Here is a 44,823-nt window from a genome sequence, read left to right on the forward strand (position 1 = left end):
CGATGATCTCCTTGGCGATGCCCCGGTGCACGAAGTCGTAGAGAGCCTCGGCGACCATCTGCAGCTTGCCCGGAACGACCTTGGGCTTGGAGAAGCCGGCCCAGAAGAGAGCCAGGATGGCGAACGTCCCGATGATCGCGAGCAGCATCGGCTTGTTGAACTCGACCGGCCCGATGGTGAAGATCGGGTCGAAGATGAACGACCACGCGCTCGGGGCTGGGAATCCGCACGAGCCCTGGAACAGGTGGCAGTCAACCTCGAAGGCGAGCGTCTGGGCGTCAGCAGTCACCAGGAGCTCCTTCTGCATGGCGCATGGATACGGCTACCTCGTTGTATCGGAGCGGCTGGCAGCCGCAGGTCGGCACCGGACTGGTTCTTACAGGGAGGAGGCGGCGGCCGGGCCCGAAGCCTCGCGATGAATCAGGCGACAGCCGTGTTGTCCGCGCCCGCAGTACCGCAACCGAGACCGGACGATAGCAGCATGTCGAACACGGCTTTATCCCGGCCCTACTCGTCACGCTTTCCCTCGGTTCCACCCGGGACGCTCCGCGTCTCCGCCTCCGGATCGACGTAGAGCGTCTTACTCCTGGCGTGCCGCACGCTCTGCGCGACGATCCACGTGATCACCGTGGCGACCAGCGAGAGGGCGAAGGCCTGGAGGTTGAAGAGGGAGGTGTCCCGGATGCCCATGATGAGGATGAGCAGGAGCACGAGCTGGGCCGAATAGATCATCAACCCCATCCCCTGGAACAGGTGGGGCATGGCCTTGGCGACCCACTGGAGCGCCAGCTGTCCGAGCGCCATGAAGACGATGACGACCACACAGCCCAGCGCCGCACCGACCGCCCCCTTGCCACCGGCGACCAGACCGCCGACGAGCGTGGCGATGGCGCCGACTGCGGCGGTGGGGGCGGCGATGCGCAGTAGTTCGCGCATGTCGGACTGCATGGCGGCAGCTCCACTGGTCTTGGGGAGGAATGGGGCGTCGTCATGGACGAGCGTAGACCCGGTCCGCGAGGCGGATTCTCGGGCCGAGGAACCGTCTCACTAGGGTCCTTCGGCTCCGTCGCCGAGTCTCGTGAACGGTATCACAAACTATTTGATGAGGTCTTTACCTGGAAAGTGTGCCAACTGTCACACATGAGGGTTACCCCGCGCGTGTGTGCACGACAAGACGGCGTCATGCCTGGTAATGGGCGGTGGAATCCGAAATCGTCAGCGCGAGGAGTCGATGGACCGGCGCTCGGGAAGGCGCGAACGGGGGCCGATCGCGGTCGCCCCGTTGACGCCGGACACCCCGACCGCCACAGGGGCCCGCTCCGGGCTCTCCTGGCCCATCTGAGCGTCCTCCAGGGCCTGTTGGGGCCCGGAGGTCACGGGCTCCGGCTTCTCGCCGTACGAGGACGCGGACGGGGCGACCCGCTCGGGCGCCTGGTGGCGGTAGCGCGGCGGGACGAAGCGGTTGGCCCAGTGCGGGGTGCGGGGACTGTAGCGGGGCATCAGGAGGAGGACCAGGCCCACCGCGCTCGCGGCGATGATGACGAAGACGATCCAACTCGAGGCCGAGTGGACCGAGTAGCCGACGGTGCCGAAGGCGATGAGGGCCGACCAGAAGTACATGATCAGGACGGCGCGGCTGTGCGAGTGGCCGATCTCCAGCAGGCGGTGGTGCAGGTGGCCCCGGTCGGCGGCGAACGGGGACTGGCCGTTCCAGGTGCGGCGGACGATGGCCAGGACCAGGTCGGCAGCCGGGATCGCGATGATCGTCAGCGGCAGCACCAGAGGGATGAAGACCGGGAACATCGCGTGGGTCGCCCCGCGTTCGCTGCCCTCGAAGAAGATCTTCAGATTGTCCGGGTCGACCTGGCCCGTGATCGAGATCGCGCCGGCCGCCAGCACCAGGCCGATCAGCATCGAGCCCGAGTCGCCCATGAAGATCCGCGCCGGGTGCATGTTGTGCGGCAGGAAACCGAGGCACATGCCCATCAGGATCGCCGCGAAGAGCGTCGCGGGGGCCGCCGCCTCGATCCCGTACCCCATCCAGAGCCGGTAGGCGTACAGGAAGAACGCCGCCGAGGCGATGCACACCATGCCCGCCGCGAGCCCGTCCAGGCCGTCGACGAAGTTGACCGCGTTGATCGTGATGACGACCAGCGCCACGGTGAGGAGCGTGCCCTGCCACTGGGTGAGGGCGACCGTGCCGACGCCGGGGATCGGCAGCCACAGGATCGTGAGCCCCTGGATGACCATGACCGCGGCGGCGATCATCTGCCCGCCGAGCTTGATCAGCGCGTCGATCTCGAACTTGTCGTCGAGGACGCCGATCAGCCAGATCAGGGCCGCTCCGGAGAGCAACGCCCGTGGTTCGTTGGAGAGTTCGAAGACACCCTTGAGGTTGAACAGGTGGTCGGCGACGATCAGTCCCGCACAGAGCCCGCCGAACATCGCGATCCCGCCGAGCCGGGGGGTGGGCTCCCGGTGGACGTCGCGCGCACGGATGGCCGGCATCGCACCGACCGCGATGGCGAACTTGCGCACCGGTCCGGTCAGCAGATAGGTCACCGCAGCCGTGACACAGAGCGTCAGCAGGTAATCACGCACGGGCTGCCCCACAGGTTTCGCCGGCCATCCAAGCACCACACCCTAGTCTCTGAAACAAGGACTCCACGGTACGGGTGATGGTTGCACAGCCCTCGTCTACCCCGGGTACGGCGGATTCCGCAGCGCCAGCTCCCCGACCTCCGCCGCGACCGTCTCCGCCTCGCCCGGCTCCCGCACCGCCGCCCCGAACAGGGCCGCGATCCGCGCCATGTCCCCCTCGTCCATCCCCTGCGTGGTGACGGCGGCGGTCCCCAGCCGGATGCCCCGGGCCTCCCCGTACGGCAGCGCACAGGTGTCCAGCACCATCCCGGCGGCGGCCAGCCGCTCGCGGGCGGTGCGGCCGTCCACGCCGAGCGGGGCCGGGTCCGCGACGATGATGTGGGTGTCCGTGCCGCCCGTGGTCACCTCGAACCCCTCGGCCTCCAGACCGGCGGCGAGCACCCGGGCGTGGGCGACGACCTGGTGCGCGTAGAGCGTGTACGCCGGTGTCCCGGCCTCCCCGAACGCGACCGCCTTCGCCGCCACCGTGTGCATCTGCGCCCCGCCCTGGGTGAACGGGAACACCGCCCGGTCGACCCGCTCGGCCAGCTCCGCGCCGCACAGGATCATCCCGCCGCGCGGACCGCGCAGCACCTTGTGCGTGGTGGCGCAGACGACGTCCGCGTACGGCACCGGGTTCGGCGCCGCTCCCCCGGCGATCAGCCCCATCGGATGCGCGGCGTCGACGATCAGATACGCGCCCACCTCGTCCGCGATCTCCCGGAACGCCTCGTAGTCCGGGTGGCGGGGGTAGGAGATCGAGCCGCACACGATGGCCTTGGGGCGGCGGGCGCGGGCCAGGGCGCGCAGCCGGGTGTGGTCGATGAGCCCGGTCACCGGGTCCACCCCGTACCCGACGAAGTCGAACCAGCGGCCGGAGAAGTTGCCCGGCGCCCCGTGGGTGAGGTGTCCCCCGTGCGGGAGCCCCATCGCGAGCACCGTGTCCCCCGGGCGCAGCAGCGCGGCGTAGGCGGCGAGCACCGCCGAGGAGCCCGAGTGCGGCTGGACGTTGGCGTGTTCGGCCCCGAAGAGGGCGGTGGCCCGGCGGACCGCGATGCGTTCGGCGGCGTCCGCGTGCGCGCAGCCGCCGTGGTGGCGGGCGCCCGGGTACCCCTCGGCGTACTTGTTGGCGAGCGGGGAGCCGAGGGCGGCCAGCACCGCGGGCGAGGTGAAGTTCTCGGCGGCGATCAACTGGAGGGTGGCGGCCTGCCGGTCCCGCTCGGCGAGCAGGACCCCGGCGATCTCCGGGTCCTGGCGGAGCAGGGCGCCGAAGTCCTGGGGCAGGGACTCGGGCGCGGTCGGCGCGGGTACGGAGGCGGCGGGAGAGGTGACCGGCATGGGACGGCTCCGGGCCTGGAGGTGGGTGCGCCGGCGAGGGGTGCCGGTGGCAGCTCCAATGTAGGCCGGGCCGGGCCGGTGTGCCCGCTGTCGGCCGGTCCCGTACGCCGGTCGGGAGGGCGTACGGCGGCGGGCCCGCGCACGGATCCCGGCGCGGAGCGCGTACGGCGGCGGGGCGGCGGGGTGTGTACGCGGGCGCCACGACTCGCCGGACCGTCGGCCCGGAGCGCGGAACTCTCGGCTCCGAGCGCGTGCGCCGCCCGCGTGCGCTCGGCCGTCAGCTGCTCGGGGCCCGTACGCCCGTCAGTGCCGTGACCACCGGGTCGAGGGCCTGGTTGATCTCGTCGCCGATGGAGCGGAAGAAGGTGATGGGTGCGCCGTAGGGGTCGTAGACCTCGTCCGCCTCGGCGGTCGGGGCCAGCAGCCAGCCGCGCAGGGCGGCGGCGGCGCGGACCAGGGCCCGGGCGCGTTCCACGACGCCCTCGTCGCACGGGTCGGGCAGGGTGGCCGGGTCTATCGCCCGGACCAGCCGGGTGAACTCCTTGAGCGTGAAGGTGCGCAGACCCGCGGAGTGGCCCATGGAGATGACCTGGGCGCGGTGGTCGCGGGTGGCGGTGAGGACCAGGTCGGCGCGGATGACGTGCTCGTCGAGCAGTTCCCGGCCGACGAACCCGCTGGCGTCCGCGCCGAAGTCCGCGAGGACGACCTCGGCGTTGGCCTCCATGGGGGCGCCCTCGTGGCCCCAGGTGCCCGCGCTCTCCACGATCAGCCCCCCGCTGAGCGGGTCGCCGAGGCGGTCCATCAGGGCATGGCGGGTCAGCCGCTCGGTGATGGGCGAGCGGCAGACGTTGCCGGTGCTGACGTGGAGGATGCGGAAGGTGTCGGTCCGCCCCGCTATGCCACGCCCCTCGGGGGCGGTCAATTGGCCACCTCGAGGTCGGGGACCACCTTGCGCAGCTCCTCGACGGAGAGCGCTCCGGCCCGCAGGAGGACCGGGGTGGCGCCGGTGACGTCGACGATCGAGGACGGCACGATGCCGGGCGTCGGGCCGCCGTCGAGGTAGACGGAGACGGAGTCACCGAGCATGCCCTGGGCCGCGTCGCAGTCCTCCGGCGCCGGGTGTCCGGTGAGGTTGGCGCTGGAGACCGCCATGGGGCCGACCTCGGTCAGCAGCTCGATGGCGACCGGGTGCAGCGGCATCCGGATGGCGACCGTGCCCCGGGTGTCGCCCAGGTCCCACTGGAGGGAGGGCTGCTGGCGGGCGACCAGGGTGAGCGCGCCGGGCCAGAAGGCGTCGACCAGCTCCCAGGCCTGCTCGGAGAAGTCGGTGACCAGGCCGTGCAGGGTGTTCGGGGAGCCGATGAGGACGGGGGTGGGCATGTTGCGGCCGCGCCCCTTGGCGTCCAGCAGGTCCGCGACGCCCTCGGCGCTGAAGGCGTCCGCCCCGATCCCGTACACCGTGTCGGTGGGCAGCACGACCAGTTCGCCGCGGCGGATGGCGGAGGCGGCCTCGCGCAGCCCGCTGGTCCGGTCGGTGGCGTCGTTGCAGTCGTATCGCCGTGCCATCAGCCGGCCTCCTCAAGCGGGTACGGGTACGGGGTGCGGTGCCGGGTGCCGGTCACGGCGTGGCCTTGCGGGCGGTGGCGAACCGCGGGCGGTTGTTCAGGTCGGGGTGGTCGGCCGCGTCGGCCCAGCCCCGCTCCTCGGTGAAGATCCACGGCACCTGGCCGCCCTGGGTGTCGGCGTGCTCGATGACGACGAGGCCGCCGGGGCGGAGCAGCCGGTGGGCGGTGCGCTCGATGCCGCGGATGGTGTCGAGGCCGTCCTCGCCGGAGAAGAGGGCCATCTCCGGGTCGTGGTCGCGGGCCTCGGGGGCGACGTACTCCCATTCGGTGAGCGGGATGTACGGCGGGTTGGAGATCACCAGGTCGACCTGGCCGTCGAGCTCCGGGAGGGCGCTCAGGGCGTCTCCCTGGTGGACGGTGACCCTGGACCCCTCGGCGTTCTTCCGCGTCCACCTGAGGGCGTCCTCGGACAGCTCCACGGCGTGTACGCGCGAGCGCGGGACCTCCTGCGCCATGGCGAGCGCGATGGCGCCCGATCCGGTGCACAGGTCGACGACAACCGGCTCGACGACGTCCATCGCGCGCACGGCGTCTATGGCCCAGCCCACGACCGACTCGGTCTCCGGGCGGGGCACGAAGACGCCGGGTCCGACCTGGAGTTCCAGATAGCGGAAGAAGGCGCGGCCGGTGATGTGCTGGAGCGGTTCGCGGGCCTCGCGGCGGGCGATCGCCTCCCAGTACCGGGCGTCGAAGTCACTGTCGGGGACGGCGTGCAGCTCGCCCCGCTTCACCCCGTGGACGAAGGCCGCGAGTTCCTCGGCGTCGAATCGCGGTGAGGGGACACCGGCGTCGGCCAGCCGCTGGGTGGCCTGGGCCACCTCGGCGAGCAGCAGGTTCATCGCGGTTCTCCGTACGGTTACGGGGTGTGCGGGGCGGGCGGTGCGCTCCCGGGCCCTGAAGGCCCGCGAGCGCTCAGGCGCTCACGCGTTGGCGAGCTTGGCGGCGGAGTCGGCGTCGACGCATGCCTGGATCACCGCGTCCAGATCGCCGTCGAGCACCTGGTCCAGGTTGTACGCCTTGAAGCCGACGCGGTGGTCCGAGATGCGGTTCTCCGGGAAGTTGTACGTACGGATCTTCTCGGAGCGGTCGACCGTGCGGACCTGGCTGCGGCGCACGTCGGAGGCCTCCTGCTCGGCGGCTTCCTGGGCGGCGGCCAGCAGCCGTGAGCGCAGGATGCGCATGGCCTGCTCCTTGTTCTGGAGCTGGCTCTTCTCGTTCTGGCAGGAGGCGACGACGCCGGTGGGCAGGTGCGTGATGCGGACGGCGGAGTCGGTCGTGTTGACGGACTGGCCGCCGGGGCCGGAGGAGCGGTAGACGTCGATACGGAGATCGTTGGCGTGGATCTCGACGTCGACCTCCTCGGCCTCGGGGGTGACGAGCACGCCCGCGGCGGAGGTGTGGATGCGGCCCTGGGACTCGGTGGAGGGCACGCGCTGCACGCGGTGCACGCCGCCCTCGTACTTCATCCGGGCCCAGACGCCCTGGCCGGGCTCGGTGGCGCCGTTGCCGCCCTTGGTCTTGACGGCGACCTGGACGTCCTTGTAGCCGCCCAGCTCGGACTCGGTGGAGTCGATGATCTCGGTCTTCCAGCCGACGCGCTCGGCGTACCGCAGATACATGCGCAGCAGGTCCCCGGCGAAGAGGGCGGACTCGTCGCCGCCCGCGCCCGCCTTGATCTCCAGGAGCACGTCCTTGTCGTCGCTGGGGTCGCGCGGGACCAGGAGGAGCCGGAGCTTCTCGGTCAGCTCCTCGCGCTCCTTCTCCAGCTCCTTGACCTCGGCGGCGAAGTCGGGGTCGTCCGCGGCGTACTCGCGGGCGGTCTCGATGTCCTCGCCGGTCTGCTTCCAGGCCCGGTACGTGGAGACGATCGGGGTCAGCTCCGCGTAGCGCTTGTTCAGCTTGCGCGCGTTGGCCTGGTCGGCGTGGACCGACGGGTCGGCGAGCGTCTTCTCGAGATCGGTGTGCTCACCGATCAGTTCCTCGACCGCCTCGAACATGCGGGGGCTCCTGGTTGGTCTGGGATCTGCGGGCCTGCTGGAGGGCGTACTGCCCGGTGGGGTGTGCGGCGGGGGCTCCCCCGGGCACCCGACCGGAAAAACGCCGGTTCCGACGCCCCCCGGGAAGAGGGCGCCGGAGACCGGCGCAGTGGCTCGCTACTTGCTGGCGGAGCCGGCAGCCTTGCCGAAGCGGGCCTCGAAGCGGGCCACGCGGCCGCCGGTGTCGAGGATCTTCTGCTTGCCCGTGTAGAACGGGTGGCACTCGGAGCAGACGTCGGCACGGATGGTGCCGCCGTCGATGGTGCTCCGGGTGGTGAACGACGCACCGCAGGTGCAGCTGACCTGCGTCTCGACGTACTCGGGGTGAATGTCGCGCTTCAAGGTGTCTCCTAGTTTCGGGAGGGCGCCGGGTCGTCCGCGCGGATTGCGCGGCCGTGAACCGGGGCCGACGTACCAGTCTGCCAGGACGGGCCGTATCTCCCAAAACCGGGGGCGGGCCGCAGGTATTCCCGCGCCCCTCGATCCGGTGCGCCTCAGCGCACCAGCTGTCCGGCCTCGCCCTTGTCCCCGGCGGACTTCTCGGTGGCGGAGGCGGGGATCGGCCGGTCCTGCTTCAGCGCGGCCCACACCTGCTTGCCCGCCTCCTCCTGCGGGAGGACCCGGTTGGGGTCGGCCGGGTCGTACTCCACCGGCAGGGTCACCATGTGCACGTTCTGCGCGCCGAGCCCCTTGAGTCCGTTCGCGAAACCGGCGAGCTTCCCGACCGAGCCGAGGCCGGAGTCGGTGGTGAGCGCCTTGGTGGCGGCGTCCGCGAGGCCGAACAGCTTCTGCGGGCTGGAGAAGATCCCGACGCTCTTCGCCTGCTGGATGAGCGCCTTGATGAACGCCTGCTGGAGCTGGATGCGGCCGAGGTCGCTGCCGTCACCGACGCTCTTGCGGGTACGGACGAGGCCGAGGGACTCCTCGCCGTCCAGGGTGCGGGTGCCCGGCTCCAGATCGAGATGGCTCTTGGAATCGTGGATCGCGGTGTTCGTCGTGATCTCGACGCCGCCCAGCTCGTCGATGAGCTTCTTGAAGCCGGTGAAGTCGACCTCGACGTAGTGGTCCATGCGGATACCGGACATCGATTCGACGGTCTTCACCGCGCAGGCCGGTCCGCCGACCTCGTACGCCGTATTGAACATGGCCCGGTGGGCGGCCGGGACCGCCTTGCCCGTGGTGTCGCTCTCGCAGGCCGGGCGCTCGACCAGGGTGTCGCGCGGTATGGAGACGACGCTCGCGGACCGGTGGCCCTTGTCGACGTGGACCACCATCGCGGTGTCGGAGCGGGCGCCGCCCTCGTCGGTGCCGTACTGCCCGTTGTCGCCGGAGCGCGAGTCGGAGCCCAGCACCAGGATGTCCTGCGAGCCGTCGTCGACGTCGTCGGGGCGGTCGGCGCCGAGCTTGGCGTCGATGTCGACGCTGGAGAGGTTGCCGTCGAGCGCGACGTACGCGTATCCGAGCCCGGCCCCGCCGACGACCACCACCCCCGCCACCGTCCAGGCCGCGACGGCCTTGGCCCGGTGGCGCCCGGTGGGCTTCTTCCGGCGGGTGCCGGTGCCGCGTATCCGCATCGGGGTCTTCCTCTGCTCGCTCACGCGTCTCCCTCGTCCGGCGTCCGCCGCTCCTCGCCCCCGGCCGTGGCGGTTCGACGGCTCCGGGAGGGTTTGTCATCTCTTGATCAGATGGCGGAGCAGCAAGAAGGGTTGCACAGCGCCCTGGGCGGTCCAGGTACGCGGAGAGGGGGCACGAGCGGCGGCGCACGGCCCGCGATCCGGCGTTCACCTGCGGTTTTCCGCGCGGGATGCGGACGGGCGGGGGCGCGGCGCGAGCGCCCGGCATGTGGCAAAGGTCTCGGGGGGCGCACGGGGGCGGGCGCTGGTTCGGGTACGCGTACGGGGGGGGTGCCGGTTCCGTGCGCGTACCCGGGGGCGCGACCCTTTCGTACGGAGGGTCCCCACGGTCGTGCACGGGCCGTCCCCGGCCCCGGAACGCGGGAGGGCCCCGTCACCGGAGTGACGGGGCCCTCGCGCTCAACTGACGTGCCGGGGTCAGTCGTTGCCGTTTCCGGCGCCCGGCGTGGTCTTCTGGATCTGGAGCAGGAACTCCGCGTTGGACTGGGTCTTCTTCATCCGGTCCAGGAGCAGCTCGATCGCCTGCTGCTGGTCGAGCGCGTGGAGCACCCGGCGCAGCTTCCAGACGACGGCCAGTTCGTCGGTGCCGAGCAGGATCTCCTCCTTGCGGGTGGAGGACGCGTCGACGTCCACCGCCGGGAAGATGCGCTTGTCCGAGAGCTTCCGGTCGAGCTTCAGCTCCATGTTGCCGGTGCCCTTGAACTCCTCGAAGATCACCTCGTCCATGCGCGAGCCGGTCTCGACGAGCGCGGTGGCCAGGATCGTCAGCGAGCCGCCGTCCTCGATGTTGCGCGCGGCACCGAAGAAGCGCTTCGGCGGGTAGAGCGCGGTCGAGTCGACACCACCGGAGAGGATGCGGCCGGAGGCGGGCGCCGCGAGGTTGTACGCACGGCCCAGACGGGTGATCGAGTCGAGCAGGACGACCACGTCGTGGCCCAGCTCGACCAGGCGCTTGGCGCGCTCGATGGCCAGCTCCGCGACGGTGGTGTGGTCCTCCGCGGGGCGGTCGAAGGTCGAGGAGATGACCTCGCCCTTCACCGACCGCTGCATGTCGGTGACCTCTTCCGGACGCTCGTCGACCAGGACGACCATCAGGTGGCACTCGGGGCTGTTGACCGTGATCGCGTTGGCGATGGCCTGGAGGATCATCGTCTTGCCGGTCTTCGGCGGGGCGACGATGAGTCCGCGCTGGCCCTTGCCGATGGGGGCGACCAGGTCGATGATCCGCGTGGTCAGGACGTTGGAGTCGGTCTCCAGGCGGAGCCGGTCCTGCGGGTAGAGCGGGGTCAGCTTCTGGAACTCGGGGCGGCCCCGGCCGGACTCCGGCGCCATGCCGTTGACCGAGTCGAGGCGGACCAGCGCGTTGAACTTCTCGCGCCGCTCGCCGTCCTTGGGCTGGCGCACCGCACCGGTGACGTGGTCGCCCTTGCGCAGGCCGTTCTTGCGGACCTGGGCGAGCGAGACGTACACGTCGTTCGGGCCCGGGAGGTAACCGGAGGTCCGGATGAACGCGTAGTTGTCGAGGATGTCCAGGATGCCCGCGACGGGGATCAGGACATCGTCGTCGGCCACCTGGACATCGCCGGCGAAGTCGTCGCGGCCACGGCGGCCACGGCGGTCGCGGTAGCGGCCACGGCGGCCGCGGCGGCCACCCGCCTCGTCGTCGAAGTCGTCCTGCGGGCCGTTGTCCCGGTTCTGCTGGCCCTGACCGCCCTGGCCCTGGCGCTGCTGGCGCTGTCCGCCGCCGCCCTGCTGACCCTGGTCGTCGCCCTTGCCCCGGCGGTCGCGCTGGCGCTCGCGGCGGCCCTCGCGGTCACCGCGCTCGCCCCGCTCCCGGCCCTGACGGTCGCCGCGGCGGCCCTCGGCGGTTTCGGTGGCGGCCTCGGCCTTGGCGTCGGCCTTGGGCTCGGCGCGCTCCTCGGTCTTCAGCTCGGCCTGCGGCTCCGCCTTGACCTCGGACTTCGCCTCGGTCTTGGTGTCGGGGCTGCCCGCCTGCGCGGTGGCGCGGCGGCGACGGCGCTCGCCCGTGGGCTGGTCGTCGCTGGCCGGCTGGCCGGGGATGTCGATCTGCTGCTGGGCCGCGGGCTTCTCGGCGGCGGCCTCGTCCCCGGTGCGGGCCTTGGAGGTGGCACGCCGCTTGGGCTTGCTCTCCGCCTCGGCGGCGGGGGCCTCGGCGGCCTTGGAGGAGGCCTTGGGGGCGGCGGCTCCGCCGCCGGCCTGCGCCTCCTTGATGACCTCGATCAGCTGGCTCTTGCGCATCCGCGCGGTACCCCTGATGCCGAGGCCGGACGCGACCTGCTGCAGCTCGGCCAGGACCATGCCCTCGAGGCCGGTGCCGGAGCGGCGGCGCCGTGCGGTGGTGCCAGTGGCAGCACCTTCGGCGGGCGCGGCGCTGTCGACGTTCTTGTCGGCAGTCACGCCCATCAGATCGGTGGTGTCGCTCACGAAGGGTCCTTCCCTGGAGCGGACGTCGGCCTTCTGGCTCGGCGACCGGTTGTGCTGTCCGACTGCGGTCTGTCGATCTTGCTGGATCGCGGACCTTGCCGGGGCGGTGGTCCGCCGGGTACGGCGGAGAGATGAACGTGCGGGGTCCGGCGCGAGATTCCCCCTGCTCGGCCCGCTCACGGGCGAGCGAGGGGTGTCGTGCCGGTTCCGGAGCGTGCTCGAAACTGCTCAGGCAGGCTGCTCAGGCAGTTGGGGAGGCTCCCGGAAGAATGGTGGTCCCGGAGGGGGACACGAAGCAACGCGCCTCGAAGACGTCGGTTGCAGTCTTGAGATTAACACTACCGGCTCCAACAAACATTCCCCCTCTCGGCCACCGGTAATCACATCCGGTTACGCGGCCAGCGGCAGCACGGTGGCTCCCGAGGCGTCGAGTGCCAGCCGGTTCGCGGCCCAGCCCTCCCCCGCCAGCCGGGCGACCTTGTCGGCGGAACCCTCCTCCGCCAGCGCGAGCACCGTGGGGCCCGCCCCGGAGATGACCGCGGGCACGCCGTCGGCGCGCAGGCGGTGCACCAGCTCGACGCTTTCGGGCATCGCGGGCCCCCGGTACTCCTGGTGGAGCCGGTCCTCGGTGGCGGCGAGCAGCAGCTCGGGGCGCCTGGTCAGCGCCTCGACGAGCAGGGCGGCCCGGCCCGCGTTGAGGGCGGCGTCGACGTGCGGGACGGTGCGCGGGAGCAGTCCGCGCGCCGTCTCGGTGAGCACGGGCCGACCGGGCACGAAGACCACCGGAACGACGGATTCCGCAGGGTCCATCCGGATCGCCCGGGCCGACCCGCCGTCCATCCACGCGAGAGTGAACCCGCCGAGCAGACAGGCCGCGACGTTGTCGGGGTGGCCCTCGATCTCGGTGGCCAGCTCCAGCAGGGCGGCCTCGTCGAGACGGGCGTCGCCGCCGGTCGTCACGGCGCGGGCGGCGACGATTCCGGCGCAGATGGCGGCGGAGGAGGAGCCGAGGCCGCGGCCGTGCGGGATGCGGTTGGCACAGACGATCTCCAGGCCGCGGGGCTGGCCGCCGAGCAGGTCGAAGGCCGTGCGCAGGGAACGTACGAGCAGGTGGCTCTCGTCGCGGGGCAGCGTCTGGCTGCCCTCACCTGCGATGTCGATGTGCAGCCCGGAGTCGGCGACCCGGACGACGACGTCGTCGTACAACCCCAGCGAGAGGCCGAGGGCGTCGAAACCCGGGCCCAGATTGGCGCTGGTTGCGGGGACGCGCACCCTGACGGCGGCGGCTCGGAACGCGGGACCGGCCATCGGTTGGACGACTCCTTGTAAGGCGGCGGGGATTGCGGTGCGGTGGCTCTGCGGCGTGGGGGCTGTGCGTGTGGGGGCTGGGGCGGTGGAAGGGGGACGGGGATGGGCCGGTGGCCCGGCCCGTACACGCCGTCACGACGGCGCTCGCGCCGCGGCAGACCCTACGGGCGGATGTCGGGCGGATGGAGTACAGCTTATCGAAGGAAGGTTCTGTCGCGACATAGGGCGCACAGGAGGCGCACGGTGCGTGTCGCCCGCCTCCTCTGCGCTCTCCGCCCCGAAAAGAGGGTGGTTGAGCTGGGTTGTCGCGGTTGACGGCTGGTACGGGGCGGGTTGACGGGGGCACCGGGGGCAGGGGCGCGGGCGGGTCGGCCGTTCCGTGCCCGGCAGGACGGTGAGGACCGGGTCCACGCGACCGCGTACGCCGGGCCGTGCCGCCGCACGAACCGGGGTCACCGGCCGCGCGGGCCGGGTCGGCCGGCATGGGGCGGGCCCGGTCGGCGGAGAGGCCGGGCCGGGACAGGCCGACGGCTCGACGCCCCTCCGCGGCCCGTCCCCCGCTCCCCGGTGCGCCGACCGGCGCACCGCGTCAGACGAGGCCGAGCTTCTGCGCCGCCGCGGCCGCGTCGACCGGGACCGTGACCGGCTGCGGGGCGCCCGCGACGGCCCAGTCCGGGTCCTTGAGGCCGTTGCCGGTGACCGTGCAGACGATGCGCTGGCCGGGGTCGACCTTGCCCTCCTCGGCGGCCTTGAGCAGACCGGCGACGGACGCGGCTGATGCGGGCTCCACGAAGACGCCCTCCTGGGAGGCCAACAGCCGGTAGGCGGAGAGGATCTGCCGGTCCGTCACCTCGTCGATGAAACCGCCCGATTCGTCCCGGGCGGCCAGGGCGAAGTCCCAGGAGGCCGGGTTGCCGATGCGGATCGCGGTGGCGATGGTGGCCGGGTCCTTGACGACCTCGCCGCGCACGATGGGCGCGGAGCCGGAGGCCTGGAAGCCCCACATGCGCGGGGTGCGGGTGGAGACGCCGTCACGGGCGTACTCGGTGTACCCCTTCCAGTACGCCGTGATGTTGCCCGCGTTGCCGACCGGCAGGACGTGGATGTCGGGGGCGTCGCCGAGCGCGTCGACGATCTCGAACGCGGCGGTCTTCTGCCCCTCGATACGGACCGGGTTGACCGAATTGACCAGTGCCACCGGGTAGTTGTCCGAGAGCGAGCGGGCCAGGGTCAGGCAGTCGTCGAAGTTGCCGTCGACCTGGAGGATCTTGGCGCCGTGCACGAGCGCCTGGCCCATCTTGCCCAGCGCGATCTTGCCCTGCGGTACGAGGACGGCGCAGAGCATGCCCGCGCGGACCGCGTACGCGGCGGCGGAGGCCGAGGTGTTGCCGGTGGAGGCGCAGATGACGGCCTTGGCGCCCTCCTCCTTGGCCCGGGTGATGGCCATGGTCATGCCGCGGTCCTTGAACGAACCGGTGGGGTTGGCGCCCTCGACCTTGAGGTGCACCTCGCAGCCCGTGCGCTCGGAGAGGACCTGCGCCGGAACGAGCGGCGTACCGCCCTCACGAAGCGTGACGACCGGCGTCGTCGCCGTGACCGGGAGCCGGTCCCGGTACTCCTCGATGATGCCGCGCCACTGGTGGGTGCCCTTGCTGGTCATGGGTCCTTTACTCCCCTTCAACACGCATGATGCTGGCGACACCGCGCACGGTGTCGAGCTTGCGCAGCGCTTCGACGGTCCCGGAGAGGGCGGCGTCGGGCGCGCGGTGGGTGACGACGACGAGCGATGCCTCGCCGTCCTTTCCCTGCTGGCGGACCGTGTCGATCGATACGCCCTGCTCGGCGAAGACCGTCGCGACCTGGGCGAGCACACCCGGCTTGTCGGCCACGTCGAGGCTGATGTGGTAGCGCGTGACGACCTCGCCCATGGGGCTGACCGGCAGGCGCGTGTAGGCGGACTCACCGGGTCCGGTGGCCTCGCCCAGCTTGTTGCGGCAGACCGCGACGAGGTCCCCGAGGACCGCGGAGGCGGTCGGGGAGCCGCCGGCGCCGGGGCCGTAGAACATCAGCTGCCCGGCGGCCTCGGCCTCGACGAACACCGCGTTGTACGCCTCGCGGACGGAGGCCAGCGGGTGGCTGAGCGGGATCATCGCGGGGTGGACACGGGCGGTGACGGACCGGCCGTCGGCGGCGCGCTCGCAGATGGCGAGGAGCTTGACCGTGCACCCCATGCGGCGGGCGGAGGCGATGTCGGCGGCGGTGACCTCGGTGATGCCCTCGCGGTGGACGTCACCGATCTTCACACGGGTGTGGAAGGCGATCCCGGCGAGGATGGCGGCCTTCGCGGCGGCGTCGAAGCCCTCGACGTCGGCGGTCGGGTCGGCCTCGGCGTACCCGAGGGCGGTGGCCTCGTCGAGCGCCTCCGAGTAACCGGCGCCGCTGGTGTCCATCTTGTCGAGGATGAAGTTGGTGGTGCCGTTGACGATGCCGAGCACCCGGTTGACCTTGTCCCCGGCGAGGGACTCGCGCAGCGGCCGTACCAGCGGGATGGCGCCCGCGACAGCGGCCTCGTAGTACAGGTCGCGGCCGTACTTCTCGGCGGCGGCGTGCAGGGCGGCGCCGTCCTCGGCGAGGAGCGCCTTGTTGGCGGAGACGACGCTCGCGCCGTTCTCGAAGGCGGTGGTGATGAGCGTACGGGCCGGTTCGATGCCCCCGATGACCTCGACCACCACGTCGATGTCGCCGCGCTGCACGAGCGCGGTGGCGTCGGTGGTGATCAGTGCGGGGTCGATGCCCTCACGCACCTTGGAGGGGCGGCGGACGGCGACACCGACCAGCTCGACGGGTGCGCCGATGCGCGCCGCGAGGTCGTCGGCGTGCGTCGTCATGATGCGCGCCACCTCTGAGCCGACCACTCCACAGCCCAGCAGCGCCACCTTCAGCGGACGCGTACGCATCATCCGACCTCGTTTCTCATACATGCACAGGTAGGGACCAGTCTCACTCACCGGACGGGAGTTTCTGACCCCCGTCCGGATCCTGAGACGACTATTTCATCAGCCGACATCGAGACGCAGGAGATCTTCCTCCGTCTCGCGCCGGACGATCACGCGCGCCTCGCCGTCCCGGACGGCGACGACCGGGGGGCGCAGGGCGTGGTTGTAGTTGCTCGCCATCGAGCGGCAGTACGCGCCGGTGGCGGGGACCGCGATCAGGTCCCCGGGTGCCAGGTCGGCGGGGAGGAACGCGTCCTTGACCACGATGTCCCCGCTCTCGCAGTGCTTGCCCACGACCCGGACGAGCATCGGCTCGGCATCCGAGGTACGCGAGACGAGCGCCACGCTGTACTCGGCGTCGTACAGCGCGGTACGGATATTGTCCGACATTCCGCCGTCGACGCTGACATACGTCCGCAGTCCTTCGAGGGGCTTGACCGTTCCGACCTCGTACAGCGTGAACGCGGTGGGTCCGACGATGGCCCGCCCCGGCTCGACGGAGATGCGGGGCGTCCGCAGCTTCGCGGCCTCGCACTCGCGGGTGACGATGTCGCTGAGCGCCTTGGCGATCTCGTGCGGCTCACGGGGGTCGTCCTCGGAGGTGTACGCGATGCCGAGGCCGCCGCCGAGGTCGATCTCGGGCAGCTCGATGCCGTGCTCGTCGCGGACCTCGGCGAGCAGCTGCACCACGCGCCGGGCGGAGACCTCGAAACCGGCCATGTCGAAGATCTGCGAGCCGATGTGCGAGTGGATGCCGACGAGGTCGAGCCCGTCGAGCGAGAGGGCCCGGCGCACGGCCTCGGCGGCCTGCCCGTCCGCGAGCGCGATGCCGAACTTCTGGTCCTCGTGCGCGGTGGCGATGAACTCGTGGGTGTGCGCCTCGACGCCGACGGTCACGCGGATCTGGACGCGCTGGCGGATGCCGTGCTGCTGGGCGATGTGGGCGACGCGGACGATCTCCTGGAACGAGTCGAGCACGATGCGCCCGACCCCGGCCTCGACGGCGCGCTCGATCTCCGCGACGGTCTTGTTGTTGCCGTGGAAGGCGATGCGCTCGGCGGGCATGCCGGCGTCGAGGGCGGTGGTGAGTTCGCCGCCCGAGCAGACGTCGAGGTTGAGTCCCTCTTCCGTGAGCCAGCGGACGATCGCGCGGGAGAGGAAGGCCTTCCCCGCGTAGAAGACGTCGGCGTCCGGCCCGAAGGCCTCGGCCCAGGCCCGGCAGCGGGCCCGGAAGTCGCTCTCGTCGAGGAAGTAGGCGGGGGTCCCGAACTCCTCCGCGAGCCGGGCGACGGAGATCCCGCCGACGGTGAGGGCGCCGTCCGCGTCACGGGTGACGGTACGGGCCCAGACCTTCTCGTCCAGGGCGTTGAGGTCGGCGGCGGGGGCGGAGTAGTGCCCCTCGGTCAGGACGTCGGCGTGGCGGGGACCGGCGGGGTGTGCGGAGCGGCTCATGGTGAGGTCTCTCGGATTCTTCGGATTCGTCAGAGGTGCGCGGGCGCGCTGATACCGAGCAGGGACAGGCCGCCTGCCAGCACCGTCCCGGCGGCTTCGGCGACGGCCAGCCGGGAGCGATGGGCGGCCGAGGGTTTCTCGTCGCCTGAGGGCAGCGGCGGACAGGAGTCGTGGAAGTCGAAGAAGGCGTGCGCGACGGCTTCCAGCTGCCGGGCGACCCGGTCGGGCGCGCGGTGACGGGCTGCGGAGAGGAGGACGCCGGGGTGATCGGCGAGGAGATCGAGGAGGAGGCGGGCGGGGGGTTCGGCGTACGGGGCGGGATCGGCGTACGGGACAGCGGGCTCGGGGCTTCCGTGGGCGGGGGGCTCCACGCCTGCTGCTGCGGGCTCGGCGTGCGGGGCGGGCCCCCGGCCTGCGGGAACTCCGGCCGGAAGCACGCCCTCCGGCGCGGAGGCGAACCCCAGGGCGGCGGCGTTGCGGGTGAGGGCACGGGCCCTGGCATGGGCGTACCGGACCCGGAAGAGCGGATTGGCCTCCCCCTGGACGAGCAGGTCGGGGCCGAGCGGAGCCCGGTCGTGCGCGGCGGGCCGCAGCAGCCCCCAGCGGGCGGCATCGGGCCCGAGCCGCTCCAGCAGCTCCGCGCCGCCGGCCCCGGCGGGCACGGGCCGGATCACGGTGCCCTCCGGCGCCCTGGGCGCGTACGCATCCGGACTCACCCCGAGCCGCCCCCACTCGTCCTCCGCCCCTGCCCCCTCGCAACCGACCCGGACGCGGGCGCCCTGGGCGGTGAGGAGGCGGCGTACGGCATCGGCGGTGACGGCGGCACGGACCTCCCGCGCATGGTGCAGCCGAAGGGCCTCGCCCCGGAGCGCGTCCCCGTGTCCGTACCCGAGGCCCCGTTCCCGTACGGCGTCGAGAACGGCGCGGTCGCGGTCGGCGGGCGCGTCCAGCGTGAAGCTCAGGAACCCGGGCCCGGTGACCTCGACCCGCCCGATGCCGGGTTCGGCGGCGACCCGCTCACGCAGGATCCGGGCGACCTCCAGGGCCGGCAGCCCGGCCTCCCCGGCGAGCTGGAGGGCGATCGCACAGGCGTAGTCGCCGCTGCCGCCGGGCCTGGTCCTCTCCACCCGCACGCGCGCGGGCACCGGCGCGCGCAGCACGTCCTCGTCGACCGCGCGGCGCACGGCGTGCAGCACGGTCCGGGAGAGATCGGCGGGGGTCACGGGACAAGCGTAGGGGAGGAGGAGGGTCGCTCCGCGACCCGGTTTCGCCATCCGGTCAGCGGGTGGCGCCCGCGCAGGTCAGCGGGTGGCGGTCTCCGCCGGTCACCCCAGGGTGGCGCCTCCCGGTCACCCTGTGGTGGTCCCCGCGCACCCGGCCCCGCTGCGCCCGTCGACCGAGGGCCGCTCCTCCCCGGTCGCCAGCCGGTGCACCATCCGCACCAGCTCGCTCGGCTCGAACGGCTTGGCAAGGAACGCGTCGACCCCGGCCGACACCCCCGCGTCCACCTCGTACGGCGTGCAGGCGCTGACGACGGCGATGGGCAGATGGCGGGTACGGGGATCGGAGCGCAGCCCGGTCGCGGTCTCCAGGCCGCCGAGGCGGGGCATCACGACATCGAGGGTGACCACGTCGGGACGGATCCGGTGGACCAGGTCCAGGCACTCGACACCATCGGCCGCGGTCACGACCTCGAAGCCCTCCAGCTCGAGATTGACCTTGATCAGCTGCCGGATGACCTTGTTGTCGTCGACAACAAGCACGCGGCCGTACGCCCCTGACACCCTTCGAGAGTAGGTCGGCCCCGGTGACCGCGTCCGGTGTTTGCCCACTTCCGCCCCGGACGGGGGACCTGCTGCCACGGCGGAATACCTGTTCACGGACACCCGTCGGGAGCTGGTAGTGTTTCACCCGTCGCAGAGCAGCACCGCGATACGCCCCCGTAGCTCAGGGGATAGAGCATCGGCCTCCGGAGCCGGGTGCGCAGGTTCGAATCCTGCCGGGGGCACTTCGCAGGAAGTGCCGAAAAGACCTTCTGATCAGTGGAAACGTTGATCAGGGGGTCTTTTTTTCCTGTGTGATGTCCTGCCTCGCCGGGGCGGCTCTCCTCCGGCTCAGTCGGCACGTGAAGCACGTCGTCCGTCCCTCGGCGGTCGCCGGGAGGTCGTCACGATCACGCGTGAACGCACACCGTCGTGGGCAGAGTGACGGGTACTTGTGCGGCTTGACCGTGGGGGGACCGCTATGACTGCCGACGACGGACGCGCGCCCACGGGGCAGGGAGCGGACGGACACGAAGCCGCGCCCGGGCCGGGGGCCGGATGCGCCCATCCGATCCCGCCGCCCGCCGGGCCGCCCGGGTTCGGGCCGCCTCCGTCCGGTCCGCCGCCCTCCTTCGGGGCTCCGCCGCCTCCGGACCGGCCGCCCGTGGTCGGGCCGCCGCCTGCTGGGGCCGGGTTACGGGCCGTCGCGGCCGGGCTGCTCAACCTGACCGGGCTCGGGCTCGGTTACGCGCTGTTGGGGAGGTGGGGGCGGGCTGCCGGGTGCTGGATCGCCACCGGGGTGCTGCTGTTCGTGGCGTTGCCCGCCGAGCCGGACGGGGTGTCCGCGGGGGTCCTCGCCGGGTATCTCCTCGTGCTCGCCCTCGCCGCTGCCGACGGGGCGCGGATCGCCCTGCGGTCGGCCGTCGGCGGGTCGTGGCGGCCAGTGGTGGCGGCCGGGCTGGGGGTCGTGCTCCTGGCGGTGCCGGCCGGTGGGATGGTGGCGTACGGGGCCGCCCGGGACGAGGCGCGGGAGCAGATGCTGCTGGACCGGCTGGAGAGTGGGGACCGGCGGGTGGCCGCCGCGTCCGGGCAGCCGTTCGGGGCGGCGAAGGGGGAGTACGAGAAGGCTCTCGGCGTCTACCGTGCGCTCGACCGGGACCACCCGGGCTCCCGGGCCGCCGGCCTCGTGCCGGACCGGCTCAAGGACTACTACGACGCCGTCTCCTCCCCGTACGCCGACAAGCGGCACTGCGAGGCCGTCGAGCCGTTGACGTATCTGCGGAGTCTGCCGGGGGCCGTGGGCCGGGAGCTGCTGGGCGAGCTGGCCGGGTGGCCGGACGGGCCGCTGGCGGAGTCGCTGTACGCGTGCGGGGTATCGCGGCTGGGCGGGAGTCCGTCCGGAGGGGCGGCGGAGTTCGGGGAGTTGCTGCGTACGTTCCCCGAGTCCCAGCCCGCGCGGCAGGTGGCCCCGGTGCTCGGGGAGCGGATCGACGGGCGGGTCACAGAGCTGAAGGGCGACGATCCGTGTGCGGCCGTCGGGGCCTTGCGCGGGCTGCGGACCACTGTGGCCGCCCTGCCCGCCCAGCATGTGCCGGGACTGAGCGCCAAGGCCGGCAAGGGAGTTCAGGACGGGGAGTACGCCTGCGGGGTCGACCGGTTCGAGGAGGGGAAGTTCAGCCAGGCCAAGCTGACCCTGAACCGCTTCGCCCGCACCTACAAGGGCGACGGGCGGGTCGCGCAGGCCCGGAAGATCGCCATCGCCGCCGAGATAGCCGCCGCCCGGCCGGCCGCGGGCAAGCGGCTGCCGCCGTCGGGGAACCCCGGCGGTCCCCGTATGGAGCTGGTCATCAGCAACGACGCGCCCAACGGGGTCGAGGTCCTCTACACCGGGCCGGTCACCGGCACCGTCACGCTGAAGCCCTGCGGCGACTGCAAGCGGTACAGCGCGGCGACCGGTTCCACGCTCGCCTGCAAGGCCACCGGCAGGAACTACCCCAAGGCCCGGCTCCAACTGCCCGCGGGCGACTACCACTTCCTGTACAAGCACAGCACGGGCGCCTCGTCCCGGGTGGACAGTTACGCGGCGGGGTCGAAGGTCCGGCCGGGGTACACGTACACCAGCTGCACCTACGTCATCGAGCGCAGCCTGCTGGGGCCGCGTCTGCCCGCCCTGCCGGACCCCGTCGAGCCCACCTCGCTCAGCCCTTCTCGCGCGGGTTCTTCTCGATGACCCTGCCGTCCAGCTCGGCGGTGAGGTAGGCACCGCCGTACTTGTCGGAGACGTAGACGCGCAGCACCGGGCGGTCGCCGTGGAAGGGCGACGACGGGTCCACGATCACGTAACTGCTCTCCGGCTCCGGGATGTTGAGCGTCGTCCTGGCCGTCCGGAGCAGGGCGGGCAGGGCGTCCCAGTTCACCGAGTCCAGGTCGACCGGCTTGTCCCCGGACATGAGCGTGCCGCCCATGTCGTCGTTCTTCGCCTGGCCGTCGCGGTAGGTGAAGCGGTCGTAGAGGCGGGAGTTGGACTTCAGCGGCGCCTTGGCGGAGGCGTGCTTGTCGTAGAGCGTGAAGTCGGTGACCTTCGTCCCGCCCATCAGCGGCTTCAGCCCCGCGATGGCCTGCCGCGCCCCCTGCGGGGTGAGCAGGTCGGTGACGGCCTCCGCCCCGCCGTCGCTGCCCTCCGCCCCGGCCCCCTCGCCGTCCGCTACCGGTTGGCCTGCCGCGGTGGACGGCGGGGCACCGCGGTCGTTCGCCGGGGCGCTCGCCGTGGTGTCCGGGCGGCTGCCGCCCTTCGCGCTGTCGTCACCGCCGCCCCGGAAGTACGACGGGTCGATCGCCCAGAGGACGCCCGCCAGCACCGCCGCCGAGACGATGGCCGAGACCGCACCGATGCCCCTCCTCCGGCGTTGGAGGCGGCGTCTGCGCTCCTCGGCGTCAGTGATCGTCGGAGTCGTGGCCGAGGGTGCCGCGGGAGGTGCTGCCGGGCTTGCGTAGGGGTTGTCCGCGTACGGGTTGCGCGGTGCGTCCACCGGAGTCGGGAACGCCTGCGGGTGGCCGAAACCCGTCGGCGGGCGGGGCGGCTGGGCGGGGGGCGGCTGAGGCGATCGGTAGCTGCTTCTGGGGTCGGGCGCGGGCGGTACGGGGGTGGCCGTCGGCCTCGTCGCGGCCTCCGCCAGCATCCGGTCCAGGGTGGCGGCGTCCGGGCGGGCCGGGATGTCGCGGGTCAGCAGCGCCTTCAGTACGGGGGCGAGCGCCCCGGCCCGTACCGGCGGGGGGACCTCCTCGTCGAGGACGGCGGCCAGGGTGGCGAGCGTGGTGGCCCTGCGCAGCGGGTGGTGGCCCTCGACCGCGACGTACAGCATCATGCCGAGCGACCAGAGGTCCGAGGACGGGTCGCCCTCGGTGCCCCGGATGCGCTCGGGGGCTATGTAGTCGGGCGAGCCGATGAGGGCGCCCGTCATGGTGAGGCTGGTCGACTCGCGGATCGCGGCGATGCCGAAGTCCGTGAGGACCGGGCGGCCGTCGGGGCGCAGCAGGACGTTGGCGGGCTTGACGTCGCGGTGCTGGATGCCGGCGGCGTGGGCGGCGACCAGGGCGGAGAGGATGCCGCGCCCCAGCTCGGCGGCCTCGGCCGGGTCCATGGGCCCTTCGGCCAGCCGGTCCTGGAGGGAGGAGCCGGCCACCAGCTCCATCACGATCCAGGGGTAGCCGTCCTCGCCCGGGTCGACGATGTGGTGGACGGTGACCACGTTCGGGTGGTCCAGGCGCGCCAGGGCGCGGGCCTCGCGCAGGACCCGGGCGCGCAGCGTGCGGGCGCCCTCCGGGTCGTACTCCGCGAGGGCCGGATCCGGGGGCCGCACCTCCTTGAGGGCGACGTCGCGGTGGAGCGCCTCGTCGTGGGCGCGCCAGACCATGCCCATGCCGCCACTGCCGAGCCGCTCCACCAGGGTGAAGCGGCCGTCGATCACCCGTCCCGAGGGGGCCTCTTGGCTCATGCGCCGTAGCGTACGGGGGACGTACGACAGGGAGGAGTCGGGGCCGGGGGCCGGACACGGCAGCCCCTGCGGGACGGGCGCGCGGGAGGTGGCGCGGCAGGTCAGGCCGAGGCGCGTTTGCGGGACGAGGACGCGGTCTTCCTGGTGCTGTTCGCAGGGGACTTCCCGCTGCTCTTGGCGGTGCTCTTCGTGGCGCTCTTCGTGGCGCTCTTCGTGGCGCTCCGGCCGCTCGTCTTCTTCGCGGACGACGACGTGGTCTTCCGCTGCTTCTGCGTCGCCTTCCTGCCGGTGGACGAGCCGGACGCCGTCGACTTCTTCCCGCCCGTCTCCTTGGGCGTCGACTTCGGCCGTGCCGCCGTCTTCTTCGCCGCCCTCTTCTTGATGGGGTGGACCTCGGCCATGTCCCCCTCGGCCCCGGCCTCTTCGTCCTCCGCCTCCCCCCGCGACTTCTTCGCCGCGCGGACGCTGCTCTCCAGCGCCGCGATCAGGTCGATGACCTTGCCGCCGCCGCCCTCCTTCGACTCCGAGGGCTCCACCGCCTCCCCCGACGCCTTCGCCGCGATCAGCTCCTCCACCGCCTCCCGGTAGTCGTCGTGGAGGCTGTCCATGTCGACCTCGCCGAGGGTGTCCATCAGGGCGTCCGCCAGGTCGAGTTCGGCGTCGCGGACCGTGACGTCGCTGTCGGGGGCGACTCCCTCGGGGGCCCGGATCTCGTCGGGCCAGAGCAGCCCGTGCATCGCGATCACGTCGTCCACGACCCGGAGCATGCCGAGCCGTTCGCGACCGCGCAGGGCGAACTTGGCGACGGCCACCTTGTTGCTGCGCTTGAGTGCCTCGCGGAGGAGGGTGTACGGCTTGGCGGCCGGGACCCCTTTGGCGGAGAGGTAGTACGCCGTATCCATCTGGAGCGGGTCGATCTCGTCGGCGGGCACGAAGGCGACGATCTCGATGGTCCTGGCCGTGGGCAGCGGGAGCTGGGCCAGATCCTCGTCGGTGATGGGGATCATCGTGCCGTCGGCGTCCTCGTACGCCTTGCCGATCTCACCGCCGGACACCTCCTCCTCGTCCAGCTCGCAGACCTTCCGGTACCGGATCCGGCCACCGTCGGCCAGGTGGATCTGCCGGAAGTGGATCGAGTGGTTCTCGGTGGCGTTGACCAGCTTGATCGGGATGCTGACCAGCCCGAAGGAGATCGCGCCGTTCCATATGGACCTCACCGTTCACCCCTTACGTCCATGCCTTATGAGTGCAAAGGACGGTTGATCAGGTTTTCGTGCGGTTCGTGTGACTCTTATCGTATGACGCCGATCACGGAGGTGGAGGGGCGGCGCCTCGCGCTGAGCAATCTCGACAAGGTGCTCTATCCGGCGGGCGGGACCACCAAGGGCGAGGTGCTGCACTACTACGCGGCCACGGCGGCGGGCGCGATCCTGCCCCACCTGCGCGACCGCCCGGTCTCCTTCCTGCGCTATCCGGACGGGCCCGGGGGGCAGGTCTTCTTCACCAAGAATCCGCCGCCCGGTACACCCGACTGGGTGCGCACCACCCCCGTCCCCCGGAGCGAGGACCCGGGCGCCCGGCAGGTGATGGTCCAGGATCTCGCCTCGCTGATGTGGGCGGCCAACCTGGTGGTGGAGTTCCACACCCCGCAGTGGCGGGCGCACGCCCCGGGGACCGCCGACCGGATGGTCTTCGATCTGGATCCCGGCGCCCCCGCGACCGTCGTGGAGTGCTGTGCGGTGGCCCTCTGGCTGCGGGAGCGGCTCGCCGCCGACGGGCTGTTCGCGTACGGGAAGACCTCCGGCTCCAAGGGCCTGCACCTGCTGGTCCCGCTGGAGCCGGCCCCTGCCGCCTCGGTGTCCGCGTATGCCCGGCGGCTCGCGGTGGAGGCGGAGGGCGCCCTGCCGGAGCTGGCCCTGCACCGGATGAAGCGCGCCCTGCGGCCGGGCAAGGTCTTCGTCGACTTCAGCCAGAACTCCGCGTCGAAGACCACCGCCACGCCCTACACCCTGCGGGCGAGGGCCGAGCCCACCGTCTCCGCGCCGGTCACCTGGGAGGAGATCGAGGGGTGCCGGGCCCCGGAGGCGCTGGTGTTCCGGGCGGACGACATGGCCGGGCGGCTGGAGCGGCACGGGGACCTGCTCGGCCCCCTCCTCGACCCGGACCGGGCCAGGCCCCTGCCGCGGGGCCCGGCCTGACCCCCAGGGCCCCCGCGCCCACCCGGCCTGATCCCGACCGGCAGTTCGGCCTGATCCGGGCGTACGGCGTCGGCCGCACCGGGGCGCGTTTCCGCTGTTTCACCGGCGGCTCACGGGCTGCGGGGGATGCCATTGCGTCATGGCAGGGTCATGACCTGGTCACGGCATGAGGAAAGGCCACAAGTGGCGGGTGGATTGTCGGAGCCGTGGTGCACACTCTGCGCAGGCGCTTTCTTCGGGATACGCCGCAGGGGTGCGGGGAACAGGTGTGCGGGGGCGGGAGGAGCCTCCGGACACTGCCGTGACGTGGGGAGGGGATGGCGTGTTCTCGGGGATCGATGAGGTCGACTGGGCTTCGATGGAGCATGCCTACGGGCCCGCCGACGACGTGCCGGCGCTCCTTCGGGGGCTCGCCTCCGCCGATCCGGCGGAGCGGGAGAGCGCGCTCGACGGGATGTACGGGGCCGTACACCACCAAGGGGACGTCTACGCCTGCACCCTCGCGTGCATCCCCTTCCTCTTCGAACTCGCCGTCGACCCGGACGTGCAGGACCGGGGCGGCGTGGTCGAGCTGCTCACCAGCATCGGCGGCTTCGACCTGGACGAGGACGACGAGGAGATCGACGAGGACGAGATCGAGGGCGCCGCGAACTACGCGATGGCGGCGGCCGCGGTCACGGCTGGGGCTGGGGTCTTCTTCGAGCTGATCGCCGACGAGGACCGCGGGGTGCGGCTGGCCGCCCCGCTGGCGCTCGCCACCCTGCACCGGCACCCCGTGCGGGTCCTGGCGCTGGTGCGGGAGCGGCTGCCGGTGGAGCCCGACGAGGAGGTGCGGCTCGCCCTGGTGGAGGCGGCCGGGCGGATCGCCCTGCGCCACCGTCCGCTGGCCGGGCAGGTGGCCCAGTGGCTGACCCTGCTGGTGGACCGGGAGCGGGCACCGGGGCTGCGGCTCGCCGCGCTGGCCCAGCTGGCCCGCTGCTCGCCCGACGCGCTGCCCCGGGATGTGGTGCCCGTCGTGTCGGGGTTGCTGCGCGAGCTGCGTACGGCCCCGGGGGCCGCCGCGACCGCCCCCGAGCACGAGCAGTACGCACGCCAGGGGCCCTACGAGCCCTACGGACCGCAGACCGACAGGGCGTCCGAGCCTCAGCCCGGCCCGTACGAGCCCTACGAGCCCTACGAACAGCCGCATGAGCCGCTCGCCCCGGACGGCGAGCCCGACCCCGACGCCGAGGCCGAGCCGGAGGCCGACCCCTTGGGATCGGCGGAGGCCTCCCGGGCCGAGCAGGCCGCGGCGCCGACCCTGGTGGGCCAGTTGCGGGCGCTCTCCGCCCAGGAGAGCGCCGGGCGAGGCGCCCCCTGGGCCGCCGATCTGCTGCGCACCCTGCACGTCGGCCTGGACGACCGGGTGGGCGACCGCACGGCCCTCCTCGTGGACCAGCTCCGCAGCCCCGACCGCTGGCAGCGCATCGACGCCGTACGGATGAGCGGTGGGCTGATACGGGCCTGGCGCGGTTCGTACGAGGAGTTGGTGGGGCTCGTCGGGGACCAGCTCTCCGACCCCGAGCCCCGGCTGGCCGAGGCCGCCTCCCACGTCCTGGAGGAGCTGTTCTCGCTGGCGGCCCCCACCGCCGACGCCCTGGCGGCCCGGCTGGCGGCCGATCCGGGGGGCTGGGTGAAGGAGTGGGCCAGCGGCCCGCCGGGGCTCGGCTCCACCGTGAAGGCGCTGGCCCGGCTCGGGGACGCCCGCGCGGTGCCCGCCCTGGCGGCGGCCCTGGAGCTGCCGGAGGTGCCGCACGACGTGGGGTTCGCCGTCGCCCATCTCGGGTCGGCCGCCCTTCCGCTGGCCGGGGCGCTGCGGCGCAGGCTGGCCGGGGTGCCGCTGGACGAGGGCGCGTACGACCGGGCGAGCCCGTTACTGGCCGGGCTGACCGGGCTGCGGGCGGGCGAGGCGACCCCGGAGGTGCTGCGGCTGCTGCGCGGCGCCCCGGCGTACCGGGGCGAATGGCTGCGTACGGCGGCGCTGCGGGCGCTCGGCTCGTTCGGGCCCGCCGCCCGGGAGGCGGTGCCGGAGCTGCGCGCGATGCTGCGGCGTCCGGGGACGGCCACGGAGGCGGCCGAGGCGCTGTGGGCCGTCGCCGGGGACCGGGACGCGGTGCTGCCGGTGCTGGTCGAGGGGCTCGGCTCGGACCAGGTGCACGACCGGCGGGCCGCCGCGGCGGCGCTGGGGGCGCTCGGGCCGCAGGCGGCGGCGGTGGCGCCCCGGCTGCGCGGACTGCTGGGCCATGACGAACTGTGGCTGCGGGTGGACGCGGCGATCGCGCTGCGGAAGGTGTCGGGGCGGACGGAGGAGGGCACCGAGGTGCTGCTGGACGCCTGGGAGAGGAACCGCCATGTCCGGGTCCGGGTGGCGGAATGCCTGGCGCGGACGGGACCGGTCGACCCGGCGTCGACGACGGCACAGGTGCTCCGCGCCGAACTCTCCTCCGTACGCCGTCACAACGCGCTGGACGGCGGGTACGGCAGCCATGACACCCACGAGGACGAGAAGCTCCTGGCCCTGTGCCGACAGGCACTCCGGGGGACGGGGAAGACGGGGAGAGGAAGCACGGCATGATCATTTTCGGTACCAAGGGCTATCTGTACCAACTGGCCATCCTGACGATGGTCTGCGGCTGGTGCGGCAATCCGGCGGCGCACACCCTGCGCAAGCGGGTCACGAAGTTCACGCTGTTCTTCGTCCCGCTGTTCCCGTTCTCGACGAAGTACGCCACGCAGTGCACGTTCTGCGGCGGTGAGCAGCAGATATCCCCGGAGCAGGCCGATCAGCTCCTCGCCCAGCACGGCGCCGGTCCCGACGGCCGGTCGGGGCAGGCACCGCGGCAGCCGGGCTTCACGCAGCCGGGGCAGAGCCCGTTCCAGCGCTGAGCGCGCTCCGCTCCCGGGTCCCCCCGAGCCGGGAAGCAGCCGGTCACGTACAGGTACGAAGTGGGCATTGGGTATGGTCCCGTCCTAGGGTGTAGGCCCCCGTCGTCCACGAGGAGGGCCAGCCGTGCGCCCGGTTCGCGTCCGTACCGTCGCCGCCGCCGTGGCCGGGCTCGCCCTGCTCTCCGGCTGCGGCTCGGCCGGCGGGCTGGAGAGCACCGGCGAGGCCCGTTCGGCGGTCGGGCCCGCCCGGCTCTGGCCCGACCTGCCGCCCGCCTCGGCCGCTCCCTACGACTACGGGGAGGGCGAGACCGCCAGGATCCCCGGGATCACGGTGCCCGGCGACGATGTGCACGGTCTGGACCCGGTCGCTGTGGCGCAGGCCGGGCTGAAGGCCAGGACCGAGCGGGACAGCGGTCTGGACGAGCTGCCCGACGCGACGGTCCGGCAGATCCGGGCCTGCCGGACGGCACCGGACGACTGCCCGGTCCTCACCCCGTACTACTTCGACCTGACCGATGACGGCAGGGACGAACTGGTGCTCGGCATCCGGATGCCCGGACGACAGCTCGCCGTGCGGGCGTACCGGGCCGAGGACGGCGTGCTGACCCGGATCATGTCCACGGCGGACGCCGTGATCAGCGTGGAGCTGGCGGGCCGGGACCTGATCCTGCGGGCCCCTTCGGCGATCTCCGGGTACGAGTACCGCACCGCGTGGTCCTGGGACGACCGGCAGCAGGCGATGCTGGCCACCCGGGACGAGATCCTGCGGGTGCCCGAGCGGCGCGCGGAGCGCACGGCCCCCGCGCCCACGGCGCCTCCGTCGGGGACCCCGGCTGCGCCCACCCCCTCGGCGGACGGCCGATGAGACGGCGCCGGTTCCGCTCCCCCGCCTGGGCCTCGACCCTCACCTGGAAGGCCGCGGTCTTCCTCACCGCCATGTGCTGCACCCTGGCGGCCCTGCTCGGCGTCCTCGTGCACACGGCGGTCACCCGGCAGACGGTCTCCCACGCCCGGGAGAAGGCGCTGGCCCGGCTGGAGGTCGTCACCGCCGCGTACGAGGCCGGGGAGCCGCTGCCCCGGGGCTCCGGCATCGACCCGCCGGGGCTGCCCGCCTCGCTGCGCGCCCTGGCCGCGGGCGGCGAGCGCGGCACCCTGGTCGCGGACGGCCCGCACCGGCCGGGCGACCCGGACGGGCGGGGCGGCCCCGCGATGTGGGCGGCGGGCCCGGCGGACGGGCGGGCGCTGGCCACCTGGACGGACTACAGCCACAGCGCCCGCACCATCGCGGGGCTGGACCGGGCGATCGTCGGCTCCTCGCTGCTGGCCATCGCCGCCACGCTCGTCGTCGGCCTCTTCGCGGTCGGCCGGGTGACCCGCAGGCTGCACCAGACGGCCCGGGTGGCCCGCCGGATCAGCGCGGGCGACCTGGACGCCCGGGTCGACGACCCGCGTACGGCCCGCCCCCCGCGCGGCCAGGACGAGGTGGCGATCGTCTCGGGCGCCCTGGACACCATGGCCTCCAGCCTCCAGCGCAAGCTCCAGACGGAGCAGCGGTTCACCGCCGATGTGGCGCACGAGCTGCGCACCCCGCTCACCGGGCTCTCGGCCGCCGCCGAGCTGCTGCCGCCGGGGCGTCCGGCGGAGCTGGTGCGGGACCGGGTGCGGGCGATGCGGGCGCTGACCGAGGACCTGCTGGAGATCTCGCGCCTGGACGCCCGTACCGAACAGGTGGACCTGGCCGTGCACGACCTCGCCCCGGTGGTGGAGCGGGTCGTCCGGGCCTCCGGGACAGGGACCGGGGTGCGGGTCACCGGTGCGGCGCGGGTGGAGACGGACCGGCGGCGGCTGGAACGGGTGATCGGCAACCTGGTGGCCAACGCGCACCGGCACGGCGCGGGCCCGGTGGTGGTGGAGGTGTCGGGTGCGGTGGTCTCCGTACGCGACCACGGGCCGGGCTTTCCGGCGTACCTCCTGGAGGGCGGTCCGCAGCGGTTCCGCACGGACGGCGCAGGCAAGGGCCACGGACTCGGGCTGACCATCGCGGTGGGCCAGGCGGCGGTGATCGGGGCGCGGCTGGAGTTCGTGAATCCCCCGGACGGCGGGGCGCTGGCCCGGCTGACACTGCCGGAGTACGTGCGCCTCGACGGGGAGGATTCGGCCGGGAACGCGGGCGAACAGGGCGCCGCGGCCACGGAGTAGCCCGCCCGCATCACACACAGTGCGCGTTGCGGACTCTCCGTGTCCAATTTAGCGTGACGAAGGCGAGCCCGGCTCGCGTCCCCCACACCCCTCTTCCCTCTCCTCTGGAGGCAGCATGTCCCCCCTGTCCCGCCCCTCGCGGTTCCGCCGGATCGGTCTCTGCGTCGCCACCGGCACCCTCGCGGCGGTCACGGCCGCCGCCCCCGCTCTGGCGGCGGACCCGAGCCCCACCGACCACCGCGACCGGCCCACCGCCGCGGCCCCGGCCTCCGACGAGCTCTCCGCCTCCGCCCTCCAGCGCGAGCACGAGGCCCGGCAGGACGCCCAGGCGCAGAACCAGGCCAAGCCGCAGGCCCCCAAGCGGACCTACAAGGGCCGGGTCATCGCCAAGCCGTACCTGCTGCTGCGCGACCGCCCGACCCGGAGCAGCAAGGTCGTGGGCTCGGTGAAGTACGGCACCGTCGTCAACATCTTCTGCAAGACGACCGGTGACAACGTCGACGGCAACAACCGCTGGTACCTGCTGACCGACGGCACCTGGGCCTGGGGCTCGGCCCGCTACATCGAGAACATCGGTGCCGCGCCGCGCTACTGCTGACACGTCCGGCACCTGCTCGTCCCGTCCGCCCGGAAGCCACTCGCTTCCGGGCGGACGTGCTGTGACATGGACGGCGTGCGCTGTGACATAGGACGGCGTGCGCTATGACATAAGGGAAATACGGCACGCCTCTTGCTACGTTGCGACCCATGACCGCAACGACGGCGGACGCTCCCCCGCCCGAGCTTCGCCTGGCCAGACGGCGCGGGGTCGAGCTGTCGCTCCTCATCGGGGCCGTCCTGATCTCCGTCTACGGTTACGCGGCCGTCGGCCTCGCCCACGACGGGGCGGTGCCCCCCGATGTCGCCGGTTACGGCGCCGGGCTCGGCACGCTCGCCCTGCTGGCCCATGTCGCGGTCCGCTTCCGGGCCCCGTACGCCGATCCGCTGCCGCTGCCGATCGCCGTCCTGCTCAACGGGCTGGGCCTCGTACTGATCTACCGGCTCGACCTGGAGACCCCGCGCGACCAGGCCGCCCCCACCCAGCTGATCTGGTCCACGCTCGGGGTGGCGCTGTTCGCCCTCGTCGTGGTGCTGCTCCGGGACCACCGGGTGCTCGCGCGCTACGCCTATCTCTCGGTCGCCACCGCGCTCGCCCTGATGATCGTGCCGATCTTCTTCCCTGCGGTGAACGGGGCGAAGATCTGGATCCGGATCGGCGGGCTCTCCTTCCAGCCCGGGGAGTTCGCCAAGATCCTGCTCGCCGTCTTCTTCGCCGCCTATCTCGCGGCCAACCGCAACGCGCTCGCGTACACGGGGCGCACGTTCGGGAAGCTGCAACTGCCCACCGGCCGGGTGCTCGGCCCGATCGTGGCGATCTGGCTGCTCAGCGTCGGCGTGCTGGTGCTGGAGAGGGACCTCGGCACCTCGCTGCTCTTCTTCGGGCTCTTCGTCATCATGCTGTACGTGGCGACCGGCCGGACCGGCTGGATCGCGGTCGGGATGCTGCTGGCGGCCGTCGGGGCGTTCGTCGTCGGCTCGTTCGAACCGCATGTGCACGGGCGGGTGCAGGACTGGCTGGACCCGTTCGCCTCGATCGAGGCGGGACGGGGCCCGGGCCAGCTCGCCCAGTCCCTCTTCGCCTTCGCGGCGGGAGGGATGCTCGGGACCGGGCTCGGGGCGGGCCACTCGGTCCTCATCGGCTTCGCCGTCAAGTCCGACTTCATTCTGGCGACCGCGGGCGAGGAGCTGGGGCTGAGCGGACTGACCGCGATCTTCCTGCTGTACGCGCTCCTCGTGGCGCGCGGCTACCGGACCGGGCTAGCCCTGCGCGACCCGTTCGGACGGCTGCTGGCCATCGGGCTCGCCTCCATCCTGGCGCTCCAGGTGTTCGTGATCGCGGGCGGGGTGATGGGGCTGATCCCGCTGACCGGGATGGCGATGCCGTTCCTGGCGCAGGGCGGCTCGTCCGTCGTCACCAACTGGATCATCGTGGCGTTGCTGATCCGGCTCAGCGATGTCGCGCGTCGGCCGCACCCGGAACAGGTGGAGACCGGGGTCATCGCGAGCGCCACCGGCGCGGTGGGCACCCCTGGGGAGAGGGACCAGTGATCCGATACATCCGGCGGGCCGCCGCCCTCTGCCTTCTGCTGCTCGCGGCGCTGCTCGTCAACGCGGCCCGCGTCCAGCTCTTCGAGGCCGACGAGCTGGACGCCAACCCCGCCAACCGCCGTACCACCATCGCCCGTTACGACCAGCCGCGCGGCAACATCCTCGTCGGTGACAGGGCGGTGACCGGCAACAAGGAGACCGGCGAGCAGCTCAGTTTCGAACGCACCTACCTGCACGGCCCGTTGTACGCCCCGGTGACCGGATACGCCTCGCAGACGTACGGCACCACGCTCATCGAGCACGCCGAGGACGGCGTCCTCTCCGGTACGGCTTCGCTGCTGGCCCCGCTCCCCTTCTGGAACGAGTTCACCCGGGGCCGGCAGCCGGGCGGCAACGTCGTCACGACGGTCAAGGAGTCGATGCAGCGCGCCGCGTACGCCGGGCTGAGCGGACGGCGCGGCGCGGTCGCCGCCCTGGAGCCGTCGACGGGCAGGATCCTGGCGCTGGTCTCGACCCCCTCGTACGACCCCGAGCGGCTGTCGGGCACCGGCTCTGCCGTCACCGAGGCCTGGGCCCGGCTGAACGCGTCCAAGAGCCTGCCGATGCTCAACCGGGCCATCCGGCAGACCTATCCGCCGGGCTCCGCCTTCAAGATCGTGACAGCGGCGGCGGCCCTGGACGCCCGGGTGGTGACGGAGCCGGACGCGCCGACGGACACCCCGTCCCCGTACGTCCTGCCGAACACCCGGACGGTCCTCCCCGACGAGGCGCGCGGCTGCGAGAAGGCCTCGCTGGCCGACGCGATCCGGGTCTCCTGCAACACGGTCATGGCCCATCTGGGGGTGGAGGTCGGGCTGGCGGGGATGGTGGAGACGGCGGGCCACTTCGGCTTCAACGACAGCGGGCTGCGCATCCCGTCCGGAGTGGCGCGGAGCAACTTCGACACCGACATGAGCGAGGACCAGCTCGCGCTCTCCTCGATCGGGCAGTTCAACACCACCGCGACCCCGCTCCAGATGGCGATGGTCGCGGCGGCCGTGGCCAACGGGGGCGATCTGCGCTACCCGTACCTGGTCGACCGGGTGACCACCGGCGGCGGGGACACCGTCCGGCAGCAGGGCCCGCGCTCCTACGCCCGGGCGATGAGCCCCTCCACCGCCGTGCGGCTCCAGCGGATGATGGTCGACGTGGTGGAGAACGGCACCGGGTCGAACGCGGCGATCGAGGGTGTGACGGTCGGCGGCAAGACCGGCACCGCCCAGCACGGCGTCGACAACTCCGGTCTCCCGTACGCCTGGTTCATCTCCTGGGCCCAGGCCCGGGACTCCGGTCGCCCGACCGTCGCGGTCGCCGTGGTGGTGGAGGACGCGGCGGCGGACCGGGCCGACATCAGCGGCGGCGGCAGCGCGGCCCCCATCGCCCGGGCGGTGATGGAGGCGGCGCTGGAGGGGTGAGGGGCCCGGGGAGCCTGCACGCGGGTCGGGTCGGGTCGGGTCGGGTCGGGTCGGGTCGGGTCGGGTCGGGGAGACCGTACGGGGAGACTGGCGGGCATGACATCGAGACCGTCCGCCGTGGCGCGGGCGCTGGAGCGGATCGCCCGACGGGACCCGGCGCTCGGCGCGTTCATCGAGGTGTGGCCGAGGGAAGCCCTCGCCCGTGAGCCCGCGGCCCGGGAACTCCCCCTGTGCGGGCTGCCGTTCGCGGTGAAGGGCCGCACGGGCATCCGCTCGTACGCGGCCCGTCGGCTGATCGCGGCGGGCGGTGTCCCGGTCGGCGCGACCTCGGTGCCCGGACCCGGTACGGCCTGGCAGACCTGGGGGCAGGGGGCCCAGGGCCGTACGGTCAACCCGTGGCGGGCCGACCGTACGCCCGGCGGTTCGTCGGCGGGCTCGGCGGTCGCGGTGGCGGCGGGGATGGTGGAGCTGGCGACGGGGAGCGACGGGGCCGGTTCGGTGCGCATCCCGGCCGCCTGGTGCGGGGTGTTCGGGCTGAAGACGACGAACGGGCTGCTGCCGTCCCCGGACGCCTCGGGCCTGGCGTCGGCGGGGGTGCTGGCCCGTTCGGCGGCGACCGCGGAGAAGTACGTACGCCATGTGCTGCCCGGGTACGGGGAGCCCGCCGCCCCTGCCCTGCCCCTGGCCGCCGTGTACAGCGAGGACCTGGGGTTCGCGGAGGTGGACCCGGAGGTGGCGGGCGCGGTGCGGGCGGCGGTGGACCGGCTGGTCGCGGCGGGGGCCGTGCGCCTGGTGGACGCCCCGTGCGCGCTGCTCGACCCGGGGCGGGCCTGGCTGGCGGTACGGGGCGGGGCGGCCAAGGAGCCGGAAGCGGTGGCGGTCCGGCGGGCGAACGACGAACGGCTGGACGCCCTCCTCGCCGCCGCGCCCCTGTTGCTGACCCCGGCCACCCCGAACCGGCCGCACGGGCACGAGGGGCCAGGCGACCGGTACTCCACGGCCCTGACCTGGGCGTTCAACCTGAGCGGCCATCCGGCGGCGAGCGTGCCCGCCGGGTTCACCGGGGACGGCTGCCCGGTGGGGCTCCAGTTGGTGGCGGCGCGCGGGGCGGACGTCTCGCTCCTCGGAATGGCCCGCGCGGTGGAGAACGCCCTGCCTACCGTGCGGCCATGACGACGACTATCGAGACAGAGACCACCGGCCCGAGACACGAGTTGGCCCAGGTGAACATCGCCCGACTCCGATTCCCCCTGGAATCACCGCAGTTGAAGGACTTCATGGACGCGCTGGACCCGGTGAACGCGGTCGCCGACGCGGCGGAGGGGTTCGTCTGGCGGCTGCGCTCGGACTCCGGCAACGCCACCGACGTCCCGGTCCTCGGGGACGACTGGCTGATCGTCAACATGTCGGTGTGGCGGGACGCCGACGCGCTCACCGACTTCATGTACGCGGGGCAGCACCGGGAGTTGCTGAAGCGGCGCCGCGAGTGGTTCGCGCACACGCGGGAGGCCATGTCCGCCTTGTGGTGGGTGCCCGCGGGGGAGCGCCCGACGGTGGCGGACGCCGAGGAGCGCCTGCTGCATCTGCGTGAACACGGCCCGACCGAGCGGGCGTTCACCCTGCGCACCCGCTTCCCGGCACCGGCGGGGGTGCGCTGACCGGCGGGGCGGGGCGCGCTGAGAGCCCGGGGACGGGGGCGGGACACTCACCCCCCGCCCCCGTCCCCGGCCGTTCAGCCGACCGCTCAGCCGATCGGCTGCCGGATCTCCTCGCGGATCTTCGCGGTCTCCACCGCGGCCGCCTCCAGGTCGATCGACCGGGCGTCCTTGAGGGCGGTCTCGGCTCGGATGATCCCCACCGAGACCCCCGTGTTGTCGTCGCCCCAGGCGCACATCGGCACGTTGGCCTTGACGCCGCCCTTGTCCGACTGGAGCACCTGGCACTCCAGCGCGATGTCGTACCCGGCGGGGGTGAACTTCTTCGGCGGTACGACGACGCTCGCCCCGTCCCCGGCGGCCCCGCCCTCCATCATCTTGCCGGTCATCACCTCCGGGTCCGCGAACCGCCCGTACATCCCGGAGATCACCAGCGCCCCGCCCTTGGCCGAGCTGTACTGCCCGACCACCGCCTTCGCGTCCCGGACGGTGGGGTCGTACATCTTCTCGATCTTCCTGCCCTCGGTGGACGACAGATCCTGGGCCAGGGTGAACTCGCCGTCCAGCAGCTTCTGTTCCAGGACGAGCTGGTACTTGGCATCCGGGAAGGCCGCGTCGGCGGTCTTCCCGGCCAACTGGGAGACGCCGAAGGTGATACCGGCCGCCACCACGACCGCACCGGCCACGATCCCGACGACCAGCCCGGTCCGCTTCTTCCGCGGCGGCTGCGCCCCCGGGCCCTGGAGCGGCCAGGCGCCCGCGCCGGGTGCGGCGGGCGGCTGCCCCCAGCCGCCGGGCTGCTGCTGGGGCGGGTAGCCGTAGGGCTGCTGCGGGTGGTGCTGCGGCGGCACCCCGGGGGCGGCGGCGGGCGGACCGTAGGAGCTCTGCGGCGGGTGCGCGGGCGGCGGGCCGTACGGGCCCTGCGGCGGCTGAGGCGGGGTGGTCATGCGCTCACCGTACGACACGTTTGCGAACGGAATTTCGACGCGGACGACATCGGTACAGGGTCGGGACGAACACCCTCCTTCGCCGGGGCCGCCGGGGCCGCCGGGGGCACCCCGGGGGCGCGCTCCCTCACCCCAAAGGCTCGCGCCTGCGCAGCCGTTCCGCCGGCGCCCCGGCCGTCCGGTCAGGCACCAGGCGCCCCGCGCACCCCACGGGAAGCGGCGCCGAGGCCTCCACCCCGGGAGCTGCCACTTCAGGCCTCCACCCCCGGAAGCGACCGCTCAGGCCGCTTCCCTCCCCTCCCCGGCCGTCTCCGAGGCCGCTCCCCCGGCCCCCTCCCCGATCGCCTCCGCGACCTCCGCCACCCGGGCCCGCTCCTCGGCCGCGAAGCGTTCGCGGTCCAGTTGCTCGGCTATCTCCTCGTCCTGGGACATCAGCAGGTCCAGGTTGGAGTCGCCCAGTTCCAGGACGCCCATCTCGACGTAGGCCTTCTGGAGGCGCGGGCCCCAGAGGCCGATGTCCTTGACGCACGGGACGATCCGGCTGAACAGGAGCTTGCGGAAGAGCTGGAGGAACTCGGAGTGCTCCGAGAGGTCCTTCGCCTCCTGCTTGCCGATGCCGAAGTTCTCCAGGACCTCGACGCCGCTGAGCCGGTCGCGCATCAGGTAGCAGCCCTCGATGACGAACTCCTCGCGCTCGCGCAGTTCGGCGTCGCTGAGCTGCTGGTAGTAGTCGCGCAGCGCCATCCGCCCGAAGGCGACATGGCGGGCCTCGTCCTGCATGACGTACGCGAGGATCTGCTTGGGCAGCGGCTTGGTGGTGGTGTCGCGGATCATGCCGAAGGCGGCGAGCGCCAGGCCCTCGATCAGGACCTGCATCCCGAGGTAGGGCATGTCCCAGCGGGAGTCGCGCAGGGTGTCGCCCAGCAGGCCCTGGAGGTTGTCGTTGACCGGGTAGAGCATGCCGATCTTCTCGTGCAGGAAGCGGCCGTAGATCTCCGCGTGCCGGGCCTCGTCCATGGTCTGGGTGGCGGAGTAGAACTTGGCGTCCAGGTCGGGGACGGACTCCACGATCCTGGCCGCGCAGACCATCGCGCCCTGCTCGCCGTGGAGGAACTGGCTGAACTGCCAGGAGGTGTAGTGCTTGCGCAGCTCGCCCCGGTCCTTCTCGGTCATCTTCGCCCAGTGCGGGGTGCCGTGGAGCGTGAGCGCCTCGTCGGGGGTGCCGAGCGGGTCGGTGGGGTCGACCTCCTGGGACCAGTCGATGCGCTTGTCGCCGTCCCACTGCTTGTCCTTGCCCTTCTGGTAGAGGGCGAGGAGGCGTTCGCGGCCGTCGTCGTAGTCCCAGCTGAACCGGGCGGCCCCGGTGGCGGGGACCTGCCAGAGCGGTTCGCCGGGCGGGGTGGTGTAGAGGTCATGCGTGGACACGGACGGCTCCTTCGCCTCGGCTGTCTCCCCTGTTTCCTTGGCTCCGGCGGCAGTTGAGCGGGCATCGGCCGCCTCCCCGGCAGGTTCACACGTTGGTAGACGGTGAGTCAACAAGTTGCACACGGCCGGACGGAGTGGCGCGCGAGGGATTGACGCCCTTGCTGACGAGGAGTCTCATAAGATGTGACCGCCGGTAACTCCCCTTGGCTCCCCCGTGTGAGGTGCTCGCCATGACGACCGTGACCGACCGCGACCTGACCCTGCTCCGCGACGCGCTCGGCCCGCTCCGCGACCGCGAGCAGGTCGCCGCCCGCCTGCTGGAATCCTCGGCCAAGCACTCCTTCGACCCCGACACCGAGCTCGACTGGGACGCGGCTGTCGAGGAGGGCAGGTGGTTCTGGCCGCCGGAGCTGCTCTCGCTCTACGACACCCCGATGTGGCACCGCATGTCGGAGGAGCAGCGCCTGGACCTCTCCCGGCACGAGGGCGCGGCCCTCGCCTCGCTCGGCATCTGGTTCGAGATCATCCTGATGCAGCTGCTGGTGCGGCACGTCTACGACAAGCCCGTCACCAGCAACCACGTCCGCTACGCCCTCACCGAGATTGCCGACGAGTGCCGCCACTCGATGATGTTCGGCCGCATGATCGACTGGGGCGGCGCCCCGACGTACGAGGTGCCGCGCGTCTACCACAACCTGGCGCGGGTCCTGAAGACCGTCTCCACCACTCCCGGTTCGTTCGCCGCGACCCTGCTCGGCGAGGAGATCCTCGACTGGATGCAGCGGCTGACGTTCCCCGACGACCGGGTGCAGACCCTGGTGCGCGGGGTGACCCGTATCCATGTCATCGAGGAGGCCCGGCACGTCCGGTACGCCCGCGAGGAGCTGCGCCGCCAGATGGTGACCGCCCCGCGCTGGGAGCGCGAACTCACCAAGGTCAGCTGCGGCGAGGCGGCCCGGGTCTTCTCCGTCTGCTTCGTCAATCCGCGGGTGTACGAGAACGTCGGCCTGGACCGGCGGGAGGCCGTCGCCCAGGTGCGGGCGAGCGGCCACCGCAGGGAGGTGATGCAGACCGGCGCCAAGCGGCTGACGGACTTCTTCGACGACATCGGGCTGCTGAACGGCGTCGGTCGCCGGCTGTGGCGCAGCTCGGGACTGCTGGCCTGATCGCGTGCGGACCGCAGCCCCCGGGCTCGGCGACCGGGATCGCGGACCCTTTACCCTCGGGGGCATGACGTCCACCGCCGCAGCCCCGCCGCCGCCCCGCGCGTACCGCAGGCTCAGCGTCGAGGAGCGCCGCGCCCAGCTCCTGGTCGCGGCGCTGGGCCTCTTCGCCCACCGGCCCCCCGACGAGGTCTCCCTCGACGAGGTGGCGGTGGCGGCCGGGGTCTCCCGGCCGCTGGTCTACCGCTACTTCCCGGGCGGGCGGCAGCAGTTGTACGAGGCCGCACTGGGCTCGGCCGCCGACGAGCTGAAGCTCTGCTTCACCGAGCCGGCGGTGGGCCCGCCCACCGAGCGGGTCGCTCGCGTCCTGGACCGCTACCTCCGCTTCGTCGACGAGCACGACACCGGGTTCAGCGCCCTGCTGCGCGGCGGCAGCGTCGTGGAGACCTCCCGGACGACGAGCATCGTGGACGGCGTCCGGCGGGCGGCGGCCGAGGAGATCCTCAGCCACCTCGGCCGGATCGGCGGCGCCGACGCCGGGGGGCGGAGCGCCGGGCCGCGGCTGCGGATGATGGTCCGCAGCTGGATCGCGGCCGTCGAGGCGGCCTCCCTGATCTGGCTGGACGAGGGCAAGCGCCCCCCGGCGGCCGAGCTGCGCGGCTGGCTGGTCGACCACCTCGTCGCCCTCCTCGCGGCGACGGCCGCCACCGACGAGGAGACCGCGGCGGTGGTCCGCGACCTGCTCGCCCTGGAGGCCCCCGGCGGACCGGCCGGGCGGCTGGCGGAGCTGGTCATCCCGGTCGTCGCCGGTGCCGCACACCTGCTGGCGCCCGCCCCTGCGGCAGACTGACCCGGTGAAGAGCGAGAACACCCCTTTCAGGGGCGGCCCCCTGGACGGCCGGGTCCTGCCGGTCCTGGTCGGCCCGACCGGCCACCCGCCCAAGTGGTACGAGGTCCCCGTGCCCTCCCCCGACGGCTCCCCGCCCACCGTGTACGCGTACGAACGCGTCCCGGCCGGCTACACCAAGCGGCTCGGCCTCCAGCGCGGCTGGGTCTACGAGTACGCCCCCGGCGGCCGCACCCGCCGCTCCCTCAAGTGGCCCTGGTCCAAGCCGGAGAGCCGCGACTAGGGTCCGGCATGCGCACAGGCCCTAAGATCGTCGGTCAGGTGCGGAGGGGCGGGCCGCCCGGGTGCCGCAGGACGGTCATAGGGGGGTGCGCCATGGAGGCGCTGCGTAGCGAGGATCCACGTCGTTTCGGGCGCTTCACCGTGCTGGCCCGCTTCCAGGAGACCGCGAGCGCCGTGCGGTACGCGGCGCGGGACACCGGCACCGGGGAGACCGTCGTGATCACCGCCGCGCGCCCCGCGCTCGCCGCCGTACCGGCCTTCCGGCGCCGCTTCGAGGCCGAGGCCCGTACCGCCGAACGCCTCGCGGGCGGCTGGGTGGCCCCGCCCCTGGAGACCGGTGACGGTGAGGCGGAGGGGGCCGGACTCCTCTGGACGGCCGCCGGTTACGTCCCCGCTCTGCCGCTGGCCGACGCGATCGGGATCGCCGGTCCGCTGCCGGAGCGCGCCCTGCGGATACTGGGCGCGGGCATCGCCGAGATCCTCTCCCGGGTGCACGCGGGCGGCGCGGTGCTCCAGGGGCTCGCCCCCGACACGGTGCTGCTGGCCGAGGACGGGCCCCGGCTCACCGCGTTCGGCCCGCTGGGCGCGGCGGCGACGGCACAGGCGCGGCCGGGCGGGCAGCTCTCGGTGCGGCTGGGCTACCTCACGCCGGAGCAGGTCGCGGGCAAGGAGGCCGGTGCCCCCTCGGACCTGTTCGTGCTGGGGCTGCTGCTGGCGTACGCGGCCACGGGGACGACCCCGTTCACGGAGGGCCCGCCGGAGGAGGCCGCCCGCCGCATCGCGGAGGCCGACCCCGAACTGGACGCCGTACCGGAGGAGTTGCGCGCTCTGATCGCCAGATGCCTGGCGAAGGACCCGGCGATGCGCCCCACCGCCGACACGGTCGCCGCCGAACTGGCCCTGGAGGGCGCGGCGGGCCTCGCCCGGGGCGGCTGGCTCCCCGAGCGGCTGGCGGCGGCGGTCGCGGACCAGGGGGCGCGGGTGCGCGCGCTGGAGGAAGCGTGGGAAGCGCCTGAGGTGGCGGACTCGGTGCCGGAGGCTGCGGATGCGGGGCCTGGGGGTGCGGTGCCTGCGGATGCGGGGCCTGGGCGTGCGGCGCTTCAGAAGGGCGATGCTGTGGGCACACCGGCTCCGGCCGACCCACGGATTCCTCTGGCCGACGACGACACCACCCCCGGCACCGGCGGCATCGGTGAGGACCGGGGCACCACCCGCTTCCTCAACACCGGCCCCGAGCCACCCCACTCCGACCGCGCGACCACCCAGCTCGCCCTCCCCCACCAGCCGCCCGCTCTCCCTGCCACCCCCGCCCACCAGCACACCCACGGCAGCCCCGCCCCCTACCCGGCCGCGGTGCTCCCGGGCTCCGCCGGGCCGGGGAGCGGCCAGGGTGCCGACGGCCGGAGCAGCAGCGGCCAGGACACCAACGGCCAGGGCAGCGGCAGCCCCATGGTCGCGCTGCCGCTCCCGCCCGCGCCCACCCCGCCGCCCGGCGGTCCCGCCCTCGGTCGGCGCGCCATGCTGACCGCGGCGGCCGCCGCGGTCGGCGGACTCGTCGTGGGCGGCGGGGCCGTCGCGGCGATCGGCGGCGGGGAGAGCGCGGTGGCCACGGACGCCAAGCCCGCGCCGCCCAAGCCCCGGCGCACGCTCCCCGGCCAGCCCCCGGAACCGCGCTGGATCTACGCCCATCCCTCCTCCGAGTCCACCCCCCTGACGGCCGCGCTCTGGCAGGACCGGCTGCTGGTGGTGACCAGCGAGAGCCAGGCGAGCGCCGTCGATCTGCGGACCGGCAAGCGGGTCTGGCAGCGCGCGGACGCCGCCGACGGCCAGGCGGTGCTGGCCGCCGGGGACCTCTGTTTCGTGGCGGGGCCGACGGAGTTCCTCTGGCTGGCGCCGAAGGACGGGGCGGTCGTGCACCGCCTGCGGTACGCGGACGGCTTCACCGACCTGCCCGGCCTCCAGGTGGGGCGGCCGGCGGGCCACTCCGGGGCCGTCGTCTGGTTCACCGGCTCGCACACGGTCACCGTGAAGGCCCCCAAGCCGGAGAAGGGCAAGAAGCAGGAGCCGGACAAGAAGGTGGTGCAGGCGCATCTCTTCGCGTACGACATCGTCCGGCGCGCCGAGCTGTGGCGTACGCCCGTACCGGCGGGCCGGGCTCCCGGCACTCCCCTGTACCGGGTGGTCGCGGAGCGCCCGGACGACATCCTCGTACAGCAGGAGCCGTCGACCCTGGCCCCGGCCGACGTCAAGGCGGCCAAGGGGAAGGGCTCCCTGCGCTGCTTCGACCGGGAGACCGGCAGGCTGCGGTGGACCAAGCAGTACGGCTCGGCCGCCCCCAACGCCGGAATCGCGGGCGACGAGGGCGGGATCCTGTACGCGTCGGTCGGCGCCGACCTCCAGTCGTTCGAGGCGGACACCACCAAGCCGCTCTGGCGGGTGACGGGCACGGAGGGTTCGTACTTCGGCATCCCGCTCGTGGCCGGGCCCTTCGTCCACACCTCCGAGCGCAGCCAGCAGATCGGCGCGGTGGAGCGGGAGACCGGGCGCTTCGTCTGGCGCCGCTCCACGGAGGTGCCGGCCGCCGGGGGCGCCCCCGCCCTCACCGTGAGCACCACCGGGGAGACGCTGTTCGCCGCCGACGCCGCCCAGGTCACCGCGTTCTCGGCGGCCGACGGGGAGCGCCTGTGGAAATTCCAGGACATCGGGGTGGCCGACCCGAAGGGGGAGACGGTGAGCGCCCCGTACCGCGTCCTGGCCTCCGGCGCTGACGTCATCGTCCAGCGGGCCAGGTCCTTCTACGCCTTCCCTGTCGCCTGAGCCGACCTGCCACGCGGTACGGCCGTCCGGGGCATCTCCCGGGCGGCACGCCCTGCGGTGCTTGCATCACCTGACACCGGGTGACCGGATTGATCGGATGAGATCCCTTGCCCGGGGACGGGTCCGGCTTCTCCCGGGCCGTCTCCCTCACGGAGGTGATGTCGTGTCACGCAGGCTCCTGCGGGTGGTCTGCACCGCCGCGCTCGCCGCGGCCATGGTGGTCTCCCCCGCCACCGCCGCACCGGCCGAGCCCCATCCCGTACCGCCCGGGGACGCAGGGGAAGCCTCGGGAGAAGCGGCGGAGGTCGACGCCGAAACCGCCCTCGCGGCCCCGGAGGCACCGGAGGCCCTCGGGGCCCCCACAGGCGTGGCCGCCCTTCTGCGGGAACTTCAGAGGCTCTACCAGGAGGCGGAGGAGGCGAGCGAGACGTACAACGCCACCGCCGAGAAGCTGAAGCAGCGGTCCGCCGAGGCGAAGAAGGTGGGCGCCGAGCTGGCGAAGGCGCGGGCCGCGCTGGAGCTGAGCCGGGGGGACGCCGGGCGGCTGGCCCGGGAGCAGTACCAGGGGCGCACCGAGTTCTCCGCCTACCTCCAGCTCCTGCTGGCCCGTGACCCGCTGCGCGCGCTGGACCAGAGCCATGTCGTCGAGCGGGTGGCGGCGGGCCGCGCGGCGACCGTGGAGCGCCTCACCGCCGACGCCCGCCGCGCCGACGCCCTGGCCGCCGCCGCGCGCAAGGCGGTCGACCAGCAGAAGCGGCTGGCCGCGCAGCAGCAGAAGCAGCGGGACACGGTCCAGGCCAAGCTGAGGAAGGTGGAAGGGCTGCTGGCGACGCTCTCCGCCGAGCAGCTGGCCCAACTGGCCGGGCTGGAGCAGCAGGGCGTGGCGGCGGCCCAGCGCGAACTGGTCGCCTCCGGGGCGCTCAGCACGGCCCGGCCGCCGACCCGGCAGGGCGCTGACGCCATCGCGTACGCGATGCGGCAGATCGGCAAGCCGTACCTGTGGGGCGCCGAGGGCCCGGACGCGTACGACTGCTCCGGGCTGACCTCCCAGGCGTGGGCGGCGGCGGGACGGCCGGTCCCCCGCACCTCCCAGGAGCAGTGGAAGCAGCTCCCGAAGGTGCCCGTCTCCTCGCTGCGCCCCGGCGACCTGGTGGTCTACTTCCCGAAGGCGACCCATGTGGCGCTCTACATCGGCGACGGCCTGGTCGTGCAGGCGCCCCGCCCCGGCGCCGAGGTGAAGGTCTCGCCGCTGGCGTCCAACCCGCTGCTGGGCGCGGTCCGCCCCGACCCCGGCGGCGTACCGCTCTCCACGTACACCCGCCCGGAACTCCCCGAGGGCGCCCGCGACGGCGCGGACACCGGCTACAGCGCGGACGGTGCGCCGGAACGGGCAGCGGAATAGGCCCGGGGGGGGGGGGGGGGGGGGGGGGGGGGGGGGGGGGGGGACGGGGGGGAGGGGGGGGGGGGGGGGGGGGGGGGGGGAGGAGGGAGGGGGGGGGGGGGAGGAGGGGGGGGGGGGGAGGGAAAAAAC

General features: G+C 73.1%; 37 protein-coding genes and 1 tRNA gene (1 of these 38 cut by a window edge). 17 read left to right on the forward strand and 21 right to left on the reverse strand.

Going from position 1 to position 44,823, the window contains the following annotated elements; all coding sequences use genetic code 11:
• The 17 genes from atpB to AC0682_RS04965 form a co-directional block, all read right to left on the reverse strand.
• Positions 1–307, reverse strand: the 5' portion of a protein-coding gene (atpB, locus tag AC0682_RS04885; protein ID WP_478530944.1) for a F0F1 ATP synthase subunit A. It extends 527 nt beyond the left edge of the window; only the first 307 of its 834 coding nucleotides appear in the window; the start codon lies at positions 305–307; its stop codon lies beyond the left edge, outside the window.
• A gap of 200 nt (positions 308–507) precedes the next feature.
• Positions 508–948 (reverse strand): hypothetical protein, encoded by a 441-nt coding sequence (locus AC0682_RS04890; RefSeq protein ID WP_478530945.1) that lies wholly within the window; start codon positions 946–948, stop codon positions 508–510.
• Between the two features lie 267 nt (positions 949–1,215).
• Positions 1,216–2,613: an MraY family glycosyltransferase gene (locus tag AC0682_RS04895; RefSeq protein WP_478530946.1), complete on the reverse strand. Its 1,398-nt coding sequence runs from the start codon at positions 2,611–2,613 to the stop codon at positions 1,216–1,218.
• Between the two features lie 84 nt (positions 2,614–2,697).
• A complete protein-coding gene (locus AC0682_RS04900; protein WP_478530947.1) occupies positions 2,698–3,978 on the reverse strand; it encodes a serine hydroxymethyltransferase in 1,281 nt (426 codons plus the stop codon).
• Positions 3,979–4,255: 277 nt separating this feature from the next.
• Complete coding sequence (locus AC0682_RS04905; RefSeq protein ID WP_478530948.1) at positions 4,256–4,900, reverse strand: arsenate reductase/protein-tyrosine-phosphatase family protein; 645 nt, start codon at positions 4,898–4,900, stop codon at positions 4,256–4,258.
• A complete protein-coding gene (locus AC0682_RS04910) occupies positions 4,897–5,544 on the reverse strand; it encodes an L-threonylcarbamoyladenylate synthase (RefSeq protein WP_254811670.1) in 648 nt (215 codons plus the stop codon). Before AC0682_RS04910 ends, AC0682_RS04905 begins: the two co-directional genes overlap by 4 nt.
• A gap of 52 nt (positions 5,545–5,596) precedes the next feature.
• Positions 5,597–6,442: a peptide chain release factor N(5)-glutamine methyltransferase gene (prmC, locus tag AC0682_RS04915; protein ID WP_254811671.1), complete on the reverse strand. Its 846-nt coding sequence runs from the start codon at positions 6,440–6,442 to the stop codon at positions 5,597–5,599.
• A gap of 81 nt (positions 6,443–6,523) precedes the next feature.
• On the reverse strand, positions 6,524–7,600 hold the full coding sequence (gene prfA, locus AC0682_RS04920; protein WP_254811672.1) for a peptide chain release factor 1: 1,077 nt from the start codon (positions 7,598–7,600) through the stop codon (positions 6,524–6,526).
• Positions 7,601–7,756: 156 nt separating this feature from the next.
• Entirely contained in the window at positions 7,757–7,981 is a 225-nt protein-coding gene (rpmE, locus tag AC0682_RS04925; RefSeq protein WP_019764351.1) for a 50S ribosomal protein L31, read from the reverse strand.
• 152 nt (positions 7,982–8,133) lie between these two features.
• On the reverse strand, positions 8,134–9,213 hold the full coding sequence (locus AC0682_RS04930; RefSeq protein ID WP_478531103.1) for an LCP family protein: 1,080 nt from the start codon (positions 9,211–9,213) through the stop codon (positions 8,134–8,136).
• Between the two features lie 477 nt (positions 9,214–9,690).
• A complete protein-coding gene (gene rho / locus AC0682_RS04935; protein WP_478530949.1) occupies positions 9,691–11,718 on the reverse strand; it encodes a transcription termination factor Rho in 2,028 nt (675 codons plus the stop codon).
• 390 nt (positions 11,719–12,108) lie between these two features.
• Entirely contained in the window at positions 12,109–13,026 is a 918-nt protein-coding gene (gene thrB, locus AC0682_RS04940; protein WP_478530950.1) for a homoserine kinase, read from the reverse strand.
• A 589-nt stretch (positions 13,027–13,615) separates the two neighbouring features.
• The gene (gene thrC / locus AC0682_RS04945) at positions 13,616–14,686 is read right to left on the reverse strand and encodes a threonine synthase (protein WP_478530951.1); all 1,071 of its coding nucleotides are present in this window, start codon (positions 14,684–14,686) and stop codon (positions 13,616–13,618) included.
• A 7-nt stretch (positions 14,687–14,693) separates the two neighbouring features.
• The gene (locus AC0682_RS04950; RefSeq protein WP_029394883.1) at positions 14,694–15,983 is read right to left on the reverse strand and encodes a homoserine dehydrogenase; all 1,290 of its coding nucleotides are present in this window, start codon (positions 15,981–15,983) and stop codon (positions 14,694–14,696) included.
• A 99-nt stretch (positions 15,984–16,082) separates the two neighbouring features.
• Positions 16,083–17,474: a diaminopimelate decarboxylase gene (gene lysA, locus AC0682_RS04955; RefSeq protein WP_478530952.1), complete on the reverse strand. Its 1,392-nt coding sequence runs from the start codon at positions 17,472–17,474 to the stop codon at positions 16,083–16,085.
• A gap of 29 nt (positions 17,475–17,503) precedes the next feature.
• Complete coding sequence (gene nrtL / locus AC0682_RS04960; RefSeq protein WP_478530953.1) at positions 17,504–18,697, reverse strand: ArgS-related anticodon-binding protein NrtL; 1,194 nt, start codon at positions 18,695–18,697, stop codon at positions 17,504–17,506.
• A 126-nt stretch (positions 18,698–18,823) separates the two neighbouring features.
• Positions 18,824–19,237: a response regulator gene (locus AC0682_RS04965; RefSeq protein ID WP_254811674.1), complete on the reverse strand. Its 414-nt coding sequence runs from the start codon at positions 19,235–19,237 to the stop codon at positions 18,824–18,826.
• Positions 19,238–19,410: 173 nt separating this feature from the next.
• Between AC0682_RS04965 and AC0682_RS04970 the strand changes: the two genes are divergently transcribed.
• Both AC0682_RS04970 and AC0682_RS04975 read left to right on the forward strand, forming a co-directional pair.
• Positions 19,411–19,482: transfer RNA gene (locus tag AC0682_RS04970), tRNA-Arg, on the forward strand.
• Between the two features lie 236 nt (positions 19,483–19,718).
• A complete protein-coding gene (locus tag AC0682_RS04975) occupies positions 19,719–21,467 on the forward strand; it encodes a hypothetical protein (RefSeq protein ID WP_478530954.1) in 1,749 nt (582 codons plus the stop codon).
• Here the strand turns inward: AC0682_RS04975 and AC0682_RS04980 are convergent.
• Together AC0682_RS04980 and ku are read right to left on the reverse strand one after the other, a co-directional pair.
• On the reverse strand, positions 21,436–23,232 hold the full coding sequence (locus AC0682_RS04980) for a serine/threonine-protein kinase (protein ID WP_478530955.1): 1,797 nt from the start codon (positions 23,230–23,232) through the stop codon (positions 21,436–21,438). The two genes, AC0682_RS04975 and AC0682_RS04980, sit on opposite strands and share 32 nt — an antisense overlap.
• Positions 23,233–23,333: 101 nt before the next feature.
• The gene (gene ku, locus AC0682_RS04985; protein WP_478530956.1) at positions 23,334–24,449 is read right to left on the reverse strand and encodes a non-homologous end joining protein Ku; all 1,116 of its coding nucleotides are present in this window, start codon (positions 24,447–24,449) and stop codon (positions 23,334–23,336) included.
• A gap of 81 nt (positions 24,450–24,530) precedes the next feature.
• Here ku and ligD point away from each other — a divergent pair, with 81 nt between their 5' ends.
• From ligD to AC0682_RS05035, 10 genes are all read left to right on the forward strand, one after another.
• Complete coding sequence (gene ligD / locus AC0682_RS04990; protein WP_478530957.1) at positions 24,531–25,430, forward strand: non-homologous end-joining DNA ligase; 900 nt, start codon at positions 24,531–24,533, stop codon at positions 25,428–25,430.
• A gap of 322 nt (positions 25,431–25,752) precedes the next feature.
• Complete coding sequence (locus AC0682_RS04995; RefSeq protein WP_478530958.1) at positions 25,753–28,044, forward strand: PBS lyase; 2,292 nt, start codon at positions 25,753–25,755, stop codon at positions 28,042–28,044.
• Complete coding sequence (locus AC0682_RS05000) at positions 28,041–28,355, forward strand: zinc ribbon domain-containing protein (RefSeq protein ID WP_478530959.1); 315 nt, start codon at positions 28,041–28,043, stop codon at positions 28,353–28,355. Before AC0682_RS04995 ends, AC0682_RS05000 begins: the two co-directional genes overlap by 4 nt.
• Before the next feature lie 124 nt (positions 28,356–28,479).
• A complete protein-coding gene (locus tag AC0682_RS05005) occupies positions 28,480–29,220 on the forward strand; it encodes a hypothetical protein (protein WP_478530960.1) in 741 nt (246 codons plus the stop codon).
• Positions 29,217–30,554, forward strand: coding sequence for an ATP-binding protein (locus AC0682_RS05010; RefSeq protein WP_478530961.1), 1,338 nt, complete (start codon positions 29,217–29,219; stop codon positions 30,552–30,554). Before AC0682_RS05005 ends, AC0682_RS05010 begins: the two co-directional genes overlap by 4 nt.
• Before the next feature lie 115 nt (positions 30,555–30,669).
• The gene (locus AC0682_RS05015) at positions 30,670–31,152 is read left to right on the forward strand and encodes an SH3 domain-containing protein (protein WP_478530962.1); all 483 of its coding nucleotides are present in this window, start codon (positions 30,670–30,672) and stop codon (positions 31,150–31,152) included.
• A gap of 149 nt (positions 31,153–31,301) precedes the next feature.
• Complete coding sequence (locus tag AC0682_RS05020; protein ID WP_478530964.1) at positions 31,302–32,702, forward strand: FtsW/RodA/SpoVE family cell cycle protein; 1,401 nt, start codon at positions 31,302–31,304, stop codon at positions 32,700–32,702.
• The gene (locus tag AC0682_RS05025; protein ID WP_478530965.1) at positions 32,699–34,156 is read left to right on the forward strand and encodes a penicillin-binding transpeptidase domain-containing protein; all 1,458 of its coding nucleotides are present in this window, start codon (positions 32,699–32,701) and stop codon (positions 34,154–34,156) included. The genes AC0682_RS05020 and AC0682_RS05025 overlap by 4 nt, the downstream gene beginning before the upstream one ends.
• 96 nt (positions 34,157–34,252) lie before the next feature.
• The gene (locus tag AC0682_RS05030) at positions 34,253–35,329 is read left to right on the forward strand and encodes an amidase family protein (protein ID WP_478530967.1); all 1,077 of its coding nucleotides are present in this window, start codon (positions 34,253–34,255) and stop codon (positions 35,327–35,329) included.
• On the forward strand, positions 35,326–35,814 hold the full coding sequence (locus tag AC0682_RS05035) for a DUF3291 domain-containing protein (RefSeq protein WP_478530968.1): 489 nt from the start codon (positions 35,326–35,328) through the stop codon (positions 35,812–35,814). The genes AC0682_RS05030 and AC0682_RS05035 overlap by 4 nt, the downstream gene beginning before the upstream one ends.
• An 86-nt stretch (positions 35,815–35,900) precedes the next feature.
• Here AC0682_RS05035 and AC0682_RS05040 read toward each other — a convergent pair whose 3' ends face one another.
• Both AC0682_RS05040 and AC0682_RS05045 read right to left on the reverse strand, forming a co-directional pair.
• Positions 35,901–36,758 (reverse strand): hypothetical protein, encoded by an 858-nt coding sequence (locus AC0682_RS05040; RefSeq protein WP_478530970.1) that lies wholly within the window; start codon positions 36,756–36,758, stop codon positions 35,901–35,903.
• Positions 36,759–37,037: 279 nt separating this feature from the next.
• Positions 37,038–38,183: a ferritin-like domain-containing protein gene (locus tag AC0682_RS05045; RefSeq protein WP_478530971.1), complete on the reverse strand. Its 1,146-nt coding sequence runs from the start codon at positions 38,181–38,183 to the stop codon at positions 37,038–37,040.
• A 230-nt stretch (positions 38,184–38,413) separates the two neighbouring features.
• Here AC0682_RS05045 and AC0682_RS05050 point away from each other — a divergent pair, with 230 nt between their 5' ends.
• The 5 genes from AC0682_RS05050 to AC0682_RS05070 all read left to right on the forward strand — a co-directional run bounded on the left by AC0682_RS05050 (position 38,414) and on the right by AC0682_RS05070 (position 44,694).
• Positions 38,414–39,349: an AurF N-oxygenase family protein gene (locus AC0682_RS05050; RefSeq protein ID WP_478530972.1), complete on the forward strand. Its 936-nt coding sequence runs from the start codon at positions 38,414–38,416 to the stop codon at positions 39,347–39,349.
• 64 nt (positions 39,350–39,413) lie between these two features.
• The gene (locus tag AC0682_RS05055) at positions 39,414–40,196 is read left to right on the forward strand and encodes a TetR/AcrR family transcriptional regulator (protein ID WP_254811677.1); all 783 of its coding nucleotides are present in this window, start codon (positions 39,414–39,416) and stop codon (positions 40,194–40,196) included.
• A 4-nt stretch (positions 40,197–40,200) separates the two neighbouring features.
• Complete coding sequence (locus tag AC0682_RS05060) at positions 40,201–40,476, forward strand: hypothetical protein (protein ID WP_254811678.1); 276 nt, start codon at positions 40,201–40,203, stop codon at positions 40,474–40,476.
• Positions 40,477–40,568: 92 nt separating this feature from the next.
• Positions 40,569–43,292: an outer membrane protein assembly factor BamB family protein gene (locus AC0682_RS05065; protein WP_478530974.1), complete on the forward strand. Its 2,724-nt coding sequence runs from the start codon at positions 40,569–40,571 to the stop codon at positions 43,290–43,292.
• Between the two features lie 163 nt (positions 43,293–43,455).
• Positions 43,456–44,694, forward strand: coding sequence for a C40 family peptidase (locus AC0682_RS05070; RefSeq protein WP_478530975.1), 1,239 nt, complete (start codon positions 43,456–43,458; stop codon positions 44,692–44,694).
• Positions 44,695–44,823 lie beyond the last annotated feature (129 nt).

The organism is Streptomyces sp. NPDC043746, from assembly GCF_056436485.1.

What these genes read in the sequence shown, in the direction of transcription:
- AC0682_RS04890 (WP_478530945.1), bottom strand. Translation starts at nt 948, where the DNA reads ATGCAGTCCGACATGCGCGAACTACTGCGCATCGCCGCCCCCACCGCC.
- AC0682_RS04900 (WP_478530947.1), bottom strand. Translation starts at nt 3,978, where the DNA reads ATGCCGGTCACCTCTCCCGCCGCCTCCGTACCCGCGCCGACCGCGCCC.
- AC0682_RS04910 (WP_254811670.1), bottom strand. Translation starts at nt 5,544, where the DNA reads ATGGCACGGCGATACGACTGCAACGACGCCACCGACCGGACCAGCGGG.
- prmC (WP_254811671.1), bottom strand. Translation starts at nt 6,442, where the DNA reads ATGAACCTGCTGCTCGCCGAGGTGGCCCAGGCCACCCAGCGGCTGGCC.
- prfA (WP_254811672.1), bottom strand. Translation starts at nt 7,600, where the DNA reads ATGTTCGAGGCGGTCGAGGAACTGATCGGTGAGCACACCGATCTCGAG.
- AC0682_RS04930 (WP_478531103.1), bottom strand. Translation starts at nt 9,213, where the DNA reads ATGCGGATACGCGGCACCGGCACCCGCCGGAAGAAGCCCACCGGGCGC.
- thrB (WP_478530950.1), bottom strand. Translation starts at nt 13,026, where the DNA reads ATGGCCGGTCCCGCGTTCCGAGCCGCCGCCGTCAGGGTGCGCGTCCCC.
- thrC (WP_478530951.1), bottom strand. Translation starts at nt 14,686, where the DNA reads ATGACCAGCAAGGGCACCCACCAGTGGCGCGGCATCATCGAGGAGTAC.
- AC0682_RS04950 (WP_029394883.1), bottom strand. Translation starts at nt 15,983, where the DNA reads ATGCGTACGCGTCCGCTGAAGGTGGCGCTGCTGGGCTGTGGAGTGGTC.
- lysA (WP_478530952.1), bottom strand. Translation starts at nt 17,474, where the DNA reads ATGAGCCGCTCCGCACACCCCGCCGGTCCCCGCCACGCCGACGTCCTG.
- AC0682_RS04975 (WP_478530954.1), top strand. Translation starts at nt 19,719, where the DNA reads ATGACTGCCGACGACGGACGCGCGCCCACGGGGCAGGGAGCGGACGGA.
- AC0682_RS04980 (WP_478530955.1), bottom strand. Translation starts at nt 23,232, where the DNA reads ATGAGCCAAGAGGCCCCCTCGGGACGGGTGATCGACGGCCGCTTCACC.
- ligD (WP_478530957.1), top strand. Translation starts at nt 24,531, where the DNA reads ATGACGCCGATCACGGAGGTGGAGGGGCGGCGCCTCGCGCTGAGCAAT.
- AC0682_RS05000 (WP_478530959.1), top strand. Translation starts at nt 28,041, where the DNA reads ATGATCATTTTCGGTACCAAGGGCTATCTGTACCAACTGGCCATCCTG.
- AC0682_RS05010 (WP_478530961.1), top strand. Translation starts at nt 29,217, where the DNA reads ATGAGACGGCGCCGGTTCCGCTCCCCCGCCTGGGCCTCGACCCTCACC.
- AC0682_RS05015 (WP_478530962.1), top strand. Translation starts at nt 30,670, where the DNA reads ATGTCCCCCCTGTCCCGCCCCTCGCGGTTCCGCCGGATCGGTCTCTGC.
- AC0682_RS05020 (WP_478530964.1), top strand. Translation starts at nt 31,302, where the DNA reads ATGACCGCAACGACGGCGGACGCTCCCCCGCCCGAGCTTCGCCTGGCC.
- AC0682_RS05030 (WP_478530967.1), top strand. Translation starts at nt 34,253, where the DNA reads ATGACATCGAGACCGTCCGCCGTGGCGCGGGCGCTGGAGCGGATCGCC.
- AC0682_RS05035 (WP_478530968.1), top strand. Translation starts at nt 35,326, where the DNA reads ATGACGACGACTATCGAGACAGAGACCACCGGCCCGAGACACGAGTTG.
- AC0682_RS05040 (WP_478530970.1), bottom strand. Translation starts at nt 36,758, where the DNA reads ATGACCACCCCGCCTCAGCCGCCGCAGGGCCCGTACGGCCCGCCGCCC.
- AC0682_RS05050 (WP_478530972.1), top strand. Translation starts at nt 38,414, where the DNA reads ATGACGACCGTGACCGACCGCGACCTGACCCTGCTCCGCGACGCGCTC.
- AC0682_RS05055 (WP_254811677.1), top strand. Translation starts at nt 39,414, where the DNA reads ATGACGTCCACCGCCGCAGCCCCGCCGCCGCCCCGCGCGTACCGCAGG.
- AC0682_RS05065 (WP_478530974.1), top strand. Translation starts at nt 40,569, where the DNA reads ATGGAGGCGCTGCGTAGCGAGGATCCACGTCGTTTCGGGCGCTTCACC.